This window comes from Proteus genomosp. 4 str. ATCC 51469, from assembly GCF_003144375.1.
Lineage (GTDB): Bacteria > Pseudomonadota > Gammaproteobacteria > Enterobacterales > Enterobacteriaceae > Proteus.
Genome location: NZ_PENV01000014.1, coordinates 56,068 through 113,738, shown reverse-complemented (window position 1 = coordinate 113,738; position 57,671 = coordinate 56,068). Strand labels below are relative to the sequence as shown.

Below are 57,671 nucleotides of genomic sequence, written 5' to 3'. Positions count from 1 at the left end.
CGCTGTTATTTTTCTTCTTTTTTACCTGGTCTTCATCATTTTCATTAGTTTCTATTTGGCTAAACCAGTATGTTGGATTAAAGGCGACTGATACCGGATTGATATTCTCTGCAATTTCTCTTATTGCATTATGTGCGCAACCTTTATATGGCTTTATTCAGGATAAATTAGGGTTAAGAAAAAACCTGTTATTAGTGATTGCGATATTACTTATTCTTTCTGGGCCATTTTTTCTTGGTTTTGCTTCAATACTACGTTGGAATATTTTTGTGGGCTCCATTTTAGGGGGCTTATATGTGGGTATGACATTTAATGCGGGTATTGGCGTATTAGAGTCATATACAGAGCGTGTTAGTCGTATCCGTGGTTTTGAATATGGTAGGGCGAGAATGTGGGGATCGTTAGGTTGGGCATCAGCAACATTTATAGCTGGGCACAATATTAATATCGACCCTAATTATAATTTTGTGATGGCATCTGTTTCTGGTGTCGTGTTCTTAATTCTTTTAGCTCTATTAAAAACCGATAAATCAGACGCATTTAACCAATTAGAGCATGGAAAGACATCCGGCATTACTATAAAAGATGCACTTAATTTACTTTCATTACCTCGTTTTTGGGCTCTTATCTTATTTGTGATTGGAACCTGTGTATATGGTGTTTATGACCAACAATTTCCAGTCTTTTTCTCATCGCAATTTGCTACTTTACAGCAAGGTAATGAGATGTACGGATATCTAAATTCATTACAGGTATTCTTAGAGGCTGGTGGTATGTTTATCGCTCCGTTCTTAGTTAATAGAATTGGTGCTAAAAACGGTTTATTGCTAGCTAGTAGCGTTATGGCTGCGCGTATTATTGGTTCTGGATTAGTTGAAGGGCCAGTTTTGATCTCTTGCATGAAATTGTTACATGCAGTTGAGTTACCAATTTTATTAATTTCAATTTTTAAATATAACAGCCAACATTTTGACAAACGTTTATCTTCAACACTTTATTTAGTGGGTTTCCAATGTGTGAGTTCTATTGTTGCAACATTACTCTCACCATTAGCAGGTTATGGGTATGATCATTATGGTTTTGCACCAACTTATATGGTGATGGGCTGTATTGTAATAGGAACAACGCTTCTTTCAGCTGTATTTTTACGCTCAGATCCAAAAGCGTTATTGCCATTTGATAACTTGCAACATGGGGATCAAAATAAAGCTCAGCCTGTTTGATCGTGCTCTAATTTATCCTTTATCGTGTCGATTTTGGCTACCCATGAAAATGTGTAGCCATTTTTTACTTATCAGTAAGACAACATTTACTCATTAAAAGATGTTGACTATATTTATTAATACAAATAATCCTAATTATTTGTTAATTAAGTGAAATCAATTAAATTTGTAAACTTTGCTTGTTTATTGACACGATTAAGCGATAATCTTAAACAGAACTATTTATCTTAAATATCAATTGTAAAGGTGTAGGAAATGGATAACGCAAACAAGCCGTCTTTCCAAAACGTACTGGAGTTTGTGCGTATGTATCGTCGTAAAAACAAAATCCGTCGTGAGATCACTGACAATGAGAAAAAGATCCGTGATAACCAAAAGCGTGTTCTTTTATTAGACAACTTAAGTGAATATATTAAACCTGGTATGTCTATTGAAGATGTTCTGGGTATTATTGCGAATATGCGTAGCGACTATGACGATCGAGTTGATGATTACATTATTAAAAATGCAGATCTGTCTAAAGAACGCCGTGAGCTTTCTAAACAGTTAAAAGCGATGGGTGAAATTAAAAACCTTCCTGATCTAAAAGACTGATTACTTTACCAAGAATAAGAAATTGAAGGCCTCTGAATTGAATATTCAGGGGCTTTTTTTATCTTATTTGGGGCTTAAGTACATTAAGTTAAATTGCTAATAGCTACCCACAAAAAAAGAACCCACTAAAAAGTGGGTTCTCAATTTAAAGGTATTATCAAGATATTCTTAATAACGTCTTATTATTAGTTTTGACTTTCAGCTTTAGTCATTACTGATGAAGCTTGGTTAGTTGAACAATGTCCGCCTGCACCAGTACGGCCTTTTTTATCAAAAGCAGGGCGAGTTTCCCATGCTTTGATTTCAATCGCGACAGTAGGTTCATCAGATGCTGGCGCTTTTGTCATTGGTGCGCTTGCATGAAGTTGGCGTACTACTGGTTCTTGACGAATAATCACGGCTGTAGGTTTGCTTTCTTTTACTGGGACTGGCTCTGCTTCTACTGCAGGTGTTGCAGCCGTTGTGCTCTCATTCTCTTCAGGCTGATTTTCAATAATCGTTTCAACGATAGGTTCAGCAACTGTTTCAACAATAGCTTCGGCATCACTTTCATTGTGTTGTCCAGCTGTTTCTTCGGTTGTAACTGAAGTAGCAACAGTTTGAGGCTCAGGAGTAGATGCTTCAGTCACTTCGCGTTCTACAGGTGCAATGACTTCTTGTGTAACGTTTTCAGTCACTGCATCTGTTTCTGCTTGTTGTGAAGCTTCATGCATATAAGCCTCGGTTGTGTTTAATACCGCAGAAATATTTTCTTTACGAGTAACATGTTCTTCGGAATTCACATCATCAATAACTTTGTTGACAACACTTTCTTCAACTTGGTTTTCAATGTTATTTGCTTCAACAGGTGCTAATTGTGGCTCTACTGCAATAATTTCAGCAACAGCTTCAGTGGATGATGCAGAGCTAACAGTCACAGTGTAGGTTGATTCTGTGGTATCCGCTTGTTCCACTTTTGCAACAATGGCTTCTGAAACCGCCGGTGTGATAGCAACCATTTGAGGATCTGCATGAGTAATGATGTTCTTTTCAACATTACTCTTGTTGTTTTCAACATTATTCTCGATAAATGACGCATCACTGATTGGCGTTACAGGATAACGAATAAATACTTTACCAGAAGCAAGCTCAGGTGATGCAACCGCCATTGTAAGTGGCATTGGTGATACTGTTAATGTACGTTCATCACGATAGCGACGGCGACGTTGACCACTTACACGTAAATGACGAGGTGAACGACGAGAACGACGAGGCATGACATTCTCTTGCCCGTTGTTGTCTTCATTTTTATTATCATCTTGTGCTTTTGGTGCTACATCAGATAAGGCTTTTACTGGTTGGGCTTCATTTGTTTCAACTTTTGTAACAGCATCGGCTTTAGGTGCTGCTTTTTCCGTTGGAGCAACTTTAGCTGGTGCGATAGCAACTGGAGGTTCTGAAATTGCCTTTTCTGTTGTTGCAACAGGAGCAACAGGAGCAATGGCTAACGTTGTATCGTTGTTGTCTGTTACACGTACAGATTGTGTTAATTGGCGACGATTACGACGTTGCATAGCAGGGCGACGAGGTTCTTCTTTCTTCTCATCTGCACTGTCTTTTTCAGTCGCATCATTTTCGCTAAGTGCAGCTTGTGCTTTCGCGGCTTCTTGTTGCTGCTGACGTTTCTCTTCTTGACGACGGCGTTGCTCTGCGCGTTGTTCACGACGTTGTTGGCGACGCGCTTCGCGTTCTGCAATCTCTTGCTCACTACTCACTTCAGTTGTTGGAGCTGTTTGTGGTTTTTGATTGCGATTTTTGCGGTTGTCTTCGCTATTCGTGTTATCACGATTACGATCGTTATCACGGTCACGGCGATTATTGTTGTTACGTCGATTGTTGTTATTACGACGTTCACGACGATTATCTGTATTCTCTTTCTTGGTTTCCTGTGGTTTTTCTTGTGTTACCGCAGGCTCTGGCTCGCTACCAAATAAGTTAGAGAAGAATTTTGCAACTGAGGCAAAGAAGCCAGTACCTTGGGCTTGCTCTGATTTAACTGGCTTAGCTTGAGGTTGAGGTGCTTTTTTACTTTTCGTTGTCGTTTCTGGAGTGTTTTCTTCTTGCAATCCAAAGGCTGAAATAGCAGGTTGTTCAGGCGCTTTGCGCTCTGTGACAACATCGTCTTCAGCTTCATTTAACTGACTTTCATGGAATTGCGCTAAGTTGTAGCTCAGAGATGTAATTTCTTCGCCCTTACGCACACGAATAACAGAGAAATGAGGGGTTTGCATTTGGTCATTAGGAACAATAACCACTTTAACATTAGATTGACGCAGTTCAATATCTGTTACAGCTTTACGTTTTTCGTTAAGCAAATAAGAGGCAATTTGAACAGGAACAATTGCATGTACTTCATGGGTATTCTCTTTCAGCGCTTCTTCTTCAATTAGACGTAACACAGAAAGTGATAATGATTCGTTATCACGAATAGTACCAGTACCTAAGCAACGAGGACAAACGTGATGGCTTGATTCACCCAATGAAGGACTTAAGCGTTGACGAGACATCTCTAATAAGCCGAAGCGAGAGATGCGTCCAATTTGAATACGAGCACGATCTTGGCGTACAGCCTCGCGCATTCTATTTTCAACTTCACGTTGATGGCGCACTGGCGTCATATCGATAAAGTCGATAACAATTAAACCACCGAGGTCGCGTAAACGTAATTGACGTGCAATTTCGTCAGCAGCTTCTAAGTTAGTATTGAATGCCGTTTCTTCGATATCACCACCACGCGTTGAACGAGAGGAGTTAATATCAATCGCCGTTAATGCTTCAGTAGTATCAATAACTAATGCACCACCAGAAGGTAGGCGAACTTCACGCTGAAAAGCTGATTCAATTTGTGATTCAATTTGATAATGGCTAAATAATGGAACTGCGCCAGTATAATGACGAATTTTGCTGGCAAAATCACCACGACCAATCGCTTCGATATGACTACGAGCCATTTCAACGACTTTTGCATTATCAATTAAGATTTCACCAATATCAGGACGTAAATAGTCGCGGAATGCGCGAACGATTACGTTACTTTCCTGATGGATTAAGAAAGGAGCAGGGCGATTCTCTGCTGCTTTTTTAATGGCATCCCAATGTCTTAGACGATAGCTTAAATCTTGTTGTAGTGCTTCAGCCGATTTACCGACACCAGCAGTACGTACAATCAGACCCATGCCATCTGGAATTTCAAGACTTGATAAGGCTTCTTTGAGTTCTGTACGGTCTTCACCTTCGATACGGCGAGAAATACCACCTGCACGAGGATTATTTGGCATTAATACCAAATAGCTTCCTGCAAGGCTGATAAAAGTGGTTAATGCAGCACCTTTATTACCACGCTCTTCTTTATCAACTTGAACAATAACTTCCTGGCCTTCTTTCAAGACATCTTTGATGTTAGGACGACCATGGGAGTGATAATTACTAGGAAAGTATTCGCGGGCTATTTCTTTAATAGGAAGGAAACCGTGGCGTTCCGCACCATAATCAACAAAAGCAGCTTCTAGGCTGGGTTCAATTCGAGTGATTTTACCTTTATAGATATTCGCTTTTTTCTGTTCATGACCGGGGCTTTCGATATCCAGATCGTACAAGCGTTGCCCATCCACAAGGGCAACACGCAACTCTTCCTGCTGAGTCGCGTTAATTAACATTCTTTTCATATTGTGACTTACTCGTTATTTTCACGTTTTATAATGTGCCACTAACATACGTAATTACACTATTGATAACCGATGACCTCGTGTCTTTTACAAATGCGTCAACCTCACGGTTGTCGATTGTATAGAGGTGCAATATCTCGGTGAGTCTGATTTTTAGTTCAAAAATTCAGCACTCTTTAATTGAACACAATGTTTCAACTCAATAAGCGATGTATTTGTGGCATACTAAATTGTTTGATTTTCGACTATGTCTTACGCCATTGCTGCATTTTGAAAATCAAACAAACAAAATTTTCATAAATATACCTGATAAACATAATCAGGAGAGTCTGCATTATTCCATTGGTGTTAGGGTTATAGCAAGATGACTTTTCCGCTTTGGTGACTTTTTCTGTATAAATATGAGAGATTAGCTAATGTTTCGTCTTTTTCCCATTATTCAGGTTAAAATAGACGACAGAATTGATGTTATTTTGTGCACCACAAAGTTGTTTGTTATTTTTATTTTAAGAGAGCCAAAGAATCGCCACTATGAAATCATTTAATCAAGTTCAGTTCGTCACCATTGATGGCGATGAAGCAGGCCAGCGTATCGATAATTTTCTACTGGCACGCTTAAAAGGTGTACCAAAGAGTATGATTTACCGAATTATCCGTAAAGGGGAAGTTCGAGTCAATAAAGGGCGAATTAAACCTGAATATAAATTAAATGCAGGTGACAGTATTCGCATTCCGCCGGTGAGAGTAGCAGAAAAAGAAGAAATTACTGTATCACCAAAATTAGACAAAGTTTCTGCCTTAGCTAATTGTATTTTATATGAAGACGAACATTTAATGCTGATTAATAAACCATCTGGTACAGCCGTGCATGGTGGCAGTGGTTTAAGCTTTGGTGTTATTGAAGGTTTGCGTGCATTACGTCCAGAAGCTCGCTTTTTAGAGCTTGTTCATCGCCTTGATAGAGATACTTCCGGTGTATTGTTAATTGCAAAAAAACGTTCAGCACTACGTGCGCTACATGAGCAATTACGTTTAAAACAGATGCAAAAAGATTATTTGGCACTAGTTCGTGGTCAGTGGCAATCACACACTAAAGTAGTACAAGCTCCGTTATTGAAAAACATTCTTCAAAGTGGTGAGCGCGTAGTAAAAGTGAGCAATGAGGGTAAGCCTTCAGAGACCCGTTTTAAAGTAGAAGAGCGTTTTGAGTTTGCCACTCTGGTGAAAGCAAGCCCTGTTACCGGAAGAACACACCAAATCCGTGTACATACATTACATGCAGGTCATCCTATTGCTTTTGATGATCGTTATGGTGATCGTGATTTTGATGCACAATTGGTTGGAACAAAGCTTAATCGCTTATTTTTACATGCAAGCTCTTTGACATTCACTCATCCTTCAACGGGTGAACAGATGCGAATTGAAGCGCCAATGGATAATACATTACGCCATTGTTTGCAGGTGTTACGTAGTCAAAAATCTTAGGTCTAAATATTCTTATTTCGACAGAAAATCCGAACACTCAATGCGCCCAGTTAGCTGGGCGCGTTTTTTGCTTAACATTATGTAAGACAGTTAATTTAAAAACGTCATTAACCTTCAACCTTTGTCATACATTGCTCAACGATGTTATCAATATCCCACTCTTTAGGCAGTGATTTTGAACCATTTTTGCGCATTTCCATATCAACACGAATAAATTCGGTAATACCATAATTTTTAATGATGCTGTCGTAGGTGCATCCGCACACCTCTGTAATTTGAGGAATGAGCGCATCATCAGTAATACCTGATCCTAATATGCAACTACTGACAAAATTCTTTTTGAATGAGGATGTGCTGTCATCTTTTTTATTTGAAATTACACTGTCTTGGACAGTATTGGCCGTATTAGTCGTTTGAGCTGTTTCTGAGTCTTTCTCATCAGAACAACCTGCTAATGCTGTTGCCATCACTAACGCTATTAAGACGGATGTTAGTTTATTCATAATACGCTTTATCGCTACATAAGATTAAAAATAAGATGATCGGGGTTATTTTTGATCATCAGAGAAAAATAATGGGTTTATTCTTTGCGAGAGTAACATTTTATTCAATCGGATAAGTGGTAAACCAATTAAAGAATTTGGATCATCGCCTTTCAATTTATCAAAAAGAGTAATACCTAACCCTTCAGACTTAAAACTTCCCGCACAATTGAACGGCATTTCTTTATTTAAATAATGGGTAATTTCGTCATCAGTTAAATGGCGAAAGTATACTTGAAATAATTCACAATGTGTTTGATGTTCTAAAGTTAAACTATTGTATACTGTTAATCCGGTATAAAACGACACACATTGTCCTGAAGCTAGCTTTAATTGTGCGAAAGCATTATCAAAATTATGTGGCTTGCCCGTGATTTTTTTATTTAATACACAAACTTGATCAGAGCCAATAATAAGGTGATGTGGAAATTTTGCTTGTAAAGCGCTCGCTTTTTCATAGGATAAGCGAGTGACAAGATCTTGAGCACATTCAGTGGGCTTCGGGGTTTCGTCAATATCGGGAGATGCCTGTATAAAGGGCATTCCAAGCTTTTTCAGCAACTGAGCTCGAAAGGGTGAAGTAGACGCAAGAACGAGTGGCAACATATTTTTTTTAAAATCCGTAGCAAAATGATGCCTGACATTCTAAACTATGCGCCGCTGATAAAGCGAATTTTGGTGGAAAGGTGTAGATAACCCGCCTTTTTCTTTGACTATATTCCATTACAAAGATAATATGCGCGCCTTATGCAAAAGGTAAAATTACCCCTGACCATTGATGCGCTGCGAGCAGCTCAAAAGAATTTAGACTATGACGGTCATTATTCTCCAGAGCAAGTAAGCCGCTTAGCTGAATCGGTGGTCAGTGTGGACAGTAATATTGATGTGGCTTTATCATTTGATATTGACCATCAACGTCTTGCCGTGATTAAAGGGCATTCCGATGTGGATGTCACTTTAGAATGTCAACGTTGTGGTGGCCATTTTCCTTATCATGTTCACGCAACATATTGTTTTAGCCCTGTTGTCAGTGATGAACGGGCCGAGGCATTACCGGAAGAATATGAACCAGTCGATGTAAACGAATTTGGTGAAATAGATTTGCTGGCAATGATTGAAGATGAAATAATCCTCAACTTGCCGGTGGTTCCGGTACATGATTTTGAACACTGTGAAGTGTCCGACGCGGATATGGTGTTTGGTGAACTCCCTGAGGAATTATCAGAGAAACCAAATCCATTTGCCGTATTAGCCAGTTTAAAGAAAAGTACTAAGGAGTAAGGTCAATGGCCGTACAACAAAACAAACCAACTCGTTCTAAACGCGGTATGCGTCGTTCTCATGACGCGCTGACAGTAACTCAAGTTTCAGTTGACAAAACTTCTGGTGAAACTCACCTGCGTCACCATGTAACTGCTGACGGTTACTACCGTGGTCGCAAGGTTATCAACAAGTAATTAGCTTTATAGCTCGTTGATACCTTGACAAATCTAACCATAGCGTTAGATGCGATGGGCGGGGACTTCGGTCCTCGCATCACAGTGCCTGCTTGTTTGCGGGCGCTGGCATCTAATCCTCATTTAAAAATATTGCTGGTAGGTCAACCAGACGCTATCTCTCCTCTGCTTGCAGATCAAAATGCCGAGCTAATCTCCCGTTTACACGTTATACCCGCAGAACATATTGTCGCCAATGATGCTAAACCTTCACACGGTATTAGAGCCAGTAAAGGCACATCAATGCGAGTGGCACTTGATCTCGTGAAAACTGGTGAAGCACAAGCATGTGTAAGTGCAGGTAATACTGGTGTATTAATGGGATTAGCAAAACTGCGACTTAATGCTATTGATGGAATTGAACGTCCTGCACTGGTTTCAATATTACCCAACCAGAAAAAAGGTAAGACTGTCGTTCTTGATTTAGGTGCTAACGTTAACTGCGATAGTCAAATGTTAGTACAGTTTGCCGTGATGGGCGCAGTGATGGCCGAAGAAATTGCAGGGATTAGTTCACCTAAAGTAGCACTTTTGAATATTGGTGAAGAAGAGAGCAAAGGATTAGATAATATCCGCGAAGCCGCTACAGTATTAAAGTCGACACCTAATATCAATTATATTGGTTATGTTGAAGGTAATGAATTACTGACAGGCAAAACAGATGTATTGGTGTGTGACGGCTTCGCAGGTAATGTCTCCCTTAAAACGATGGAAGGAGTTATTCGAGTTTTCCTTTCATTGATTAAATCTTCTACTACCGAAAATAAAAAAACGTCGTGGTGGATGAAAATATTGAAGAAGTGGTTACAAAAACGGCTAATTAAGCGTTTTGGACACATGAACCCCGACCAGTATAACGGTGCTTCTCTGTTAGGATTACGCGGTATCGTCATTAAGAGCCATGGTGGCGCAAATGAAAGCGCGTTTACAGCAGCAATAGAACAGGCTGTTCATGCCGTTGAGCGAAAAATCCCAGAACGGATCGCTTCTCGACTGACAACAGTATTACCCAAGAGCGATTGATAGAATGTATACAAAAATCTTAGGTACTGGTAGTTACTTGCCTGTACAAGTGCGAACTAATGCCGATTTAGAAAAAATGGTTGAAACATCTGACGAATGGATTGTTACCCGAACAGGTATTAATGAACGTCGGATTGCAACAGAAGAAGAAACTGTTGCTGTGATGGGCGCAGGTGCGGCTGAAAAAGCACTAGAAATGTCTGGTATTGATAAACAAGACATTGGATTGATTGTTGTTGCTACAACATCAGGCTCACATGCATTTCCAAGTGCAGCATGTCAGATTCAAAATGCGTTAGGTATCAATGATTGCATCGCATTTGACGTTGCTGCTGCATGTTCTGGCTTTGTTTATGCGTTAAGCATTGCTGATCAATTTATTAAAGCAGGTTCTGTTAAGCATGCTCTTGTTATCGGTGCTGATAGATTATCCCATGCGTTAGATCCTAACGATCGTGGCACCATTATTTTATTTGGTGATGCGGCAGGTGCAGCAGTTGTAGGTGCGTCAGAAGACGAAGGTATTATTTCTACACATTTACATTCTGATGGGCGTTTTGGTGATTTATTAGCATTACCTTATCAACGTAAAGAAAATGAAGATTTACCTGCTTACGTTACCATGGCAGGAAATGAAGTATTTAAAGTCGCAGTTCGTGAACTTGCCCACATTGTGGATGAGACACTCGAAGCTAACAATATTGATAAATCTGAACTGGACTGGCTTGTGCCTCATCAGGCAAATTTAAGAATTATTTCAGCGACAGCGAAAAAGCTGGATATGACAATGGATAAAGTAGTGGTGACATTAGATCGCCACGGCAATACGTCAGCAGCATCAGTCCCAACAGCATTAGATGAAGCTGTAAGAGACAATCGCATTCAACGTGGTCAGTTAATCTTGCTGGAAGCGTTTGGTGGCGGTTTTACTTGGGGTTCTGCACTTATCCGTTTTTAATATTATCAGGAAAATAAACATGACTGATTTTGCAATGGTTTTCCCTGGACAGGGATCGCAAACTGTTGGAATGCTTGCAGAACTTGCAGAGCAATATCCGATAGTGACTGAAACATTTGCTCAAGCATCTGATGTATTAGGTTACTCTCTGTGGGATTTAGTTCAAAATGGCCCAGAAGAAGAGTTAAACAAAACATGGAAAACACAGCCAGCATTATTAGCGGCATCAGTTGCTGTTTGGCGTATATGGCAAGAAAAGCAAGGCAAAATGCCACAAATGATGGCAGGTCACAGTCTTGGTGAGTATTCTGCTTTAGTGTGTGCTGGTGTTATTGATTTCGCAGCAGCCATTAAATTAGTAGAATTACGCGGTCAGCTGATGCAAGAAGCAGTACCAGCAGGTACTGGTGCAATGTATGCAATTATCGGTTTAGATAACGATGCTATTGCAAAAGCCTGTGAAGAAGCTGCCCAAGGGCAAGTTGTTTCACCTGTAAACTTTAATTCACCAGGCCAAGTTGTTATCGCAGGTAACAAAGAGGCAGTAGAACGTGCTGGTGTTTTATGTAAAGAAGCTGGTGCTAAACGTGCATTACCATTAGCGGTAAGCGTGCCTTCGCATTGTGCTTTAATGAAGCCAGCAGCTGATAAGCTTGCAGTTGCATTGCAAGAAATTGAATTTAAACAACCTGAAATTCAGGTCGTTAATAACGTTGATGTGAAAGCGCAAACTGATGCAAATGCTATCCGTGATGCGTTAGTTCGCCAGCTTTATAACCCAGTTCGTTGGACTGAAACGGTTGAATTTATCGCTGAAAAAGGCATCACACAACTATTAGAAATCGGTCCAGGAAAAGTATTAACTGGTTTAACAAAACGTATTTCTAAAGAAATGAACGCTGCAGCAGTTAATGATATTGCTTCATTAGATGCTGCATTAGGAAATGACTGAGGGATCTCATGGGATTTGACGGAAAAATAGCGCTAGTTACTGGTGCAAGCCGTGGCATTGGCCGTGCGATTGCAGAGGATTTAGTTGCGCGCGGTGCAACCGTAATTGGTACAGCAACGAGTGAAAACGGTGCGCAAGCTATCAGCGAATATTTAAGCGGTAAAGGTAAGGGTTTTGTGTTAAATGTCACAGAAAACGACTCTATCGAAAAATTTTTAGCTGAAGTGCGTGCTGAATTTGGCGAAATTGATATTTTGGTCAATAATGCAGGTATTACTCGTGATAACCTGTTGATGCGCATGAAAGATGATGAGTGGCAAGATATCATCAACACAAATCTTTCATCAGTCTTCCGTCTGTCTAAAGCAGTTATGCGTGCTATGATGAAAAAACGTTATGGTCGTATAATTACCATTGGTTCTGTTGTTGGAACCATGGGTAACGCAGGACAGGCAAACTACGCGGCGGCAAAAGCGGGTGTGATTGGTTTTAGTAAATCATTAGCACGCGAAGTTGCTTCCCGGGGCATTACGGTAAATGTTGTTGCACCTGGTTTTATCGAAACTGATATGACAAGAGCATTAACAGATGACCAAAGAGCAGGTATTTTATCTCAAGTTCCTGCTAACCGTTTAGGTGATGCCAAAGAGATTGCCAGTGCTGTAGCCTTCTTAGCTTCTGATGAAGCGAGCTATATCACGGGTGAAACATTGCATGTCAATGGTGGCATGTACATGATCTAATTATGGGGACGTCTTTATATTTGCTTTTTGCGTACAATATAATGCAAAATATAGCGAATAAAGTAGTCCACACAGTCGGGATTGGTTAGATCTTTTCCTGTATTTATAAACTAAGAAAATCATCGCGCAAGCGAGTTTTGATAGGAAATTTAATAGTATGAGCACTATCGACGAACGCGTTAAGAAAATCATTGTTGAACAACTGGGTGTTAAAGAGGAAGAAGTTGTAAATTCAGCTTCATTTGTTGATGACTTAGGCGCTGATTCTCTTGACACAGTTGAGCTGGTAATGGCTCTGGAAGAAGAATTCGATATCGAAATCCCAGACGAAGAAGCAGAAAAAATTACTACAGTTCAAGCTGCTATTGATTACGTTGAAAACGCAGGTAAATAAGCTTGCTAATCTAGGCGGTCACTCGACCGCCTATATTTTTAATCCTAAACTTTTTCCCTCCTTGGAGGATAAGCGTGTCTAAGCGTCGTGTAGTTGTGACCGGACTAGGCATGTTATCTCCTGTCGGTAATAACGCAACAGCTTCTTGGGAAGCCGTGTGTTCCGGACAGAGTGGTATCGGCCTTATCGAAGATTTTGACACCAGTCATCATGCGACTAAATTCGCAGGATTGGTAAAAAATTTCAATCATGAAGATTATAATCTTTCGCGTAAAGACGCGCGTAAGATGGATCTTTTCATTCAATATGGTATTGCGGCAGGTGTGCAAGCCATTGCGGATTCAGGTCTTGAAGTAACAGAAGCCAATGCAAGTCGCATCGGAGCTGCTATTGGTTCTGGTATTGGTGGCTTAGGCCTTATCGAAGAAAACCATACGTCAATGACAAATGGTGGCCCTCGTAAAATTAGCCCATTCTTTGTACCTTCAACCATCATTAACATGGTTGCAGGGCATTTAAGCATTATGTATGGTCTTCGTGGCCCTACAATCTCTATCGCAACAGCATGTACATCAGGTGTCCATAATATTGGGCATGCTGCGCGTATTATCGCTTACGGCGATGCAGATGCAATGCTTGCAGGCGGTGCCGAAAAAGCAACTACTCCATTAGGTTTAGGTGGCTTTGGTGCAGTTCGTGCATTATCAACACGTAACGATAACCCTCAAGCGGCTAGCCGTCCATGGGATAAAGATCGTGATGGTTTCGTGTTAGGTGATGGCGCGGGTGTTCTGGTTCTTGAAGAATACGAACACGCTAAAAAACGTGGTGCTAAAATCTATGCTGAAATAGTGGGTTTTGGTATGAGCAGTGATGCTTATCACATGACTTCACCAGCAGAAAATGGCGAAGGCGGTGCGCTAGCGATGACAAATGCACTAAAAGATGCGGGTATTGATGCATCTCAAGTGGGTTATATCAACGCACATGGTACATCAACGAATGCGGGTGATGTTGCTGAAGCACAAGCGGTAGAAAACGTATTTGGTAAAGGCACAGATGTATTAGTTAGCTCAACAAAATCTATGACAGGCCATTTATTAGGCGCTGCTGGAGCCATTGAGTCTATCTTTACTATTCTTTCTCTGCGTGACCAAATCGTACCTCCAACAATTAACCTTGATAATCAAGACGAAAATTGTCATCTTGATTTTGTTCCACATAAAGCACGTAAAGTTGAGAACATGGAATATGCTCTGTGTAACTCATTTGGCTTTGGTGGTACTAATGGTTCAATTCTCTTTAAGCGCGTTTAAACCGTTTTTTGCAGAAAGTTGAAAAATACTTAAAGACCCAGGATTATTCTGGGTCTTTTATTTTGTCCTTTTACTGCCAGTTGTTTTATCATGTGCAGACTGATATCAATAACATAGATGTAGGGTGTGTTAGATGCATTGGGTAAATGGACAACAGCAACAAAATGTAGATGCAAGTGACCGAGCGATACAGTTTGGTGATGGCTGCTTTACTACCCTTGCAATAGAACAAGGCAAGCCTTCTATGCTATCCGCACACCTTAATCGTTTAAAACAAGGCTGTGAGGCACTTTTTCTCCCTCATCCAAATTGGTCTGATTTAAAAAAACACATTATAGATGTCGCTTCTGACACCCAAGCAAAAGGTGTTATTAAAATTATCATCAGTCGGGGTTATGGTGGTCGTGGTTATTCTTCAAATGGATTTATTACACCAACAGTTATAACCTCATTGTCATCCTATCCTGCCCATTACCTCCACCAGCAAAGTGAAGGTATATCACTAGCTATCAGCCCTATTACTTTAGGCAAAAATCCACAACTAGCGGGAATTAAGCACTTAAATCGTTTGGAGCAGGTTCTTATTAAGCACCATTTAGAAAAAACAGAATTTGATGATGTTTTAGTGTGTGATAATGAAGGATATTTAGTTGAAGCAAATGCGGCAAATCTTTTTTGGCGTAAAGGGAATACACTTTTCACACCAGATCTGACTGATTCTGGCGTAAATGGCATTATGCGCCAATCAATTATTCAATTAGCACAAAAACTGAATTGGAAAATTGTTATTGTGAGAGAAAAACCGGAAACGCTTTATCAAGCAGATGAAGTTTGGTTAACAAATAGTTTAATGCCTGTACTTCCTGTTTCATGTATCACTTTCTCGGATGATAAGTGCTATCAATATTCGAGCAGAGAGTATTATCATGTTGTTTTACAACACAGTTTGTCACTTAAATAGAATTTGATGAGTTATAAATGAAGATAAAAAAAATAGTATGGATAGTTTTTTTTGCCTTATTAATTAGTATCGGTGCAATTGCGTTGTATATGATGCAACATATTCGTGGTTTAGAAGAAAATGTTGTTGTAAAGCAAGATGAAATGCTACTCACAGTGCCAGCAGGAACAGGGCGCGTAGCCATGGAACAACTGCTAATAAACAATAATCTACTTAGCCAAGGCGATTATTTTCAAATTTTACTAAAAGTAAAACCAGAGCTTAGCCAATTTAAAGCAGGTACATATCGCTTAACAAAAGGTATGTCTTTACGTGACGTTTTATTGTTGATCAAAAGTGGAAAAGAGGCTCAATTTACGATCCGTTTTATTGAAGGTAGTCGTTTACAGGACTGGCAATCTATTTTTGAACAAGCTCCGCAACTTACGACTATCGCACACACAATGGATAGCGACAAATTACGTGAAGAAATAGGGATAAAACCTGAAATTGCTAACTTAGAAGGTTGGTTTGCACCAGATACATACCATTACACGGCAGGTACAACAGATGTCGCAATTTTAAAGCGTGCTTACCAACAAATGGAAAAAACATTAGAAGAAGAGTGGATTAAACGCGATAGTGATCTACCGTATAAATCGGCTTATGAAATGCTTATCATGGCATCAATTATTGAAAAAGAGACGGGTATTGATGCAGAAAGAACAAAGGTCGCGTCTGTATTTATTAATCGACTAAAAACAAATATGAGATTACAGACCGATCCTACCGTGATTTATGGCTTAGGTGATAAATACAGAGGTACAATTTATCGCAGTGATTTAAATGGTTATACCCCTTATAACACGTATCAAATCGATGGATTGCCACCAACACCAATTGCAATGCCTAGTGTTGCTTCAATCAGAGCCGCCGCACATCCAGCGGATACACGTTATCTCTATTTTGTTGCGGATGGAACGGGTGGTCATAAATTTTCAACCACACTTAATGAACATAATAAAGCTGTCGCACAATATCGACGCTTACAACAAAGATAATTATGAATAACAGTAAATTTATTGTAATTGAAGGATTAGAAGGCGCTGGAAAAACCAGTGCAATTCAAACCGTTATTAATACATTAAAAGAAAAAAACATCACCAACTTAGCATTTACCCGTGAACCGGGAGGCACCCCACTTGCCGAAAAATTACGAGAACTTATTAAGCAAGGTATTGAGGGGGAGAAAGTTACCGATAAAGCGGAGCTGTTAATGCTATATGCGGCGCGTGTTCAGCTTGTTGAGAACGTGATTAAACCCGCGCTAGCAGAAGGTAAATGGGTAATTGGCGATAGACACGATCTCTCTTCACAAGCCTATCAAGGTGGTGGCCGTTGCTTAGATAAAGATCTTATGCTGTCACTTCGTAATACGGTTCTTGGTGATTTTCGTCCAGATTTAACGTTATATCTTGATTTAGATCCAGCTATAGGGCTGGCAAGAGCACGTGCTAGAGGTGAATTAGACCGAATTGAAAAAGAGTCAATGGACTTTTTTTATCGCACTCGTGAACGTTATCAGGCATTGACCAAAGGTGATGACTCTATTATTACAATAGATGCATCTCAAACTATCGATAAAGTTCAAGCGGATATTCGCCAAGCACTCACTACATGGCTAGCCCAGCAGGAAAATAAAGCATTATGAATTGGTATCCTTGGCTAAATCAGGCATATCGGCAACTTATTAGCATGTATCAAGAAGGCCGAGGTCATCATGCTCTGCTTTTACATGCAACCGAAGGAATGGGGGCTGATGCTCTCTCTTATGGATTAAGTCGTTGGCTAATGTGTCAGAATAAACAGGGATTAAAAAGCTGTAATGAGTGCCACAGTTGTCGCTTGATGCTTGCTGAAACACATCCTGATTGGCATCTTTTGCAAAATGAAAAGGGCAAGACATCTATTGGCGTAGAAGCCGTTAGAAAAGTGACAGAGAAACTGGAGCAACATGCCCAGCAAAGCGGTGCAAGAGTCGTTTGGATAAAAGAGATTGAAGCCTTAACTGAGGCTGCTGCAAATGCATTACTCAAAACGTTAGAAGAGCCGCCTAAAAATACGTATTTTTTACTTAATTGTCAGCAACCTGAAGTTTTGTTAGCCACTTTGCGTAGCCGTTGTTTTTATTATCATTTAGCCACGCCTGATCATCAGCATGCTATACACTGGATACAACAGCAGTTGCCGAATGTCCCTTATGCTAATAGTGTAACTGCGTTAAATTTATCACAGAATGCACCAATAGCGGCGCTTTCATTACTGAAAGATGAATGGCAAGAAAGAGAAACTTTTTGCCAAGCGTTATATTCAAGTTTGCAACAACGTGATTTATTTGGATTTCTTCCGCAGTTAAATCAAGATAATGTAGATCGTCGCTTGTATTGGTTGCTATCACTTTTACTCGATGCATTAAAGTATCAAACAAATGCACAAGCTTATTGTATCAACCAAGATCAACAACCTTTAATTATGGCGTTATCACAATCGCCTTCAAATATTGTGTTAGCCATTATTGATGGATGGAAACAGTGTCGTTATCAGCTAATGACCATTCCAGCCCTGAATAAAGAATTATTACTAGCAGAACAGTTGCTAGATTGGGAAAATCAGTTAGCAATATAACATTAATTAGCAACATAAATTTAATTGTGAGCTAGCTGTAATAAAAAACACCTATAAGTCATACCAGATAAATGAGAGTACGTTATGTTTTTAGTTGATTCACACTGCCATCTCGACAGCTTAGATTATGAAAAACTACATGAAAATATTGATGATGTTGTCGAAAAAGCACAGCAGCGTGATGTTCAATATATGTTAGCTGTAGCAACAACTTTGCCGGGTTTCAAGAATATGCGTGAACTTATCGGCAAACGTGACAATATTGCATTCTCTTGTGGTATTCATCCCTTGAATTTAGACGAAGGGTACGACGTTGAAGAATTAGCGCTCTTAGCTGCTGCACCTGATGTTGTGGCGTTAGGTGAAACAGGGCTAGATTACTATTACCAGCAAGAAAATGCAGCATTACAGCGTGAAATTTTCCGTGAACATATTCGTATTGGCCGACAAGTTAACAAACCCGTTATCGTGCATACTCGTAGCGCACGCGAAGATACGTTATCAATTTTAAAAGAAGAGAACGTGCAAGATTGTGGTGGTGTATTACATTGTTTTACTGAAGATAAAGAAACGGCAACAGCATTACTAGATCTTGGAATGTATATCTCTTTTTCAGGTATTGTGACATTTAGAAATGCAGAACAAATTAGAGAAGCTGCACGTATTGTTCCTCTTGATAGAATTTTAGTTGAAACAGATTCCCCATATTTAGCGCCAGTTCCTCATCGAGGCAAAGAAAATCAACCTGCTTATGTTCGTGACGTTGCGGAATATATGGCTGTATTAAAAGGGGTGAGTGTTGAAGAGTTAGCGCAACAAACAACGCGCAATTTTGCTAAGCTCTTTCATATTCAAAACTTACCTGCTTAATTGAATTAATCAGGAATTAAAATAAATAATAAGGTGATGGAAATGGCAGAAGAAACAATTTTCAGTAAAATTATTCGTGGTGAAATTCCGGCTAACATTGTTTTTCAAGATGATACAGTCACTGCATTTCGTGATATTTCGCCACAAGCACCCACGCATATTTTGATTATTCCTAATAAACTTATTCCTACGGTGAATGATGTTACTGTTGAAGATGAACAAATGTTAGGACACCTGTTTGTTGTTGCCGCAAAAATAGCTCAACAAGAAGGTATTGCTGAAAATGGTTATCGTCTAGTGATGAACTGCAATAAACATGGTGGACAAGAAGTTTTCCATATTCACATGCATTTATTAGGTGGAAAACCATTAGGGCCATTATTAAGCCAATGATCGGTATGATGCTAAAAGCGAGATAACAGGAAGTAATACATGATAAGACAAAGTAAGGCTATTTACTCATTACTTATCGCTATGTGTATGACGACATTGCTCTCTGGGTGTTTATCATCTCATTCAGATAATAAACTCTATTTTAATCGTCAGCAGGCTATTATTATGGAGCCTTCAGTCTTAGCCGTGGGAATTGTGGCGGGACAACCGATCCTTGAACACCATACTAACGGCACAAGAGCGACAGTTATGCTGTCAAATACACAATCTTACCCTGTTTCAATTCGCTATCGCTTTTATTGGTATAACGAACAAGGGCTTGAAGTATCTCCTGCTGGACATGTAAATGATGTGACTATTCTTGGTGATGGAGATACGGAAATTAGCGCCGATGTTCCAGATAAAACCATTAGTTATGTCAGAGTTTATCTTTTTACTTAGGATAAGGTAACGCGAGTATGAAAAGACTTCTATTTGTGGTGATGTCTGTGTTTTTATTAGCGGGTTGTCCGTCTATGTTGCCACAACAACCGCCTGTACCTGTGGAGCCGGTTACACCCATTGAGCCGGTAGAGCCACCTAAACCCATAGAACCACCAATTGAAGTAGTACCAACTCCACCTAAAATCACCAGTATTAATTGGAATAATGTGGTGACACCTTTAATTAGAGAGATGGCAGTCACTGACGATTTAGAAACGGGTAAGTTAATTGTTATTGATAATGTCAAAAATAATTCAGGTGGAAACATCCAAGCGGTAAATGCAACCAATACAATTATAGAATCAGTTAATAGTATTAGTTCATTGCAAACTGTACCTTACGCACAAATGATGTCAGCACGAAAAGCACTTGGTTTATCAGGAGAGGACAGTTTAGGTCTTCGTAGTGCTGCTATTGGGTTAGCGCGTCATTTAACAGCAGATTATATTTTATTCTCAACGGTTGATGGCAAAAAAGATAACCGTGTTATTAGTATGCAACTAATGTCAGTTTCTTCTGGCGAAATTCTTTGGAATGGACGCAACAAGGTTGAGTGATCGGTATGACTCAAGTTTACTTAATGCCTTGCAAACACTTTTTCCTGCAACGGCATTAAGTAAATGGAGGATAACAGCATTAACAGGATTAGGTGGTGGTTCTTTTCGTGTGCAATATGCTGACATTGATTGGATTGCTCGCTACTACGGAGATGAAAGAAAAGGACTTTATGTACACGGAAGAAAAGAATACGTCATTTTAAAACAGCTGACAGGTTGTGATTTATCCCCTGAAGTTGCAAAACGCTATGGAGAATGGTTTTTTCTTCACTGGTTACCCGGTGAGCACCTTACCCATCAATCACTTTTTAGTGCCTATTTAAAGCCATTAGCTGAAAAAATAGCAACGTTGCATCAGCAAACACCGTTTGGTTTTCCTCTTAATTTAAATCATGAGTTATCTCTTTATTGGCAAAAGATCGATAGAAAACGGTTATCCGCTAAATGGCTACGCTTACAACAACATTTTTTACGTCAACCTCAACGAAATCTCATAAAATACGCGCCAGCTCACATGGATTTGCATGTTGAGAATATTCTTCTTAGTGATTCAGGTATAAAATTTATCGATTGGGAATATGCAGCAGATATTGATACGGCTGATTCATTAATGACGTTCTTTGCCACAAATCAATTAGATGAAACACAACAAACGGCATTTTTAGATTATTATTGTGCGTATCATTGTCATTATACAGAGCAAAAAGAGGTTTACTCTTATTCTGTCAGAGAGTTAAGAAAGCGTATTCTTTCAAGAGAACCATTCATTTTTTATATGATGCTAATGTGGTATGAAGTCCGTTGGCAACAAACAAAAAATGGATCATTTTTAATAATGTCTGAACCTTTACGTCGTTATTTTAGTCTGACGAATTAAAGACATTATCTTGTCACAATTACAAAGAGAGGAATGTTATGGGGCCAGTAATGCTTGATGTTGAAGGATATGAACTCGATAGTGAAGAGCGTGAAATTTTAAAGCATCCTCTTGTCGGTGGATTAATCCTTTTTACCCGCAACTTCCACGATGCTGAACAATTAAATGAATTAGTCCGTCAAATTCGTGATGCATCTCATGAACGTCTGGTGATAGCCGTCGACCAAGAAGGTGGGCGGGTACAACGTTTCCGCGATGGTTTTACACGGATACCTGCGGCGCAATCCTATGCAGCATTAAATGAAAGCTATCAAGCTAGCCATTTAGCACAAGAAGCAGGATGGTTAATGGCGTCAGAAATGATTGCTATGGATATTGATATCAGTTTTGCACCAGTTCTTGATTTAGGCCATAACTGTATTGCGATTGGTGAGCGTTCTTTCCATGATTCTCCTGAAATTGCGATGACAATGGCAGAAAGCTTTATTAAAGGCATGCGTTCAGCGGGTATGAAATCAACAGGTAAACACTTCCCAGGACATGGGGCTGTAAGAGCTGATTCTCACAAAGAAACCCCTCGTGACGATCGCTCTTTAAATGATATTCGCCAACGTGATATGTCAATTTTTAAAGATTTTATTCAGCGTCAATTATTAGATGCGATTATGCCAGCCCATGTTATCTATTCTCAAGTTGATGATCGTCCAGCAAGTGGTTCATCCTACTGGTTAAAATCAATTCTACGAGAACAACTTGGTTTCCAAGGCGTTATTTTCTCTGATGATTTATCCATGGAAGGTGCTGCTATTATGGGAAGTTACGCAGAAAGAGCGCAGCGCTCCCTTGATGCGGGTTGTGATATGCTTTTAGTGTGTAATAACCGAAAAGGTGCTGTGAGTGTGTTAGATAACCTGTCCTCAGTCAAAGCAGAACGTATTTCCACATTGTACCATCACCGTGGTCGTTACACATTGAGTGAGCTACAAACTTCTGATCGCTGGAAAAAAGCGAATCAGTTGCTGACCCAATTACAGGAGCAATGGCAGGAGCGCGCATGATTATATATTTACATGGTTTTGATTCCACAAGTCCTGGAAATCATGAAAAGGTTTTACAGCTACAGTTTATTGATCCTGATGTTCGTTTTCTAAGTTACAGTACCTTGCATCCTCGACATGATATGCAACATTTGCTGAAAGAAACGGATAAAGTGATTAAATCCACTAAAGAGCCCGTATTAATTTGCGGGGTTGGGTTAGGGGGATATTGGGCAGAGCGTATTGGTTTCTTATGTAATATTCGTCAGGTAATGATTAATCCTAATCTTTTTCCTTATGAAAACATGACTGATAAGATCGACAGGCCTGAAGAGTATTTAGATATCGCAACGAAATGTATTAAAGATTTTCGTTCTAAAAATAAAGATAATGCTTTAGTGATTTTATCCCGCAATGATGAGAGCTTAGATAATCAGCGTTCTGCTGATGAATTATCACCTTATTATTCGGTGATTTGGGATGAAGTACAGACGCATAAATTTAAGAGTCTCTCTGAACATCTATTTAAAATTAAAGCATTTTATAGCAAAAATTAAGATCAAAATCGCTTCTGAAAAATGGGTGGTTTTCCATCCATTTTTATTTCTACCCGCCTAAGATTTTTATCTCTTTCTTAACGCCTTCAACTTTAAAACGATTGTTTTAAGATGAAATTTTCATCATCTAATGATCAGAGTCTGCTTTATTACGCTAACGTCTCTATTTATACTCTAACCTTTTGTATTAATTTGAAAATTTCATTATCCATATCTTTATGGTGGTTATTTAATCATCAAAAAAAGGCACGTTATCGTCGATTTTTTCAAAAAAGAGATATGAATATTCAACTATTTTTGATATAAATCAACTTTGGTATGACCATCTTTCCAATTACTTTGTTTAAGAACAAAAATAACAGCCGAAACGATTTAACTGTCGTTATATAAGTAGATTTCACCAAGGCTATTTAAATAACAACAGTAAATATCTTTATGGAGTGACGTTAAATGTCATTAACAAAAATTGTTATTGTCGGTGGTGGCGCTGGTGGCTTGGAACTTGCGACAAAATTAGGCAATAAATTAGGCCGCAGCAAAAAAGCAGAAATCACCTTAGTTGATCGTAATAATAGCCATTTATGGAAACCGTTATTACATGAAGTAGCGACTGGCTCTTTAGACGATGGAGTTGATGCACTAAGTTATTTAGCTCATGGTTATAACCATCATTTCAACTTCCAATTAGGCTCACTTATGGGGCTTGATCGCGAACAAAAAAATATTACATTAGCGGCTATCTATGATGAAGACCAAGAATTGCTCGTCCCTGAACGTACGCTTGATTATGATATTTTAGTCATGGCATTGGGCAGTAAATCGAATGATTTTGGTACTCCAGGCATTAAAGAAAACTGCATTTTCTTAGATAGCCCGCAGCAAGCTCATCGTTTTCATAATGAAATGCTGAATTTATTCTTGAAATATTCAGCTGATGCTAATGCACAAGCTGAAGATCGCAAAGTGAATATCGCTATTGTTGGTGGTGGTGCAACGGGCGTTGAACTTTCTGCTGAATTACACAATGCAGTGCGCCAACTAAATAGTTATGGATTAAAAAAATTAGCACCTTCTGCGTTAAATATCACTTTAGTTGAAGCAGGAGAGCGAATTCTTCCTGCATTACCAGTACGTATTTCGAGCGCAGCCCATCAGGAATTAACAAAATTAGGTGTGCGAGTCATGACCAAAACTATGGTCACAAGTGCAGATGAAGGTGGATTAAACACTAAAGAGGGTGAGCATATTGATGCTGATTTAATGGTGTGGGCGGCAGGTATTAAAGCACCTGATTTTATGAAAGAGATCGCAGGCCTAGAAACCAATCGTATTAATCAATTAGTTGTTAAGCCGACTTTGCAAACAACTTTAGACGGATCGATTTTTGCTATTGGTGACTGTGCATCATGCCCCCGTAAAGAAGGTGGCTTTGTTCCACCAAGAGCACAATCTGCACATCAAATGGCGAGTCGCTGTTATAGTAATATTATCGCAATGTTAAGAGATAAGCCGTTAAAAGATTATGTGTTTACCGATCACGGTTCATTAGTTTCTCTTTCTAAATTTAGTACGGTAGGAAGTTTAATGGGCAATTTGATGAAAGGTGACATGATGATCGAAGGGCGGATTGCTCGAATTGTTTACATCTCTTTATATCGAATGCATCAAATTGCATTACATGGTTATATCAAGACAGGGCTTATGATGTTGGTTGGTTCTATCAACAGAGTGATCAGACCTAAGCTAAAACTTCATTAATTTATCTTTTGCTTTGTAAGTAAGACAAAAGTTATCTTTTTAAACCCTCATATTATATGAGGGTTTTTTATCTGTTTTTTCTTTCAAATTAAATAATTAAATGAGAATATCTAAATAAGATAAAAAATCTCAGCATAAATGACTAGATGATTTATCTGTTTATATCAAAAATAACCAATAACTCTAAAGCTCAATAAGACAATAGTAAATATTATTTTATCATTAAGATTAAATGAGTAATATTAAAGTCCAGTTCTGTTTTTGATTATTATGCTAAACTATTTAAGACTTTTCTTAAATAAAAAATGATGTTTAATTCATTAATTTATCAAATAAAGTGTTATGGTATTTCCCTAATTTGTATTAAAAATATAATAAGTAAAAAGTGTTGAATGTAAGCTTAACTTGTTATTTTTACTCAATTTTAATTGATTAAAATATTTTCATAAGCCTTGGGGATAATTTTTAAAATATGAATATAAAATGAAATGCCACATATTTCTAAGCAACAATTGTTAACCTCATGTTATCATAATGATGTATTATAAATAGTATAACGATTTTAATTTTTTCAGAAAAATAAATTAAGAACACGCTTAATATAATAGGTAAATTCTAAAAAAGTGGTGGTACTTATTTAATTAAGTAATTAAAACAGAAATAAGTGGTGTATTTAACATGTCATAAATACGTGGTTTGCTTATTATGCTAATCAGCATGGATGTTGAATTAAGCTATCAGATAGAGAATTCATTTATTGAATACTAAATATATTAGCCAGTTATCGTGAAAAAGTGGCTTTGTATTGCACATCTGTAGCAATTAAGGATAAAACAGATAAAAAGGGGTAAAAGTGAGTGTTGATGTCAGAAAGTACACACTGATAGGACTAATCATTGCATTAGCTATTCTTTTATTTATTGCATGGAGGTGGGTATTTCCCCAGCCTCAATTTGCTCATGTCGTTTCCGCTACACCGATTAAATCAACAGTATTTGTGACAGAAGAGTACTGTCATCGAATCGGTTTACCAACACCTTTTACACCCGAAAAATTGTCACGATTTCATCCGGCAGAGCAAGAATGCCGTGTGTTTTATATGATTGAAGCACTTAATAACAGCAATATCGCAAATTTCCCTTATCCTCAATTCAAAGAGTGTATTCCGATTTATCGACAAGAACGTAGAATTGTGGGTTATGATGTACTTTACACTATTGATGGCACGCCGGGTAAAGTGCGCACCACGTTTAAACCTGGCGAAGTTATTGCTTTAGACGCTGATGGTAGGCTGATCTTAGAACAAGAACCCTATTGTTCAATGAATGAAAAAATTCCTTGCCGTAAAGACTAATACCAATAATATAAAAAGGCGTAATGAAGGAAAAAATCACTTCAGTTACGCCTTTTTATTAGCTTAAGCAACGGTTAGCTCTTGCGTTATTTCATCTTATGATCATCGAATGCGCTTAACATATCATCAATAAAAGTAAGACGTTTTTCACGTTCAGCTAAATCAATAATAAACTTCAATTTAGATGGGCCATCTAAGCGGAAAACAGCAGGTTGTTCTTGAAGCAAGCTAATCAAATAGCCCGGATCAACCTTGTTTTTCTCGCCAAATTCAATAAATCCACCTTTGTCATGGGCTTCAATACGAGTAATACCAAGGCTCATAGCGTTTAAACGAATAGCTGCATTACGCAGTAAATAACGACCAGCATCAGGTAATTTACCAAATCTATCAATTAACTCTGCTCTTAAATCATTAAGTTCATTTAAATCAATCGCACTTGCAATTCGTTTATAGAATGAGAGTCTGACATTTACATCTGGAATGTAATCATCAGGCAATAAGACGGGCATTCTTAATTCAATTTCAGTTTGTTGATTAGTGAGATCTTCAAGCGATGGCTCTCTGCCATCTTTAAGGGCTTCTACCGCGCTTTCTAATAATTCCATATAAAGTGAGAAGCCTACGGTATTCATTTGACCGCTTTGTTCTTCACCAAGTAATTCTCCTGCACCTCTAATTTCCAAATCATGTGTTGCCAATGCAAAACCAGCACCCAGATCTTCCAGTGAAGCAATTGCCTCTAAACGTTTATGAGCATCTTTTGTCATAGCTTTAGGGTGTGGTGTTAACAAATAAGCATAAGCTTGATGATGAGAACGACCTACACGACCACGTAACTGATGTAATTGTGCTAAACCAAAGTGATCGGCGCGCTCAATAATAATGGTGTTCGCGCTAGGTATATCAATACCTGTTTCGATGATGGTAGTGCAAAGTAACACATTAAAACGTTGATGATGGAAATCATTCATCACACGCTCAAGTTCACGTTCACGCATTTGTCCGTGACCAATTCCAATACGTGCCTCTGGTACGAGAGTAGCTAGTCTTTCACGCGCTTTTTCAATATTTTCAACATCGTTATACAAATAATAAACTTGTCCACCACGTAATGTTTCACGCAAGATGGCTTCTCGCACCACTAAATCATCATATTCCCGCACAAAGGTTTTCACGGATAAACGGCGTGCAGGTGGCGTTGCGATAATAGAAAGATCACGCATACCACTCATGGCCATATTTAACGTGCGAGGAATTGGCGTTGCTGTCAGTGTTAAAATATCTACATTAGCACGCATGGCTTTAATGCGTTCTTTGTGGCGCACGCCAAAGCGATGCTCCTCATCAACAATGAGTAGTCCTAAATCTTTCCAGTGAATGCTAGGCTGTAGTAATTTGTGTGTACCAATGACGATATCAACAGTACCTTCAGCCAGTTTTTCTGTAATTTGTTGCTGTTCTTTTGCACTACGAAAACGCGAGATCATCTCAATATTAACGGGCCAATTGGCAAAACGATCGCGGAAATTATCAAAATGCTGCTGAGCCAATAGGGTGGTTGGGACTAAAATCGCAACTTGTTTATTATTGTTAACCGCGAGGAATGCAGCGCGCATTGCCACTTCTGTTTTACCAAAACCAACATCACCACAGACTAATCTATCCATTGAAATAGCTTGGCACATATCACTTAATACGGCATTGATCGCTGTTTCTTGATCGGGGGTAGTTTCAAAAGGAAAGCTTTGTCGGAATGCGTGATACTGCTCTTTATCCATTTTAAAGGCAAAGCCCGTTTTTATTTCACGCTGGGCATAAACATCTAACAGTTCTGCTGCAACATCACGGACTTTTTCAGCCGCTTTTTGACGAGCTCTTACCCATGCGTCGCCCCCCAATTTATGTAAAGGGGCATTTTCATCAGCACCACCGGAATAACGACTGATTAAATGCAATGATGAAACAGGGACATAAAGCTTGTCATTACCTGCGTAGCTTAACATTAAGTATTCTGCTTTAACGCCGCCCGCTTCTAAGGTTGTCATACCTTGATAGCGTCCAACACCATGCTGAAGATGAACAACAGGTTGGCCTATGCTTAATTCGGCAAGGTTACGAATTAAAGTATCGGTATTAATTGCCCGGCGATTGTCTTGACGACGACGATTAATTCTTTCGCCTAACATATCGCTTTCACAGATCATGGCTAATTGACGATGACTATCAATAAAACCGTGTTCAGCCGCACCAATAATAAAATAGGTTCCTTTTTCTTGGGCATCTGATAACTCAATGATCTGTTTAGGGGCAATTTTTATCCGTGATAACAGTTCTTGTACCGTTTCACGTCGGCCTTCGCTCTCAACAGAGAAAATCACACTACCTGAAAATTGTTCTTGGAATCGTCGTAGATTGTCTAAAGGGGATTTGCTTTGCGCGTTGATCGATAAATCAGGAAGTGGTTGATAACCTAAATTAGTTTGTCCTGCTTTTTCTGGCAATGTTTCTGTTTTAAGTTGAATTCGTGGCCACTGTTTAAGTTCTTTATTAAATTTATCAACACTGAGCCAAATATCATCAGGAGGAAGCAATGGTCGCATTGGGTCAACACGACGACTTTCAAAACGTTGGTTGATGTCTTGCCAGAACTTATCTGCGAAATCTTGTAGATCTTGCGTTACTATCAGCGTGTTTTTGGGAAAATAAGCAAATAAGTTAGATAAAGGCTGTTCAAAAAATAGCGATTGCCAATATTCAATCCCAGTAGGCAATATGTGTTTGCTGACTTGCTGATAAATATGTTCAGGATCACGTCTTACATCAAAGCGCTCACGCCACTGACTACGAAAGAGCTCAATTGCATTAGCATCTGTAGGAAATTCATGTGCGGGCAATAAATTTATTTGCTCCACTTCTATTAATGTTCTTTGGGTATCAACATCAAAAGTACGCAGGCTATCAATTTCATCATCGAAAAAATCAATACGATAAGGAAATTCACTTCCCATAGGAAATAAGTCAAGCAATGCACCGCGTGTTGCATATTCCCCGTGTTCTAACACTTGCTCTACATGGCGATATCCCGCTTCATCGAGTGTTTTACGTAAATTATCACGAGAAAGTATCTCTCCTTTTTGCATTACCAACGCATGACTTGCGAGATAATCCGTAGGGCAGACTTTCTGCATTAACGTATTGACGGGTAAGATTAAAATTCCCTTGAGAAGTGATGGAATACGGTATAGCGTAGAAAGGCGGTTTGAGATAATTTCTTGGTGAGGTGAAAAACTGTCATAAGGCAGCGTTTCCCAGTCCGATAATGTCTCTACTGGATAATCACAAAACTGACGGATTTCATCTTGTAAACGTAATGCATTTTGCATGTCACGAGTAACAAGGACGACTAATCCAGAATGACGTTTGATGATCTCTGCACATTCTAGAGCACAAGCGGCACCAGTCAGTTGACCTAGCTGGCGAGTATCCCCTTGTTTTATAGGAAGTTGATAACGATATTCTGAGGACATAAGCGTGTAATGTGAACTCTTTGTTGTAGTTAACTCCCAACACATCTTCAGCGTACTCGCTAAAGCTTAAACTGGCGGGCAGGTTAAGATAAAAGAAAAACCACAGTTTGGGAATAGAGTGGTTCCATTCAGTAAGACTACCCTTTATTATCCCTGAACACTTCGCATTAGCAACAGGAACAGCACAGATTTCATGTACAATTCTGTCTCATTTTATATAGGGCTCCGTTATATGCGGGGTCGCGCGGTCGATAAGTTCGGCCGCTTCGTCTCATGGCTATCCGCTTTAGGGATCATGTTAGGTGTAGCAGCGCTTATCACAGTGACTTCTGTCATGAATGGCTTTGAGCGTTCATTGCAAGAAAGCATTCTTGCTTATCTTCCACAAGCCATAGTGACATCACCTAACGGGCAATTACCCCGACAATCAAATATAGCCGAAAATCTACTGACGCGAGAAGGTATCATAAACGTTGTCCCTTTAGTAGAAGGTGATGTTGTTTTGCAAAGTAAAGACAATATCAGCGTTGGTGTCATGTTAGGGATTGAAAAAGCACAAGATGAACCTTTAACAAAACATATTCGTTATGGTGATTTCTCTATGCTTAAATCGGGTGAGTATGGCGTGATCTTAGGAAGTGGCTTGGCTAAACAACTGAAAGCAAAAGAAGGGGATAAAATCCGTCTGATTGTGCCAAGTGTTAGTCAACTCACTCCAATGGGAAGATTACCCAGCCAACGATTATTTACTGTTAAAGGCATTTTCCAAAGTGGTGGAGATGCTGACGCCTCTCAAATCTTAGTTAATCAGCAAGATGCAGCACGTTTAATGCGTTATCAGCCGGGTAATATTACAGGATGGCGTCTTTTCTTTTCTGATCCTCTCAATATTGAAAAATACAGTGCTAAACCTTTAGCTGAAAATTTAAGCTGGAAAGATTGGCGCGAACGTAAAGGTGAATTTTTCCAGGCAGTTAAAATGGAAAAAAATATGATGGGATTATTATTAAGCTTAATTATTGCTGTGGCTGCTTTTAATATTATTACCTCACTTTCTTTATTAGTTATGGAAAAACAAGGAGAAGTGGCTATTTTGCAAACCATGGGCTTAAAACGTTCTCAGATTATGTCCATTTTTATGTTGCAAGGTGCTGGTGCAGGTATGTTAGGTGCTGTTGCTGGTGGTCTTTTGGGAGCATTACTCTCTAGCCAATTAAATACTATTATGCCGGCGGTAGGACTTATTCCACAAGGTGTTGAATTGCCTGCAACGCTTGAGTGGGGCCGTGTATTTATGATTGGCTTTGCTGCCATTATAATTTCCCTTTTATCTACTTTATACCCGTCTTGGCGGGCCGCGACTATTCAGCCAGCAGAGGCGCTACGTTATGAGTAATTCTTCTATTAATAAACAGCCAATGGCATCAGAAAAGAATATGCAAATTGACAAAAATTGTTTATTGGATTGTCACGCCCTGTGTAAACAATACCAAGACGGTACAATTTCAACCCAAGTGCTGAAATCGGTTTCATTTAAAATGGAAAAAGGTGATTTTTTAGCGATTGTGGGTAGTTCTGGTTCAGGTAAAAGTACCTTATTACATTTATTAGGTGGCTTAGATTCACCGACATCAGGTGAAGTCTTCTTTGAAGGGCAATCACTTAATACATTATCTTCTTCAGAAAAAGCCGATCTACGTAATACACAACTGGGTTTCATTTATCAATTCCACCATTTATTACCGGATTTTACTGCACTTGAAAATGTGGCAATGCCATTAATGATTGGTGGGATTAGTGTTGTAAAGGCGAAAGAGAAAGCGATGTCTTTACTTGAAGCGGTTGGCTTAAAAGAGCGTGCTCATCATCGTCCTTCAGAGCTTTCAGGTGGTGAAAGACAACGTGTTGCGATTGCAAGAGCATTGGTTAACGATCCTGCATTGGTACTTGCGGATGAGCCAACAGGTAATCTTGATCAGAAAAATGCCGAAGGTATTTTCGAGTTATTGATAAAATTAAATAAAGAGAAGCAAACGGCTTTTCTAGTGGTGACGCATGATTTATCACTGGCGGCTCGTTTTCAGCGTCAACTTGAAATGAAAGATGGTCAATTACAGCCACAAAACATGATTTCAGGAGTGAAATAATGGCGCAATTGCCACTTGCATTAGTGACCGCTTTACGTTTTTCAAGAGGGCGAAAACGTGCGGGAATGGTTTCATTAATCTCGGTTATTTCAACACTGGGTATTATGCTTGGGGTTGCTGTTTTAATCATCGGTTTAAGTGCTATGAATGGATTTGAACGCGAATTAAAAAACCGTATTTTATCTGTCGTTCCTCATGGTCAAATTTATTCAGTTGAACAGCCATTTGTACAATGGCAATCGGCATTACCTCGGATTGAAAAAACACCAGGGGTTGTCGCGGCTGCGCCGTATATCTTATTAACAGGGTTGTTAGAGAAAGGTACTGAACTAAAAGCAGTGCAAGTTATGGGTGTATCTCCTGAAAAACAAGGTGATATCAGCTTATTACCTCGCTATGTACAAAATAATGCATGGCAAGATTTTCGGGCGGGTAAGCAACAAATTATTATTGGGCAAGGTGTTGCAGACGCATTAAAAATTAAACAAGGTGATTGGCTAACGGTATTAATTCCGAATAATGATGATCCAACTAAGCTATTACAGCCTAAACGTATTCGCCTACAAGTCAGTGGCATATTTAAATTGAGTGGAATGCTTGATCACCAATTAGCATTAATTCCTCTAGCAGATGCTCAACAATATATGGATTACGGCCAAGGTATTACAGGGATTGAAGTGAAAACGGTTGATCCGTTTTTGGCTAATGAAATTATTCATAATGCAGGTTTAAATAGTGAAGAGTATGTTTATGCTAAAAGCTGGATAAGTGATTATGGCTATATGTATAGCGATATTCAAATGATCCGTAGCATTATGTATTTATCCATGATCTTAGTGATTGGTGTGGCTTGTTTTAATATTGTTTCAACACTGATTATGGCGGTAAGAGATAAAAGCAGTGACATTGCTATTTTACGTACGCTCGGCGCACGTGATAGCCATATTCGTAATATCTTTTTATGGTACGGCTTATTATCAGGCATGATTGGCTGTATTGCAGGTGTTATTTTTGGTGTATTAGTGGCTTATAATTTGACACCTTTAGTATCTGTTATTGAATCATTAACAGGGCATAGTGTACTTTCTGGTGATGTTTATTTTGTCGATTTTCTCCCTTCAGAAGTGCATTTGATTGATGTTTTTTCTGTATTTATCACCACTGTGATCTTAAGCCTGATAGCAAGTTGGTATCCTGCTCGTCGAGCCACTAAACTAGATCCTGCAAGAATTTTAAGTGGACAATAAGTTTATTGACATACAAAGAAGAAAAAACGCTTAAAATAGTGACGCTAGAAACGCGATATTTAAACTTGAAAACCAAGGATTGTAATGATGAAACTTAAACTTCGTCATCGTCGGCTTAGGAAGTTTCGTAAGATCAAAAGTTTACGCAGACAACATTCACGTTGTCGTTATTTTCATCTCACCCATAAAACGGAACATGAAATGAATTTACCCAAAGTTGTCGTATTAACAGGGGCTGGCATTTCTGCTGAATCAGGAATTAAAACATTTCGTTCAGAAGATGGATTGTGGGAAGAACATCGTGTTGAAGATGTTGCTACACCTGAAGGTTATCAACGCAACCCACAATTGGTTCAGCAGTTTTATAATGAACGCCGTCGCCAATTGCAACAACCTACCATTCAGCCGAATGAAGCACATTATGCATTAGCGAAACTTGAGCAACGCTTAGGTAAAGATAACTTCCTTCTTGTAACGCAAAATATTGATAATTTACATGAAAAAGCGGGGAGTCAGCATGTTTTACATATGCATGGTGAATTATTAAAAGTACGTTGCCCACAATCTCGCCAAGTTTTTGAATGGAAAGGTGATTTAGAAACAACAGATCACTGCCATTGTTGCCAATTTCCATCACCACTACGTCCGCATATTGTCTGGTTTGGTGAAATGCCTATTGGCATGGATGAAATTTATCGGGCTTTGGCTGAGGCTGATATTTTTATCTCTATTGGTACTTCTGGTAATGTCTATCCTGCGGCCGGTTTTGTTCATGAAGCTAGGCTAACAGGTGCTCACACTGTTGAGCTAAATCTTGAGCCAAGTTTAGTTGAAAGCCAGTTTGAAGAAAAACATTATGGGCCAGCAAGTCAGGTTGTTGATGAATATGTTCATAAATTGTTTGAATTAATTAATGATCCTAAAGCTGATTTGACGCAATAATTATTTTATAGAGTTCCCTATTATTGTTATTAGAGAGATCTTAGGGGGCAAAATGGATAAATTATTAGAACGTTTTTTTGAATATATTAATTTTGATACACAATCAAAACCATCTTCAAAAATGTCACCAAGCAGTGATGGTCAGCTAAAACTAGCTAAGGCATTGGCACAAGAATTAAAAAAACTGGGTTTTGCTGATGTAACACTCAGTGACAAAGGATGTGTAATGGCAAGTTTGCCATCCAATGTCTCTTGGCCGGTGCCTGTAATTGGTTTTATTTCGCATCTTGATACAGCGCCGGATTTTTCTGGTAAGCATGTAAAACCACAAGTGCTTGAAGATTATCGTGGTGGTGATATTGCATTGGGTATTGGTGATGAAGTGTTATCACCAGTTATGTTTCCAATCTTACACTCCATGATTGGTAAAACATTAATCACCACAGACGGTAAAACCTTATTAGGTGCTGATGATAAAGCAGGTATTGCTGAAATTATTACCGCCATGGTGCGTTTAAAAGAAACAAATAGGCCTCATGGTGATATTCGTATTGCGTTCACACCTGACGAAGAAATAGGTCGTGGTGCGCATTATGTCGATTTAAATGCATTCGGTGCAAGTTGGGCTTATACCGTCGATGGTGGTGGTGTTGGTGAATTGGAATATGAAAACTTCAACGCCGCATCAGTGAATATCAAAATTGTTGGTAACAATGTTCACCCTGGTAGTGCAAAAGGGGTGATGGTAAACGCATTAGGATTAGCAACACGCATTCATCAAGAATTACCTATTGATGAAACACCAGAAAATACCGACGGTTATGAAGGTTTCTACCATCTGCAAAGTATTAAAGGTACGGTAGAAAGGGCGGAAATGCATTATATTATCCGTGATTTTAATCGTAACTTATTTGAAAAACGCAAACAGAATATGATTGCGATTGCAGAAAAAGTAGGTAAAGGCTTACATCCAGATTGCTATATTGAGCTGACTATTGATGATAGTTATTACAATATGCATGATAAAGTTGTTCAATTCCCACACATCATTGAAATAGCAAAACAAGCAATGATTGATTGTGATATTGAGCCTAACATCAAACCTATTCGTGGTGGCACAGATGGTGCTCAGCTTTCTTATCGTGGATTACCTTGCCCTAATATTTTTACTGGCGGTTATAATTTCCATGGTAAGCATGAATTTATCTCTTTAGAAGGAATGGAGGCTGCGGTGAGTGTGATCATGCGTATCGCTGAAATTACGGCTGAAAGAGAAAAGGCTAAAGTGATTAATTAATATCATGTATTGAGTGTATAAAATAATAGCCGATATGTCGGCTATTATTTTTTAGTTATATATCTAAGTTATATTGTTAATTTAGATGACTTATTTACGCTCGTTATAATCTTGCTCAACAGAAGATTTCCAATCTTCATTTAACTCTTTACCTTCAATCTTAGACTGAACGGCTTTATTAACCGATTCATAGGCATTTCCATAGCCTTTAGCATCTTGAATATATTGAGTTGAGTTAGATGATTTAATACCAATACTTTCCGCAGCACTTATCGCATCAAAATTAGCACCTAAAAAGATAAATTCCCAGCCTTTCTCTTTTTCTGCCGAAGTAATTAATGATTTTACTTTTTCTAGCGAATATTCACGGCTACTATTTTCTTCGCCATCAGTTATGATCACCATCATGACATTTTTATAAGGTGAATTTGGTTTATTCCCTTCAGTGATTGCATTTCCCACCGCATCTAGCAATGCGGTATTACCTGATGCAAAATAATCATTAGCAGTTAAATCATTTATCTTATTAATATCAACGCGGTTATGTAATTTTTTAGCCTTACTATCAAATAAAATTGTGGTGATATAGACTTTTTCTGGACGATTTTTATTTTCAGCTAAAATGGTATTGAATCCACCAATAGTATCTTTTTCATATCCTTGCATTGAACCACTTTTATCTAATACAAAAATGATATCCGTTTGTGCAGGTGGTGCTTTCTCCTTGGTTATTTCTACTGTTTTTGCAAATACCATGGACGGTAAAATAAACGCAGCAATTAAAATAATAAACTTTTTCATAGACGACTCCATTGTCGAAAAAAGAAGTAAGGTAGTAAAAATCTAATTTTATCTTAGGGTGAATTGATAAAATAAAATAGGAGAAATGGCTGAAAAATAGGTGGATTATTAACGGGTAAATATACTTAATTAAAAATAGAATGATTTTATAATAATAGGTTTGTATATTATTTAATATTAATTTTTCAATATAGACTTGAAATTAATAACTCTTTGGTAAATTGATTTTATTGAATATACCTTATAATTACGGTGAAACAAAAATATATAATATAAGGATATTGAATGGAAAACATAACAGGAAAATTATTAAAACCTGTAATAGAAGAACAACTAGATTCTCATAAAAAGGAAGTGATTAAAAAATCAGAACAACAATCATTTATTATTATCTTTAGCTATTTTCTAATAACTCTGTTCATTTCATTTTCTCTTTATGTGACAAATAGCAAACATACATTATTGCTTTTTTTCTTACAAAGTACATTTTTTGTTTTTATTCCTTTTTTCTTTCATAATACAAGAGTACTTTTAAAAGAATCGATAAATTATTTAATTCGTTAAATTTTATAAGAAGTGATATTTTAAAGTATTTAATAATAAAAAAGCCCTGTAATTAATATCTCAGGGCTTTATAACTTATCATTGAAATTTAGTGATAATTAATCTTCAAAATACCAATAACCTTGATTAACTAACTGAGTTAATAAACGCACAAATTTTGGATCAGCTAATGCATCGCCCAAATGTTGTTTATCAATATAATCATATTGGCAAAGCGCATCCACCGCTTCTATATGATCAGTATCCATCAATTGGCCATTTACAAAACAGTTATCGCCAACACGTAACGCACGAATACCATTTAAACGATGAAGTTGCTCACCTTGTTGCAGTAAATCATGAATTTCTGCATTTTCATATAAAGGCTCTGGAACTGCGAGATCAAGTTCATGGCGAGATTGAGAAATAAATTCACCAAACCAATGACGAAATACTTCTGGTTGAGCAAGTAAATCTTCCATCATGTCATGAAGTTTATTTAACTCTTGATGTTGCACTAATGCTGGGTTTTCACGCGGTGTTAGATCTGGATCGCTATAACGATAGCTGCCTAAATCATTTGCTAACACATAGTCAGCGAAACCACTGAAAAGTTCACGCGCATTAGGTGCTCTGAAACCAACAGAGTAGTTTAGCGATTCTTCAATCGCATAGCCTTCATGTGGGAATCCAGGTGGGATATAAAGAATATCACCCGGTTCTAATTCTTCATCAATAATTGCTTCAAAAGGATCAACTTGCAGCAGATCAGGATGAGGGCAATGTTGTTTCATTGGGATTTTTTCACCCACACGCCAGCGACGACGACCTTGTCCTTGAATAATAAAGACATCATATTGATCGAGGTGCGGGCCTACACCACCACCGGGAACAGAATAAGAGATCATTAAATCATCAATGCGCCAATCGGGTAATACACGAAAAGGCTTCATTAATGCCGCACTAGGAAAATGCCAGTGATCGACGGCTTGTACAAGTAAAGACCAATCTTTATCACCAAGTCCTTCAAAGTGCTCAAAAGGCCCATGTTTGACTCCCCATTGTCCGTCTTGACAGCTAACAAGACGGCTATCTACTTCATCTTCCATTGCAAGACCAGCAAGTTCGTCAGGAGATAAAGGATCAACAAAACGTGAGAAGCCGTTTTTAATTAATAAAGGGCGTTTTTGCCAATGGCTTTCGAGGAATGATTGCCAATCTAAATTAAGTTTATAGTCCATTGTGTATATCCTGAATTCGGGAAGCCTGAAGTCATAGTATAATGAATTCTAACTTCCTGCTAAACATTCCTTTGAGCAATGTGAGTAATAGCGAGTAACGCTGTAATAACTGCATAGATATCATACATAATGCAGTATACAGAGTGGGGGAAGTTTGATAAAAAACATTTTTTATCAAGAGTGGTTATTCACGCTCAGTGGTAAGTTGTTGCTCAGCAAAGGTTACAGTGATACGAGCGCCACCTAAAGGGCTATCGGTAATAGTAATTTCGCCACTGTATTGTTCAATAATATCTACAGCGATAGATAATCCTAAACCTTGCCCTGGTCGCAACGTGTCTGCTCTTGTTCCTCGCTGGAAAATAGCCTCTCTTTTTTCAGGGCTAACACCGGGGCCATCATCATCAACAATAATTATTACGCTGTTTTCATTATTACTTACATTGATTTCGACAAACTCTAAACAGTATTTACAAGCGTTATCCAGAATATTGCCCATCACTTCCATAAAATCATTTTTCTCACCTAACCACATGATTTCAGGTGAAACATTGAGTGTTAAATCAACGCCTTTTGACTGATAAACTTTGCTTAAAGCGCTACAAAGATTATCTAACAACCCTGACAGTGAATGGAGTTTTCGCGTGGTAATGTCGTGATCACCATGAATAGATGCTCGATGCAGATAATAACCGACTTGTTGTGAGATTCGTTCTATTTGATCGAGCATGATAGGCTCAGCTTGCTCTATCGTCATTTGCTTACCTGATCGTAAAGAGCGTAATGTTGATTGTAATACGGCAAGGGGCGTTTTTAAGCTATGGGTAAGATCAGATAAACTTGTGCGATATTTACTATAACGGCTTCGTTCATTACGTAATAATACATTTAAATTTCGGACTAAACCCTTTAATTCGGTTGGCGGGTTTTCATCCAAATCATTACGTGTTCCTTTTTCTAATGCACTGATTTGTTCTATCAATTGTTTAATAGGTCGTAAACTCCAGTGTGCTGCTAACCAAATTAAAGGTACAACTAAGAACAAATTAGCGAGAATGATATATAAAAACCAGTCCCAAACCTGACTGACTTTTTGCATACGCTGAGGTATAGGATCGATAACTGCGATTGCCATGTAAGGCATATTATCAGCCGCAGGATAATGATTAATTACCACTGAGTGAGTTAAAAATTCGTTACTTGAATATTCTTCAAGTCGTTTGAGATAAACACGGTATTGAGGCAACTGTTTTAGCATTAAACGAGTTATTTTGACATCAACCGAAATTTCAAATAACCCTTCTTCATGACGCCATTTATGCTTAATGCTATCAGGAATAGCTTTAGGTAAATCAGAAGGTGTCCATAAGACATTACCTTTATCATCAAAAACGACCACCAGCGATGTATTGTTATTATTCAAATTTGTTGGAAACTCAATATTCAGCTTGCCTTTATTCCACTGCGCTAAACTGTAATAAAGATTACTCTGACTGCGCATCAGCATAAAAGTGGTTTTATCTACACTGACAATAGAACCGACTATAGCAACCAACCCGTAAGAGAGAGTAAGAGCCAAAATAATGGCACTCGTTGCAAGTAAAAATCGTGTTCGTAATGAGAGTGGAGAGCGCTGTTTTTTTTGCATATTAAGGTTTCATATCAAAACGGTAGCCTTGTCCACGTACTGTCACGACAACATCATCAGGGTATTTTTCTAAGATTTTTTTACGTAACCGCCCCATTAGTACATCAATAGTATGGCTTTCTTTTAATTCAGCATCTGGATACAACTGACGCATTAATGCATCTTTGCTAACAACTTTGTTTTGATTGCGCATTAATGTTTCTAAGATCGTATATTCAAACGCTGTTAATTTGATTTGCTCGCCTGAAATCATGAACTCTTTACGTGACAAATCCAACTCAAAAGGCTCAATAGAGAGTGTTTGTGATGCAATTCCCATGTTTCTTCGCATTAATGCCTGAATACGTGCAACAATTTCCTCAAAATGAAAAGGTTTTGTCACATAGTCATCAGCACCAGCATTTAATGCGGAGACTTTTTCTTGCCAACTTTCACGCGCAGTTAACACCATAATAGGTAACGTGATATTGTTTTCTCGCCATCTTCGAATAAGGCTAATACCATCTTCATCGGGTAATCCTAAATCTACAATAGCAACATCGGGTGTACCTTCAGCTATAAAACTATCTGCTTCTTTAGCGTCTTCTGCTGCGTCAACTTGATGGCCTGCATCACGAAACTGCACAGATAAGTGATGACGAAGTAAAATATTATCTTCAATAATTAAGATCCGCATTATTCCACCTTGAGTACAATCGGTAAAAAGACACCGTTGTAAAATAAATATAGGACATGATAGTCAGTCTATTAGATAAAAATATAAGGTTATCATAGACAATCTATTGATTAAAAAATACTGTAGCCAGCAAAGTGTTTAGGTTATAGATAGTTTTCTTCGTTTTTTTGTTATAAAAAAAGGCAGAAATTATCTGCCTTTTTCGTGTGATAAATTAGTTTAACTTATCAACAAACTGAGTTGCAAAACCAATATAACTTTCAGGTGTCATCGCTTTTAAACGAGTTTTTTCATACTCAGGTAACTCTAAACCATCGATGAAAATAACCATATCTTGCTCAGTAATACGCTTACCACGAGTCAATTCTTTTAGTTTTTCATACGGTTTTTCAATGCCATAACGACGCATTACAGTTTGGATTGGCTCTGCTAATACTTCCCAGTTAGAATCTAATTCTTCGCGAAGATGTTTTTCATTTACTTCAAGTTTATTAAGGCCTTTCATGGTTGATTGATAAGCAATTAATGCATAACCAATACCCACACCTAAATTGCGCAGAACGGTTGAATCAGTTAAATCACGTTGCCAACGAGAAAGCGGTAATTTACTAGAAAGGTGCCCCATAACGGCATTTGCTAACCCTAAGTTTCCTTCAGAGTTTTCAAAATCAATAGGGTTGACTTTGTGAGGCATGGTGGATGAGCCAATTTCGCCCGCAATCGTTTTTTGTTTGAAGTGATTCAGTGCAACGTAACCCCAAATATCACGATCGAAATCGATCAAAATGGTATTGAAACGGCTAATACAATCAAAAAGTTCAGCAATATAATCATGCGGTTCAATTTGCGTTGTGTATGGGTTCCATGTAATACCTAATGAAGTCACAAATTCTTCACTAAATTGGTGCCAGTTTACTTCAGGATATGCGGCTAAGTGAGCGTTATAGTTACCGACGGCACCATTAATTTTACCTAAGATCTCAACTTGTGTAAGTTGACGGTATTGGCGTTCCATGCGGTAAGCAACGTTAGCAAACTCTTTACCCATTGTAGACGGGGTAGCAGGTTGACCATGAGTGCGAGAAAGAAGAGGTAAGTCACGGTATTCTTGTGCCATTTTACTAATTGTATCAATAAGTTCACGCCATGCAGGTAGCAGGATCTCTTGGCGGGCTGTTTCTAGCATAATAGCATGAGACAGATTATTAATATCTTCAGAAGTACAAGCAAAGTGAATAAATTCAGAAACCTGATGTAAAGCAGGGATGGTCGCCACTTTTTCTTTTAAGAAATATTCTACGGCTTTTACATCGTGGTTAGTGGTGCGTTCGATAGATTTAATGCGTGCAGCATCTTCTTCATTAAAATTAGCAACAATTGCATCAAGGTAATCGTTTGCGTTTTTTTCAAAGGCGGGAACTTCTTTAATGTCGGCGCAAGATGCCAGCTTTTGCAGCCAGCGAACTTCTACCTGTACACGGAATTTCAGAAGACCGAATTCACTAAAAATAGAACGTAACGACGAAGTTTTACTACCGTAACGACCGTCAATCGGTGAAATCGCTGTCAGCGAAGATAATTCCATTGTTGGCAACTCCCAGGTTGAATTTAAAGTATTAACATTGAGCGAGAAAATCATCAGCTTGTCGGATGATCGTTTTTTGATGCAATAAAAAATCAAAACGGCGACCACCAACTTGACGCCAGAGCACAGCACTACGGATACCCGTTAATAATAGCGCTCTAACTTTAGCTTGAATAATTGGGTTTTTTAACAGTTCGATAGAGCCATGAACTTGAATACGAGGGCCTACAGGGCTAACTGCATCAACATAAACGCCAGCAAGGGCATTAAATACACCTTCGGACATAGGTTCAAAATAGCTTTTTTGACGCTCTAATTGAGAAATTTTTTGTGATAAACGTGCACTATAATCGTCATTTCGTCCGATTAAGCGTTCTAAGTTGATTAAACCTTGTTGATAAGTCATCAACTCCAGTGTTAATTTTTCTCTTCTTACTGCCTGATGAATAGCTTTCAGTGTTTGAAAACCTAATTTTAAATGACTGATTTGATTGCCATAAACATCAAGTGTTGATGTTGGATTGAGATTAAAAATACTGTTAACCATCACTTCAACATCATTCTCGTTCGCACTACCTTGGTAAGCAATTTGCTGAACAAGACGACTTGCCTGGCAGACGCCTGCCAGTGCAAGTGTAATATCACGAAAATCTTTAGCCACGTCTACTCCTGAATACGGGTTTCAATGATACCGCCACCTAAACAGACTTCGTCTTGATAAAAGACGGCTGATTGTCCCGGTGTTACAGCCGCAACGGGATAATCAAAGCGGACTTCAATTTTATCTTCACTTAATGGTGTTACTGTACACGCAATATCAGGTTGGCGATATCGTGTTTTAACAGTACAGCGAAAAGCTTCAGTAATTGGTTCTCTCGATACCCAATGCAATTGTTGAGCAATTAAGCCGACAGACATTAATCTTGGGTGTTCATGACCTTGCGCCACAACAAGAATGTTATTTTCAACATCTTTATCAACGACATACCAAGGATCATCGCCACCGTCTTTTGTTCCACCGATACCTAAACCTTTACGTTGACCTAATGTGTGATACATCAATCCTTGGTGTTCACCGATGGTTTCACCATCAACTGTGATGATAGGGCCAGGTTTAGCAGGGAGGTAACGTGATAAGAAATCGGTAAATTTACGCTCACCAATAAAACAAATACCCGTTGAGTCTTTTTTCTTTGCTGTTGCTAAATCAAGTTTTTCTGCAATTTTTCTAACTTCAGGCTTTTCCATTTCACCAACAGGGAAAAGGCTTTGTGCGATTTGCTCGTGACTTAACGTGTATAAGAAATAGCTCTGGTCTTTGTTGTTATCGACGCCACGAAGTAATTGGCTTTTGCCATTAATATCACGACGGCGAACATAGTGACCTGTTGCGATATAATCAGCACCTAAATCTTCTGCCGCATATTCTAAAAATGCTTTAAATTTTATTTCTTTATTGCACAGAATATCGGGGTTTGGAGTGCGGCCTGCTTTATATTCAGATAAAAAATGTTCAAAAACATTATCCCAATATTCAGCGGCAAAATTGATAGTATAAAGCTCAATGCCAAGTTTATCGCATACGGCTTGCGCATCGGCAAGATCTGTTGAAGCTGAGCAATATTCTGTATCGTCGTCTTCTTCCCAGTTCTTCATAAACAGACCAACGACCTGATATCCCTGTTCCTTAAGAAGATAGGCTGAGACGGATGAATCTACGCCACCGGACATTCCTACGATGACTTTTTTTTGGCTGTTATCTGACATGACTGGATCTCACTGCGGAAAAATAAGCGCCATACTTTACCATATCACTGACACAGGTGCATCAAGTGTTGCTCTGTTTTTGATGCTTTGTTTTTCCATTCTCTGTCATTTAGTTAAAGGGTGCGCCAAAGCTAGTTAAAATAGAAAGAGGGTAGTGTTCACCTTGTTGATAACATAACAGGCTTTCTCTCACTAAAGGTGAGCGTAATTGCTGGCTTTGGATAATTTCATCTGCGCTAACCCAGTGACAACAATTGATATCGCTATCATTAGGGTGAGTATCAAATTGTTCTTGTGCTTCAATTAAAAAGAGAAAACGTAAAAAAGGCGTTTTATCAGGCGCAATCCATTGATGTAATTTAAGAAAATATTGAACAGGAAGCGTTAATCCTGTTTCTTCCCATAACTCACGTTGAACGGCTTGAATAAGTGTTTCATCGGCTTCAAGGTGCCCTGCAGGTTGATTCCACGTTGCTTTTCCATTGATAGTTTCTTCAACAACGAGAAACTTATTTTGCGCATGAACGATACACGCGACAGTCACATGAGGTTTAAACAAAATCGATCTCCTTCCATTCACCGGGTAATAAATTATCTAATGTAATATTTCCCATACTAAAGCGGATCAAGCGCAATGTAGGATAACCAACATGAGCAGTCATTCGTCTCACTTGACGGTTTTTACCTTCAAATAAGGTAATTTTTAGCCAAGTTGTTGGAATAGTTTGGCGTTCTCTAATCGGCGGGTTTCTCTCCCATAACCATTCGGGTTGCTCAACTATTTCGATTTGTGCTGGCAATGTTTTGCCATCTTTAAGTTCTAATCCATCTCGAAATTGTTGTAATGCGGCTGTAGAAGGAACACCCTCTACCTGAGCATAGTAGATTTTTCCTGTTTTTTTACCCGGTTGTGTTAATTTTGCTTGTAGCTTTCCATCATTTGTTAAGACTAAAAGTCCTTCACTATCTCTATCTAAACGTCCTGCCGCATAAATATCACGAATAGGAATAAAATCTTTTAGTGTTTTCCTGCCACTCTCGTCCGTAAATTGTACAAGAACATCGAAGGGCTTGTTGAAGATAACGACTTTACGCTCACCTCTTGGGCGCACTGGTTTTCTTTGTGCTAATGAAGTGCGGTGTTTTCTCGATTTAGCGCTATTTTTAAGTTGATTTGCCATAGTTAATTTTTGTAAAAAATGGGAGATTGATTATACCTTAAAAGAGAAGCGATTGGCGTTAGCTGAATAATCAAGTAGTATTGACAGGTCTCTTACAAAAAATTAACAAAGCGTGCGCTTACATGAAAGGAGAGGTAAATGGAAAGCAAAGTAGTTGTTCCGGCTAATGGCGCTAAAATTACACTAGATGCTAAAGGTAAGCTTGTTGTTCCAAATAATCCGGTTATCCCTTATATCGAAGGGGACGGTATCGGTATCGATGTCACGCCAGCAATGTTAAAAGTTGTTGATGCAGCAGTTGAGAAAGCTTACGGCAAAGAACGTAAGATTGAGTGGATGGAAGTCTACACTGGCGAAAAATCAACGCAGGTTTATGGTAAAGATGTTTGGTTACCAGAAGAAACCTTAGATCTTATCCGTGAATATCGTGTTTCTATTAAAGGTCCTCTTACTACCCCAGTTGGCGGTGGTATCCGTTCATTAAACGTTGCATTACGTCAACAACTAGACCTCTATATTTGCCTACGTCCAGTACGTTACTACAAAGGCACACCAAGCCCAGTTAAACAACCTGAACTAACAGATATGGTTATCTTCCGTGAAAACTCAGAAGATATTTATGCAGGTATTGAATGGAAAGCGGGTTCAGCAGAAGCCGATAAAGTGATTAAATTCCTGCAAAATGAAATGGGTGTTACCAAAATCCGCTTCCCACAAGATTGTGGTATTGGTATCAAACCTTGTTCAGAAGAAGGAACTAAGCGTTTAGTGCGTGCAGCGATTGAATACGCGATCGATAACGACCGTGATTCAGTGACTCTGGTGCACAAAGGTAATATTATGAAATTTACCGAAGGTGCCTTTAAAGACTGGGGTTATGAATTAGCACGTGAAGAGTTTGGTGGTGAATTATTAGATGGTGGTCCTTGGGTTAAAATCAAAAATCCAAAATCAGGCAAAGAGATCATTGTTAAAGACGTTATCGCTGACGCATTCTTGCAACAAATTCTGTTACGTCCAGCAGAGTACGATGTTATCGCATGTATGAACCTAAATGGTGACTATATTTCTGATGCATTAGCGGCTCAAGTAGGTGGTATCGGTATCGCACCAGGCGCAAATATTGGTGATGAGTGTGCTTTATTTGAAGCAACACACGGTACTGCACCAAAATATGCAGGGCAAGATAAAGTTAACCCTGGCTCAATTATCCTTTCCGCAGAAATGATGTTACGCCACATGGGTTGGACAGAAGCCGCTGACTTAATCATTAAAGGTATGGAAGGTGCGATTGCCGCTAAGACTGTAACTTATGATTTCGAACGTCAGTTAGAAGGCGCTAAACTGCTGAAATGTAGCGAGTTTGGTGACGCGATTATCAAACACATGTAATTGTTGCTTTGATAAATAGTTAACGGGAGCTTATTAGTTCCCGTTTATTTTTTGTACTATAAAATGCTTCCCCAAAATATCCCCAAAACTCTTCCCCAAAACTGTTCAATTAAACAGCAATAATTTGCCATTCTTTGCCTCTATCATCGTGGTATTTATCAGTCATATTTTGTGTTTTATGACCCAATAATTTTTGTGTATTAATTCCTTGTTCTCGATAAAGTCGCTCGGATAAAGAACGTTGTTCATGGAAAGTAGGTGCAGTACCTTTTTCCCAAGTTAACCCACATTTATCTCGCGCTTTTTTAAATGTTGTGGTTAACGTATTTGGCGTGACTTGTTCACCACGTTTCGCTTGTGCGGTGGTATGTCGATAATGCACGAGATATTTACTCACAACAGCATCACGACATTGAGCAACAACATCCCTTAAAGAGAGGTTGATAGCCTCACATTGTAGCGAGAGAGGGATGGCTAACTTACTGCCTGTTTTCTCTTGCTGTATATGTAACATGTCATCCCAAATATCAGAGAATTTCATTTTACAGATATCACCGATCCGCTGACCTGTGGTTAAGGCGAGCAACATTCCACATTGCAGGTAAGGAGGGTGGTTCTTAGCTTGCTGATAAATAGTGCGCCATTCTTCCAATGTCATGCGTTCTCTTTTCACTCTGTTCCGTGGTTGTTTAGTTGCTTTCGCGGGATTGTAACCAGGAGGAACATAGCCAGCATGTTGAGCTTCTTTAAATACATCAATAAGCACCATGCGAACGACCTGAGCCATTCTTGAATGTCCTAATACTTTGACTGAATCTATTATTTCAGCAATATCTAAAGCGGTTATCTCTTTTAATATTTTCGTACCACAATACTGACGGAATAAATTAATGGGTTTCATTTTTTGTCGATAAGAATTAATTTTTAATTCACCAATATCTAATCTTTCTTTTTGAATATCTAAATATTTATCCATCCATATATCGACAGATATTTCAGACTTATTTGTCTTAATTTTTGATAACCGTTCATTAATACTTAATAACTGTCGAGTATGTTGTTCAGCAATAATTGTATTGGCTTGAATGGCAGTTTCTCTCGCTTCTTGTTCGTCAGTGCCTAAGCTATGAAATGTACCAGTGATGGGATGTTTATATTGCCAATAAATTTTGCCGTTACGTTTATCTAGCTTTCGATATAAATTAGGGATAATAATTTTATGGGTTCGTGGTCGGGCAGCCATCTGTAATTATCCTCTTAAGTCGTTCCGTTGATTTAGTAGGAATTTGGGGGAGAGATAGATAACCCACATAACGAGCTTCTCTATCAACCATCCACTTGCGGCCAACTTTCATTGCGGGTGGTGCAATAAGGTTATTCTTTGCGTATTTTTGTAATACCGTCATGCAAGGAGAGGCATCTCCAAATTCCAACCTTGCCCACGCTTCAAGAGTCACCATTCTTGACATATTTTCTCTCCACGTTATTTATACTCAGTTTAAATAAATATTAATTAGTGCTTTAGAATGAAAGGTCATTATTAAGTTTGTGTAACTTATCCTCCGTTATTTCTTGCTAAGAGTTGAGAGCAGCTCATTGATGTTTTTTATCTATGACAGTTTTAACATTGCATCGTTAAACTTTATTATGTTTTTCATTTTCACTTTAATAATAAGTGATTACACGTATAAATAGTGTAATTCGTCAAGCAGTATTTTAAAATATTTACTTATAAAACAATCTGTTGTATTATTTCCTTCTTGATCGGAAATAAGGAGCAGATATGAAATATATGACTCATATAGCAAGATATAAAAATGAAACTTACGAGCTTACACCGTGTAATACAAATGAAGGAGTTTTGACATTTAATTTTTCTGATAATAAAGAGTTTCCTAGTTCTATTGTCGAAAGTGAAAGAGTTAATATACTTTTGGCATCAGGTGAATTTATTTTCACTGAGGTTTCGAGAACTTGGATTGGTGGATTTTCTCTTTCAAAAATTTATTAAATATATATTTAAAGTCGATAATATTCGGCTTTGTGGCATTCTTCCTAGAGTTATAATTTTATCCTAATAAATATTATTTTAAATAACATTAATAGCGATACGAGGATAAAGTAATCCAATCGGCGCAAAAGGAATATCATCATCAAAGTCCATTGAGGGTTCATTATGTTTAGGAGATTGTTGTGGGCTCCATTCGTGTTGATGAGGTGATGGTTGTGATTTCTGGCTACCTGCCTGATTGTTGTTACCTAAAATTTGCATTGAGCCATTAATATTCACTACAACTTCCGTGCTGTATCTGTCTTGTCCATTTTGATCTTGCCATTTACGTGTTTGTAATTGACCTTCGATATAGACTTGTGAACCTTTACGCAGATATTCGCCAGCGATTTCGGCGAGCTTTCCAAATATCACAACTCTATGCCATTCAACACGTTCCTTGGTTTCACCTGATTGTTTATCTTTCCATGAATCGCTGGTGGCTAATGTAATATTAGTAACCGCATCGCCATTTGGGAGGTAACGCATTTCAGGATCTTGACCTAGATGTCCTATCAATAAGACTTTGTTTACACCTTTACTTGCCATTACATCGCCTCCAATTCTGATTTTCTGATGTTATATACTTCCTTTGCTTTTGATTGTTCAGGCGTTTTTCTGAGTAACTTCCATGTTTCTCCAAATTCTTTTTTCAAAATATTGAGATCTGTAATAGCCATTGCTGAATTAGTAAAATCTTTCAATATCTGATCTGGTGTTCTCGGTGCTACATTGTGGACTTCTGCATCCGCATCGATTGCTGTTTCTTCGGTTGGTATACAAAATGTTTGGAAAGCTGCGTATTTATATGCAATAGACATGGCTTTATTTGTGGCTTTGTCTCCGCTATCCATTGCTTCACCATAAGTCACAACCGTGTGTTTGCTTCCATCTTCAACAGAAACAAATTCAAACTCAGCTTTCACTACGACATAAAATAACAAGCCACCTCTTTGTGTTTGCCTTTCTGTGACAGTGCGTTCAATGATACGTGGAAGAATAAGTAATCCATGCTTAACTAGAGCAGGGGCAAGGGCGTTATATACTGCATCGATTCCTCTGAACATAAATCCTTGTTGTTGGTTTACACTTCCTTTTTTAATGCCTGTTTCAGCCATTTCTCTAGCAACATTACTAATAGCTTTGTATACAGCAGTCATATTAATCCCCTAAATATTGACCTTGACGACGATCACTTCCGTAGTAATCAACTTCAAATTTATTACTAGGCGTATATGTCCTTTTTGAATCTCGTTGGGCTCGAATATGCTCAGGAAGAGGAGGGTGATTCTTGGATGCATCTAAATTCATATACCAAAGCGTCATCGCGAGTCGCTGTTCAGCTATGCCAGGCGAATTGTTAGGTATTTCTCCTTCAATAATAGCTATTGCATGAGCGAGAGCTTCTTTGAAATTCCTTTTCGGAGTAGGTGAACTTAGTCGGGGGTATTTATCATTTGGGTATATTTGATTATTAAAATTATTCACAAAAAATTACCTCTATCCATAGAGCCTATTTATTGGGATATTTATTTCTTTGCATACCTTTGCGTTGTATTGATGTTTTATGCCATAAGCCTGTTTTAATGTCTGATTGGCCTTATTCCATCCATGTTCATCTTTGAGAAAATGGGCGATCCCTGCTTGGCTTTGGGCTAAATAAAGTGTGTATTTATCAATGTTCATGTTTACCTCTGGATGAGCAAAATCCTCACTAATTAAGTGATAGTGGTAATGATTGATATTCTGGTGTTGGCGAAAAAAGATTTAGACGAGAGGGAAATATTTTTATTAATGTTTAACTTTGTTTACTAAGGTATTTAAAACTGCTTTTTTTAATGCCGTTTTTATCGCATTTTCTCCAATCAAATTATCTGAGAAGTCACTTAACAATATAGCTAATTCAGGAATGTCATCTGAAGCATTTATTTGAGTGTTTACTTCTACTCGATGTGGTTTGTTTTCAATGTGATTTAAAGTTAATTTGACGTTAATAACGATAGAAGTATCTTGTTGAGTCATTTTTATTTTCCATTTATAATTTTTTGATAATTAAGGTTATATCTAGGAATACTATTCTTTAAGTAAGTTTTTTAATTCTTTAATTTTATCATTAAGTATGTTTACCTCTGAGTCAGTAAGGGCTTCGCTGATTAAAATTGAAATTTTATTTTCAATAATTAATATTTCATCATCGATTGAGTTAGCTTTTGGTGTCATTTGTAAATATATTTTTTTTACATTATCATCCAAGTTTTCAAATCCTCTTTTAAAGGATTTTTGATCTGATAGTATTTTTATATATTGAGGTAATTGCTGCTTGTTAAATTCATTTAACTTGAGTAAACATTCAATGTTTTTTATCTCATATTCTATTGGTCGGTTATGAGCACGTTTTAAACTGAATGCTTCAATTGAGGAATTAAGTTTTGCTAGATTTTCATTGAATGATTCTAATATGGATACAGTGTGTTCTAAAACACTATTGGCACTATTAATTATGTCGAGAATATTTTTTTTCATTATTGAACCACATAGTTAGAATAAAATAGCTTAGATTATAGTATCTCCTTTATGTAAAATATGAGATGAAAGTCAATCATTCAATTAATTTGATATACTGATTATCCAATATAAGGTGGTTTCTAATTTATTTTGCAGTGACACAAAATTTATCCTTTGATTTTTTTGTTCTAACACTCGAAAACATAACTATGTTTGGTAAACAACAGTTATCAGGTGATGATTGATACTTAGGTTCAATATTTCTAGTCACAGGAATGTGGCTTAGTGATAGTGTCTTTTCAACGCGGTTTAATTTTTTAGTTTCTAGTTGAAATATTGAGTCTAGTTGCATCTCAATATCTCTAATTGCAATGGCTTCGACTTTCCGTCTGGCATGACGTCTATTTGCAGAGTTACCACGTAAAAAGTCTGGTTTGCGTGATTTCTTCACTTTTATAGTTGCCATAAATCCTCCAAACAGTTGGCTTTAGTGATTGGTGATAATAGTAAAACACCAATCCGAAAACCTTCTGAGAAGGTTGACGCTTTATCAGCGTCGCCGTTCTGATAGCTAATACACAGCTCGCCACCATCGTTGTTAAAGAACTTCAACGTGCTGTGTTCCGTTGATAGAAATTATATTCACAAATTGTGATTTTAATGTCAACCACAAAGTGTGTTTTTTTGTGTTTGGTATGTTTTATTAGTATGATTAGAAAAGAAAAATAAATTTATAAAAAACACAATATGTGTGGTTGGTCACATCAGACATCGGGTTGTAATGAGTATTTTTGACAGGTGATTAGAAAAAAGCTCTCAAGTTGATGAGAGCTTTTTAATATTTATGATGGGAGATAGCAGTAGGATTGGGGGGCAGTAATATTTTTTCCAATTTTTTCACTAAATTCTTTCAATGAAATTGGCTCGTCATATTTGATTACTCTTCCTATCTCAATAGCATAAGCTGTATTTCTTTCTTGGAAGTATTTATCAAAAAATTTTTTACTTATTCCTGAAAATGACTCTGTTTGCTCCCATATAGAATGAGGTTTATCTTGTAAAACACCTTTTATATGGAACTCACCGACGATTTGTCCAACAGGTAAAGTAGAGTAAATAACAACTGATGTTACAGATGTATTTTTAAATATGCCTTTTCTAAATTCGTACCTTTTAGTACCTTCTAGAATTTTTGATACAAATTCTGGTTTAATTGATAATAATACTTTCATCGACGCCACTTTGGTTCATAATTCTAATAAATTGTTCATCGCTAATATTTAGTATACCCCAGTAAGCACTTTCGTCAAGACCAACAGAATTTATTAATGTCGCTCTATTTAATCTCTTAGGTAATGCTAAATTATATGTGAATGTAATAATATATGGGTATCTTTTACTCTTATAAAATTTTGATAGTTCTTCTCTACTAAATATTGAATATTTTATACAGTAATCAATAAATAATTCTTCTGAAGGAAAATCAAAAATAGTTTTTATATTTTCTACGATACAAATTGATGTCGCTACTGATCTATAATAAGCAGGACCTTGATTATCGGATGTTCTATAAATTATAAGTATATCATATGGTTTTAATGAGGAAACACCACTCATCCCACAAATGTATACTTTTCTGATACTATTTGTATGAGAAATATCTTCAAGAATATCAGGTGATTCAGTAACTAAAATAGAATCAGGGAATAGAATAGAGTGAAATTTTGGGTAAATAGAAAGAATATATTTATTTTGCTCTTGGGTAAATGGAAATCTAGGGTAATCAGATAATATGTCACCAGTGGAATCATTTAGTGACATATCTTTTAATAAGACTATTTCAGTACCATTTTTACTTTCTTTTATTGCACATTGGTTAAAACCGTACATTTTGAATAAATTTATTAAATATCCATGTTTCTCAAATATAGTGACATAAACATCATCAACTTTATGAGATAATGCATTGTCAAATATTTTTTTTAGAAACCGTTGACCTCTCAGTGTTCCTTTAGGTTCAAATTTAAATGTTCCTACTTTTAAATGTTTCCCACTTTTTATAGATGGAATAACATCATCTATAATGCCTTCTTCTATTTTTAAATATAAAAAACCGTCTATATTTCCTGAGTCCTCATATAAAACATATGCTTTTTCTGAAACATCATTTGATTTTTTTTTGAACCAATCAATAAAACCATGCTTATAATCAGATTTTAAAGATAAGAAAAAATTATCTTCTAAATTAATTTCATTAAAGGGTATATGTTTTAAATTATCCATAGCAAAGACCTTAATTAAATTATATTAAAATGTATCATCAGGCCATTGAGACTTAATAACCTTACCTACGATTGTACAATTATCATTAATAGGAATAAGGTCATAACGTGGATTCAATGGTTCCAAGTATTTAACGCCACCATCTCTAATTAAGCGTTTAAAAGTAAATTCATCATTTAATAAGCGAGCGACACAAAAATCACCGAACTTAACCTCTTCTTCTGGATCAATCAAAATAATCATTCCTTCGGGAAAACTTGGTTTTCCTCCTAAAGGCGCGGTCATTGATTGACCTTCAACCTCCAACCAAAATGCTCTTTTACTAGCTTTCTTAGCTGTAGGTATCCATGAAGTAGCATCTTTTTCTGTGTAGGCGTTTATATTAGTTGTGAAAGTACCCGCTTGAACCTTTGTAAACAATGGATATTCGTAATTACTGATCACTTGTTCACTTTGTTCTCCAAACATTAATTCTGCTGGCGATACACCTAAAACTTCGCTGATGATTAAGGCATCATCGGCGCTTACTTTTCTTTCCCCTAGTTCATAATTTCCAATTCTTGAGGCTGCGGAATATCCGCATAGCTTGGCAAGTTGTGCTTGGCTAAGGCCTCTAGATTCACGAATAGACTTAAGTCTTTCGCCGATAATTTCATTTATTTTTTTCATAGCCATTTATTAACACAAAATGTGATAAATGTATTTAAACGTTTTGTGGTTGACTAAAAATCACATATTGTGTGTAATATCATTGGTAAGTATGGAGGACACACAATATGAATAACATTGCAAAACAGCGAAATAAATTAGGAATTTCTCAAGCTGTTTTAGCTTCATCAATTGGGTGGGGTCAGTCTCGTATTGCTAACTATGAGTTAAATATTAGAACACCCAGCCTGAATGATTGTCGCATCATTGTTGAAGCATTGCAGAAACTAGGTGCAAACTGTTCTCTAGATGATGTTTTTCCACCTAGAACCGCATAGTTTTATTCGCTCTTTAACAATCGCAGTTTTTGACTGCTACGGAGTCGCTGATAAAGCGACAACTTTTCCCCCAATATCAACTCATACGGAATGAGCCACGGATCATTATTGTCCCTTAGTTAACTCATAAGGACTTTAAACAATGGAATGCGCAAATACACGCAAACAATTCAATCAATTTATCTCTAATCACCTAATAGCTTCAGCATTACAAGCATTGAGAAATAAAACTCAGTCTGCCGTGGCTAGAACGTTAGGTGTCCATGATTCAACAATCCTACGTCGTACTGAAAAATATCCTGAAATATGCGAAACACTTGTCGCATCGGGAATTATTGATTTTGTGATGGAAGGAGAACGAAAAATCTCAGAAGAAGAGTACCGATTTTTGTGGAAACAAATGGGTGAACTTTCTCAAATGAAAATAAAAGAAAACGCCTCGATTGCGGCAACAAACGAGGCGTGTTGTTCAATGGAATTCACCATTTAACGTACAAATATACTGTATCAATATCCAGTTTTTATCACAAGGGGAAACTTCGGTTTCCCTTTTTTGATACAGCTTTGGAATGGAGAAATTATACCATGAGACAAAGAATAAATCATGAATTTAATGGCTGTGATGAGCATAAAAACATGATGAGAAATAGGCTATTACAAGAAATAACCCCACTGGGTTGTCAGCGTTTAAAGGAAGCACTGAAAGACGCAAAATTAAGGAAAGCACATCGGGATAAGCTATTAGGAGAGCGAAAATGAGTATGCTTCTAATGGCAAAAGCCATGCAATTACAGGTGGGGAGTACAGCACAAAAAATGGTGCTACTCAAACTTGCCGATAATGCCAATGATAAAGGTGAGTGCTTTCCTTCTTATGAGACTATTGCGCGTCATTGCGAAATTAGTCGTCAAAGTGCGATAAACCACATTAAAAGTTTATGTAAAAAAGGGTTTGTTCGTAAAGTTACGCGAAAAACTGATAAGGGGCATACTTCCAATTTATATATTTTGGATTTGGAGGCTAAATCTCTTGATGAGGGTAGTCAAAATACAGTACCACCTAGTCAAAATTCTGTACCAGAGGTAGTCAAAGAATTTGACCACGGTAGTCAAACGGTTGGACTAGGGGGTAGTCAAAAATTTTTACCCAGAACCAGTAAGTCTTTTAACCAGTCAATTAACCTTAAAAAACTATCGTCTGACGACTTGAAACCTGCAAAGCAGATTTCGGTTAATCGACAAACTAAAATTCCTTATCAGGAAATCATGCAAGCCTTCAACGAATCAGCAGGGGATAGATTACCCAATGCCGAATCACTGAATGACAAACGCAAAAGAGCAATATCCAAATTCCTGAAAGAACTTAAAGAGCCCACAGTCGAATCAGCTAAAAATTATTTTGATTATTTTATGGAAACGGCGAGTGCTTGGTATTTCGGCGAAAATAATCGAGGTTGGCGAGCGAATTTTGATTATTTACTCAGACCAGAAACGGTACTCAAAACAAGGGAGGGAGCACTGTGATGAGCCAAGTTCCGAATAACTTGATGGCGGAACAAAATGTCATTGGAGGACTCCTGCTCGATCCGCAAAGTGATAATGCGCAATCAATTTTTTCACTGCTAAAACCTGAAGATTTTTATACCCGACACCATCAAATTATCTATCTCACTCTGCGAGAAATGTATACCCAACGTATGCCAATAGACATCATGATGGTGACGGATTATCTGGAGTCAAAAGGGCGAATTAATCAATCAGGTGGTTTTGCCTATCTTGCTGAGATGGCAAGAGAAACACCGAGTATTGCTAACATTATGGCTTATGCGAAAAAAATCCGAGAGTGTTCCGCACAGCGTTTTGTTATCGAAAAGACGGTTGAAATTCAAAAACTCATGATGGTGCCAAGTGAGTTAAGTTTTACGGATAAAATTGAACAAGCACAACGCTTGCTTGATGAAGCCACGTCGTTTGGAAAAATGGGGAGAAAAACAGGATTACGCCGAATTGATGATGTGCTGGATGATGTTTTTACCGACATTTGTGACCGACAAGATAACCCAGAGAAACATCGAGGATTAAAAACGGGATTTAAAGATTTTGACCGCCTATTAAGCCCAAAACAGATTGTCATCGGCTCACTGTTCGTGATTGGTGCTCGTCCAAAGATGGGGAAAACAACCGTTCTCACTGAAATGGCAAAGAATGTCTCACAACAAGGTAAGCCTGTATTGCTGTTCAGCATGGAAATGACGGATAAACAGCTTGTTGAACGGACACTAGCCCAACAAACCCAAATTAATTCAGATAAATTTTACCAAAAGTTAGAAGAGCATGAATGGGATAGGCTTTGCAGTGCCATCGGTCGCCTTAAAGATGAGCCCAATATTTGGGTGGATGATACACCAGGCATGTCCTTACAGCATATTCGCTCTGAAAGTCGGAAAATCAAACGCAAAGTCGGTGATATTGGGTTTATTGGTGTCGATTACCTCACTCTGATGCAGGCGGGAAAAGCTGACCGTAATGATATTGCCTATGGTGAAATCACTAAGGGACTAAAAATATTGGCAAAAGAGCTCAATACGGTGGTTGTGTTGCTTGTACAACTGAATCGGGGATTGGAAAACAGGACAGATAAACGTCCCGTACCAAGTGATTCAAGAGACACAGGACAAATCGAGCAAGATTGTGATTATTGGTTAGGCATTTATCGTGATGCGGTGTACCACGATAATGCGGATGAAACGCTGACCGAAATGATTTTAAGGCTTAATCGACACGGTAAAACAGGCACCGTGTATGTTGACCAACAAGGATTGAGTATTACACCGGTCGATCAATATATGGCTGCATATCGCGCTCAACCGAAACGAGAGCCTAAAAGGTATTGTGAAAAATCGTTTTAACTCGTAAAAGTAAAAAGGAGGCCTCGTGACAGATGATATCTGTCTCCATAAATCCAATCTCAACAGTATTTTCAAAGTGCTCTCCGAAATCGTGACAACAGGTAAACGCTATCGTATCAAAATCACCGAGTGGCGTGATTTAAGAACCATACCAATGAATAAAACATGGCGTATGTGGATGGAAACCACAGGCGAGTGGTTACGTGCGCGTGGAGTTGTTATCGATATTAAAAATGGTGTCGGTGAAATCGTTTTATCAAAGCCCATCACTAATGAGGAAACTCATGAATATTTTGTTGGACATTGGTTAGGGCGCAATGAAAACGGTGAGCGTGAAAAAACCAGCAAGATGGATAAAGCAAGGATGCTTTACATGATGGAGAAACATGAACAATGGTGCATTGAGAAGGGAATTCCGATCATCATTCCTAGCAATTCTGAATATATGAGTTTGAAAAGGAATCAAGAGGAATAATTGCTGATGGATAAATCAAAGGAAAACATAATGAAGTCGCTAAGGCGACGGCGCTGTAAAATATGTAGAGAATGGTTTCACCCCAAATACAGTAATATTTGGTGGTGTTGCCCAGAACACGGAGCAGAACTGGCAATAAAACGAAGGAATAAGGAAAAAGAAAAAGCGTTAGTAAAACTCAAAAAGGCACAAAGAGAAAAGGAAATCAAAGCAAGAGACAAACTCAAAGCCCGCAAATTAGCAGTAAAACCTACCTCATATTTTATCAAACAAGCTCAAACTGCGTTTAATCAATACATCAGACTTAGAGATCATGATGAGCCCTGTATTAGTTGTGGTGAAACTAATCCCCCAGATTTACATGGAGGACAGTGGGATTGTGGTCATTTTTTATCTGTGGGTTCACACCCTGAGCTGAGATTTGATGAACGTAATGCATATAAGCAATGTAAATCATGTAATGGTGGTGCAGGGCGATTCACTCATAAAAATGCCAGTGTAAGTCAAAAGTATGAGGAAAAACTTA

64 protein-coding genes (2 of these 64 only partly in view) are annotated in these 57,671 nt (G+C 38.0%); 39 read left to right on the top strand and 25 right to left on the bottom strand.

The annotated features are described in order from the left end of the window. Window positions 1-1,223 carry the 3' portion of an MFS transporter gene (locus DK866_RS13995; protein ID WP_109409389.1) on the top strand. 40 nt of this gene lie to the left of the window's left edge, so 1,223 of the gene's 1,263 nt are visible here — the last part of the coding sequence; the start codon falls outside the window, past its left edge; the stop codon is at window positions 1,221-1,223. Window positions 1,224-1,478: 255 nt separating this feature from the next. Further along, entirely contained in the window at window positions 1,479-1,817 is a 339-nt protein-coding gene (gene tmaR, locus DK866_RS13990; RefSeq protein WP_036937771.1) for a PTS system regulator TmaR, read from the top strand. A 185-nt stretch (window positions 1,818-2,002) separates the two neighbouring features. Here tmaR and rne read toward each other — a convergent pair whose 3' ends face one another. Beyond that, window positions 2,003-5,521, bottom strand: a complete 3,519-nt coding sequence (rne, locus tag DK866_RS13985) for a ribonuclease E (protein WP_109409388.1) — start codon at window positions 5,519-5,521, stop codon at window positions 2,003-2,005. 531 nt (window positions 5,522-6,052) lie between these two features. On the opposite strand from rne, the gene rluC reads away from it, so the two are divergent. Continuing rightward, entirely contained in the window at window positions 6,053-7,006 is a 954-nt protein-coding gene (gene rluC, locus DK866_RS13980) for a 23S rRNA pseudouridine(955/2504/2580) synthase RluC (RefSeq protein WP_109409387.1), read from the top strand. A gap of 107 nt (window positions 7,007-7,113) precedes the next feature. Here rluC and DK866_RS13975 read toward each other — a convergent pair whose 3' ends face one another. Both DK866_RS13975 and DK866_RS13970 read right to left on the bottom strand, forming a co-directional pair. After that, window positions 7,114-7,509: a hypothetical protein gene (locus tag DK866_RS13975; RefSeq protein ID WP_109409386.1), complete on the bottom strand. Its 396-nt coding sequence runs from the start codon at window positions 7,507-7,509 to the stop codon at window positions 7,114-7,116. A 45-nt stretch (window positions 7,510-7,554) separates the two neighbouring features. Continuing rightward, window positions 7,555-8,154, bottom strand: a complete 600-nt coding sequence (locus DK866_RS13970) for a Maf family protein (protein WP_109409385.1) — start codon at window positions 8,152-8,154, stop codon at window positions 7,555-7,557. A gap of 141 nt (window positions 8,155-8,295) precedes the next feature. Between DK866_RS13970 and yceD the strand changes: the two genes are divergently transcribed. The 21 genes from yceD (at window position 8,296) to umoD (ending at window position 25,941) form a co-directional block, all read left to right on the top strand. After that, window positions 8,296-8,829: a 23S rRNA accumulation protein YceD gene (yceD, locus tag DK866_RS13965; RefSeq protein WP_036937758.1), complete on the top strand. Its 534-nt coding sequence runs from the start codon at window positions 8,296-8,298 to the stop codon at window positions 8,827-8,829. Between the two features lie 5 nt (window positions 8,830-8,834). Further along, the gene (rpmF, locus tag DK866_RS13960) at window positions 8,835-9,005 is read left to right on the top strand and encodes a 50S ribosomal protein L32 (protein WP_006537252.1); all 171 of its coding nucleotides are present in this window, start codon (window positions 8,835-8,837) and stop codon (window positions 9,003-9,005) included. 24 nt (window positions 9,006-9,029) lie between these two features. Continuing rightward, window positions 9,030-10,067: a phosphate acyltransferase PlsX gene (gene plsX, locus DK866_RS13955; protein ID WP_109409384.1), complete on the top strand. Its 1,038-nt coding sequence runs from the start codon at window positions 9,030-9,032 to the stop codon at window positions 10,065-10,067. A 4-nt stretch (window positions 10,068-10,071) separates the two neighbouring features. Then, window positions 10,072-11,025 (top strand): beta-ketoacyl-ACP synthase III, encoded by a 954-nt coding sequence (locus tag DK866_RS13950; RefSeq protein ID WP_109409383.1) that lies wholly within the window; start codon window positions 10,072-10,074, stop codon window positions 11,023-11,025. A gap of 19 nt (window positions 11,026-11,044) precedes the next feature. Beyond that, the gene (gene fabD / locus DK866_RS13945) at window positions 11,045-11,977 is read left to right on the top strand and encodes an ACP S-malonyltransferase (protein WP_109409382.1); all 933 of its coding nucleotides are present in this window, start codon (window positions 11,045-11,047) and stop codon (window positions 11,975-11,977) included. 8 nt (window positions 11,978-11,985) lie between these two features. Continuing rightward, window positions 11,986-12,720, top strand: a complete 735-nt coding sequence (gene fabG / locus DK866_RS13940; RefSeq protein ID WP_036937746.1) for a 3-oxoacyl-ACP reductase FabG — start codon at window positions 11,986-11,988, stop codon at window positions 12,718-12,720. Between the two features lie 157 nt (window positions 12,721-12,877). After that, window positions 12,878-13,114 carry an acyl carrier protein gene (acpP, locus tag DK866_RS13935; RefSeq protein WP_004247087.1) on the top strand — a complete coding sequence of 79 codons (237 nt, stop codon included), beginning with the start codon at window positions 12,878-12,880 and terminating at the stop codon, window positions 13,112-13,114. A gap of 74 nt (window positions 13,115-13,188) precedes the next feature. After that, the gene (gene fabF, locus DK866_RS13930; protein ID WP_109409381.1) at window positions 13,189-14,430 is read left to right on the top strand and encodes a beta-ketoacyl-ACP synthase II; all 1,242 of its coding nucleotides are present in this window, start codon (window positions 13,189-13,191) and stop codon (window positions 14,428-14,430) included. A gap of 133 nt (window positions 14,431-14,563) precedes the next feature. After that, window positions 14,564-15,391, top strand: coding sequence for an aminodeoxychorismate lyase (pabC, locus tag DK866_RS13925; RefSeq protein WP_109409380.1), 828 nt, complete (start codon window positions 14,564-14,566; stop codon window positions 15,389-15,391). Window positions 15,392-15,408: 17 nt separating this feature from the next. After that, the gene (gene mltG, locus DK866_RS13920) at window positions 15,409-16,431 is read left to right on the top strand and encodes an endolytic transglycosylase MltG (RefSeq protein ID WP_109409379.1); all 1,023 of its coding nucleotides are present in this window, start codon (window positions 15,409-15,411) and stop codon (window positions 16,429-16,431) included. A 2-nt stretch (window positions 16,432-16,433) separates the two neighbouring features. Further along, window positions 16,434-17,081, top strand: a complete 648-nt coding sequence (tmk, locus tag DK866_RS13915; RefSeq protein WP_109409378.1) for a dTMP kinase — start codon at window positions 16,434-16,436, stop codon at window positions 17,079-17,081. Next, window positions 17,078-18,055 (top strand): DNA polymerase III subunit delta', encoded by a 978-nt coding sequence (gene holB / locus DK866_RS13910; protein ID WP_109409377.1) that lies wholly within the window; start codon window positions 17,078-17,080, stop codon window positions 18,053-18,055. Before tmk ends, holB begins: the two co-directional genes overlap by 4 nt. An 84-nt stretch (window positions 18,056-18,139) precedes the next feature. Beyond that, window positions 18,140-18,925, top strand: a complete 786-nt coding sequence (locus tag DK866_RS13905; RefSeq protein WP_109409376.1) for a metal-dependent hydrolase — start codon at window positions 18,140-18,142, stop codon at window positions 18,923-18,925. 42 nt (window positions 18,926-18,967) lie between these two features. Next, on the top strand, window positions 18,968-19,318 hold the full coding sequence (gene hinT, locus DK866_RS13900) for a purine nucleoside phosphoramidase (RefSeq protein ID WP_109409375.1): 351 nt from the start codon (window positions 18,968-18,970) through the stop codon (window positions 19,316-19,318). A gap of 39 nt (window positions 19,319-19,357) precedes the next feature. Next, on the top strand, window positions 19,358-19,759 hold the full coding sequence (locus DK866_RS13895; RefSeq protein ID WP_072069893.1) for a YcfL family protein: 402 nt from the start codon (window positions 19,358-19,360) through the stop codon (window positions 19,757-19,759). Window positions 19,760-19,776: 17 nt separating this feature from the next. Beyond that, entirely contained in the window at window positions 19,777-20,358 is a 582-nt protein-coding gene (locus tag DK866_RS13890; protein WP_109409374.1) for a penicillin-binding protein activator LpoB, read from the top strand. After that, on the top strand, window positions 20,336-21,235 hold the full coding sequence (locus DK866_RS13885) for a phosphotransferase (RefSeq protein ID WP_109409373.1): 900 nt from the start codon (window positions 20,336-20,338) through the stop codon (window positions 21,233-21,235). Before DK866_RS13890 ends, DK866_RS13885 begins: the two co-directional genes overlap by 23 nt. Before the next feature lie 38 nt (window positions 21,236-21,273). Then, entirely contained in the window at window positions 21,274-22,293 is a 1,020-nt protein-coding gene (gene nagZ / locus DK866_RS13880) for a beta-N-acetylhexosaminidase (protein WP_072069890.1), read from the top strand. Continuing rightward, entirely contained in the window at window positions 22,290-22,829 is a 540-nt protein-coding gene (gene ycfP / locus DK866_RS13875; protein ID WP_109409372.1) for an alpha/beta hydrolase YcfP, read from the top strand. The genes nagZ and ycfP overlap by 4 nt, the downstream gene beginning before the upstream one ends. Window positions 22,830-23,279: 450 nt before the next feature. Next, the gene (locus DK866_RS13870) at window positions 23,280-24,587 is read left to right on the top strand and encodes an NAD(P)/FAD-dependent oxidoreductase (protein WP_109409371.1); all 1,308 of its coding nucleotides are present in this window, start codon (window positions 23,280-23,282) and stop codon (window positions 24,585-24,587) included. 853 nt (window positions 24,588-25,440) lie between these two features. After that, the gene (gene umoD / locus DK866_RS13865; protein ID WP_109409370.1) at window positions 25,441-25,941 is read left to right on the top strand and encodes a flagellar biogenesis regulator UmoD; all 501 of its coding nucleotides are present in this window, start codon (window positions 25,441-25,443) and stop codon (window positions 25,939-25,941) included. 86 nt (window positions 25,942-26,027) lie between these two features. Here umoD and mfd read toward each other — a convergent pair whose 3' ends face one another. After that, window positions 26,028-29,471, bottom strand: a complete 3,444-nt coding sequence (mfd, locus tag DK866_RS13860) for a transcription-repair coupling factor (RefSeq protein ID WP_109409369.1) — start codon at window positions 29,469-29,471, stop codon at window positions 26,028-26,030. 193 nt (window positions 29,472-29,664) lie between these two features. On the opposite strand from mfd, the gene lolC reads away from it, so the two are divergent. The 5 genes from lolC (at window position 29,665) to pepT (ending at window position 35,104) form a co-directional block, all read left to right on the top strand. After that, complete coding sequence (gene lolC, locus DK866_RS13855) at window positions 29,665-30,867, top strand: lipoprotein-releasing ABC transporter permease subunit LolC (RefSeq protein WP_109409368.1); 1,203 nt, start codon at window positions 29,665-29,667, stop codon at window positions 30,865-30,867. 40 nt (window positions 30,868-30,907) lie between these two features. Then, entirely contained in the window at window positions 30,908-31,618 is a 711-nt protein-coding gene (lolD, locus tag DK866_RS13850; protein ID WP_109409401.1) for a lipoprotein-releasing ABC transporter ATP-binding protein LolD, read from the top strand. Further along, window positions 31,618-32,865 (top strand): lipoprotein-releasing ABC transporter permease subunit LolE, encoded by a 1,248-nt coding sequence (gene lolE / locus DK866_RS13845; RefSeq protein ID WP_109409367.1) that lies wholly within the window; start codon window positions 31,618-31,620, stop codon window positions 32,863-32,865. Before lolD ends, lolE begins: the two co-directional genes overlap by 1 nt. A gap of 84 nt (window positions 32,866-32,949) precedes the next feature. After that, the gene (gene cobB, locus DK866_RS13840) at window positions 32,950-33,807 is read left to right on the top strand and encodes a Sir2 family NAD+-dependent deacetylase (RefSeq protein WP_109409366.1); all 858 of its coding nucleotides are present in this window, start codon (window positions 32,950-32,952) and stop codon (window positions 33,805-33,807) included. A gap of 52 nt (window positions 33,808-33,859) precedes the next feature. After that, entirely contained in the window at window positions 33,860-35,104 is a 1,245-nt protein-coding gene (gene pepT, locus DK866_RS13835) for a peptidase T (protein WP_109409365.1), read from the top strand. 90 nt (window positions 35,105-35,194) lie between these two features. Here pepT and DK866_RS13830 read toward each other — a convergent pair whose 3' ends face one another. Next, window positions 35,195-35,917, bottom strand: coding sequence for a vWA domain-containing protein (locus DK866_RS13830; protein WP_109409364.1), 723 nt, complete (start codon window positions 35,915-35,917; stop codon window positions 35,195-35,197). A 273-nt stretch (window positions 35,918-36,190) separates the two neighbouring features. Between DK866_RS13830 and DK866_RS13825 the strand changes: the two genes are divergently transcribed. Then, entirely contained in the window at window positions 36,191-36,469 is a 279-nt protein-coding gene (locus tag DK866_RS13825) for a hypothetical protein (RefSeq protein WP_109409363.1), read from the top strand. 98 nt (window positions 36,470-36,567) lie between these two features. Here the strand turns inward: DK866_RS13825 and DK866_RS13820 are convergent, their stop codons facing one another. The 8 genes from DK866_RS13820 to rluE all read right to left on the bottom strand — a co-directional run bounded on the left by DK866_RS13820 (window position 36,568) and on the right by rluE (window position 44,546). Continuing rightward, complete coding sequence (locus DK866_RS13820; protein WP_075672658.1) at window positions 36,568-37,689, bottom strand: cupin domain-containing protein; 1,122 nt, start codon at window positions 37,687-37,689, stop codon at window positions 36,568-36,570. Window positions 37,690-37,873: 184 nt separating this feature from the next. Further along, entirely contained in the window at window positions 37,874-39,337 is a 1,464-nt protein-coding gene (gene phoQ / locus DK866_RS13815; protein WP_109409362.1) for a two-component system sensor histidine kinase PhoQ, read from the bottom strand. Window position 39,338: 1 nt separating this feature from the next. Then, on the bottom strand, window positions 39,339-40,013 hold the full coding sequence (gene phoP / locus DK866_RS13810; RefSeq protein ID WP_109409361.1) for a two-component system response regulator PhoP: 675 nt from the start codon (window positions 40,011-40,013) through the stop codon (window positions 39,339-39,341). A gap of 214 nt (window positions 40,014-40,227) precedes the next feature. After that, window positions 40,228-41,598, bottom strand: a complete 1,371-nt coding sequence (gene purB, locus DK866_RS13805) for an adenylosuccinate lyase (RefSeq protein WP_109409360.1) — start codon at window positions 41,596-41,598, stop codon at window positions 40,228-40,230. 31 nt (window positions 41,599-41,629) lie between these two features. After that, on the bottom strand, window positions 41,630-42,259 hold the full coding sequence (gene hflD / locus DK866_RS13800; protein ID WP_109409359.1) for a high frequency lysogenization protein HflD: 630 nt from the start codon (window positions 42,257-42,259) through the stop codon (window positions 41,630-41,632). Window positions 42,260-42,261: 2 nt separating this feature from the next. Beyond that, on the bottom strand, window positions 42,262-43,365 hold the full coding sequence (gene mnmA, locus DK866_RS13795; protein WP_109409358.1) for a tRNA 2-thiouridine(34) synthase MnmA: 1,104 nt from the start codon (window positions 43,363-43,365) through the stop codon (window positions 42,262-42,264). A gap of 109 nt (window positions 43,366-43,474) precedes the next feature. Then, window positions 43,475-43,924: an NUDIX hydrolase gene (locus DK866_RS13790; RefSeq protein ID WP_109409357.1), complete on the bottom strand. Its 450-nt coding sequence runs from the start codon at window positions 43,922-43,924 to the stop codon at window positions 43,475-43,477. Beyond that, window positions 43,917-44,546: a 23S rRNA pseudouridine(2457) synthase RluE gene (gene rluE / locus DK866_RS13785; protein ID WP_109409356.1), complete on the bottom strand. Its 630-nt coding sequence runs from the start codon at window positions 44,544-44,546 to the stop codon at window positions 43,917-43,919. The genes DK866_RS13790 and rluE overlap by 8 nt, the downstream gene beginning before the upstream one ends. Window positions 44,547-44,684: 138 nt before the next feature. Here rluE and icd point away from each other — a divergent pair, with 138 nt between their 5' ends. Then, window positions 44,685-45,938 carry an NADP-dependent isocitrate dehydrogenase gene (gene icd / locus DK866_RS13780; RefSeq protein ID WP_006537208.1) on the top strand — a complete coding sequence of 418 codons (1,254 nt, stop codon included), beginning with the start codon at window positions 44,685-44,687 and terminating at the stop codon, window positions 45,936-45,938. 109 nt (window positions 45,939-46,047) lie between these two features. On the opposite strand, the gene DK866_RS13775 is transcribed toward icd, so the two are convergent. Then, entirely contained in the window at window positions 46,048-47,181 is a 1,134-nt protein-coding gene (locus DK866_RS13775; protein ID WP_109409355.1) for a site-specific integrase, read from the bottom strand. Then, on the bottom strand, window positions 47,156-47,407 hold the full coding sequence (locus tag DK866_RS13770; RefSeq protein WP_017628380.1) for an excisionase: 252 nt from the start codon (window positions 47,405-47,407) through the stop codon (window positions 47,156-47,158). The genes DK866_RS13775 and DK866_RS13770 overlap by 26 nt, the downstream gene beginning before the upstream one ends. Window positions 47,408-47,721: 314 nt before the next feature. Here DK866_RS13770 and DK866_RS13765 point away from each other — a divergent pair, with 314 nt between their 5' ends. Then, window positions 47,722-47,949, top strand: coding sequence for a hypothetical protein (locus DK866_RS13765; RefSeq protein WP_109372946.1), 228 nt, complete (start codon window positions 47,722-47,724; stop codon window positions 47,947-47,949). A 78-nt stretch (window positions 47,950-48,027) separates the two neighbouring features. Here DK866_RS13765 and DK866_RS13760 read toward each other — a convergent pair whose 3' ends face one another. The 10 genes from DK866_RS13760 to DK866_RS13715 all read right to left on the bottom strand — a co-directional run bounded on the left by DK866_RS13760 (window position 48,028) and on the right by DK866_RS13715 (window position 53,445). After that, entirely contained in the window at window positions 48,028-48,537 is a 510-nt protein-coding gene (locus DK866_RS13760) for a single-stranded DNA-binding protein (protein ID WP_109409354.1), read from the bottom strand. After that, window positions 48,537-49,148 (bottom strand): ERF family protein, encoded by a 612-nt coding sequence (locus DK866_RS13755; protein WP_088495883.1) that lies wholly within the window; start codon window positions 49,146-49,148, stop codon window positions 48,537-48,539. Before DK866_RS13755 ends, DK866_RS13760 begins: the two co-directional genes overlap by 1 nt. Window position 49,149: 1 nt before the next feature. Then, the gene (locus tag DK866_RS13750; protein ID WP_109409353.1) at window positions 49,150-49,476 is read right to left on the bottom strand and encodes a hypothetical protein; all 327 of its coding nucleotides are present in this window, start codon (window positions 49,474-49,476) and stop codon (window positions 49,150-49,152) included. 12 nt (window positions 49,477-49,488) lie between these two features. Continuing rightward, complete coding sequence (locus tag DK866_RS13745) at window positions 49,489-49,674, bottom strand: host cell division inhibitory peptide Kil (RefSeq protein WP_109409352.1); 186 nt, start codon at window positions 49,672-49,674, stop codon at window positions 49,489-49,491. A gap of 105 nt (window positions 49,675-49,779) precedes the next feature. Further along, a complete protein-coding gene (locus DK866_RS13740; protein ID WP_109409351.1) occupies window positions 49,780-50,010 on the bottom strand; it encodes a hypothetical protein in 231 nt (76 codons plus the stop codon). A gap of 51 nt (window positions 50,011-50,061) precedes the next feature. Further along, window positions 50,062-50,511 carry a hypothetical protein gene (locus DK866_RS13735; RefSeq protein ID WP_109409350.1) on the bottom strand — a complete coding sequence of 150 codons (450 nt, stop codon included), beginning with the start codon at window positions 50,509-50,511 and terminating at the stop codon, window positions 50,062-50,064. Window positions 50,512-50,638: 127 nt separating this feature from the next. After that, window positions 50,639-50,959 (bottom strand): hypothetical protein, encoded by a 321-nt coding sequence (locus DK866_RS13730; RefSeq protein WP_109409349.1) that lies wholly within the window; start codon window positions 50,957-50,959, stop codon window positions 50,639-50,641. Between the two features lie 376 nt (window positions 50,960-51,335). Next, a complete protein-coding gene (locus DK866_RS13725; protein WP_109409348.1) occupies window positions 51,336-51,725 on the bottom strand; it encodes an ASCH domain-containing protein in 390 nt (129 codons plus the stop codon). Beyond that, entirely contained in the window at window positions 51,703-52,776 is a 1,074-nt protein-coding gene (locus DK866_RS13720; protein WP_109409347.1) for an N-acetyltransferase, read from the bottom strand. The genes DK866_RS13725 and DK866_RS13720 overlap by 23 nt, the downstream gene beginning before the upstream one ends. A 24-nt stretch (window positions 52,777-52,800) precedes the next feature. Further along, window positions 52,801-53,445 carry a LexA family protein gene (locus DK866_RS13715; RefSeq protein ID WP_109409400.1) on the bottom strand — a complete coding sequence of 215 codons (645 nt, stop codon included), beginning with the start codon at window positions 53,443-53,445 and terminating at the stop codon, window positions 52,801-52,803. A gap of 107 nt (window positions 53,446-53,552) precedes the next feature. Here DK866_RS13715 and DK866_RS13710 point away from each other — a divergent pair, with 107 nt between their 5' ends. The 7 genes from DK866_RS13710 to DK866_RS13685 form a co-directional block, all read left to right on the top strand. Next, window positions 53,553-53,762: a helix-turn-helix transcriptional regulator gene (locus tag DK866_RS13710; RefSeq protein WP_109409346.1), complete on the top strand. Its 210-nt coding sequence runs from the start codon at window positions 53,553-53,555 to the stop codon at window positions 53,760-53,762. A 142-nt stretch (window positions 53,763-53,904) separates the two neighbouring features. Next, window positions 53,905-54,252, top strand: coding sequence for a hypothetical protein (locus DK866_RS13705; protein ID WP_004247478.1), 348 nt, complete (start codon window positions 53,905-53,907; stop codon window positions 54,250-54,252). A 95-nt stretch (window positions 54,253-54,347) separates the two neighbouring features. Then, window positions 54,348-54,521, top strand: a complete 174-nt coding sequence (locus tag DK866_RS19965; protein ID WP_167395488.1) for a hypothetical protein — start codon at window positions 54,348-54,350, stop codon at window positions 54,519-54,521. Beyond that, the gene (locus DK866_RS13700) at window positions 54,518-55,285 is read left to right on the top strand and encodes a helix-turn-helix domain-containing protein (RefSeq protein ID WP_109409345.1); all 768 of its coding nucleotides are present in this window, start codon (window positions 54,518-54,520) and stop codon (window positions 55,283-55,285) included. The genes DK866_RS19965 and DK866_RS13700 overlap by 4 nt, the downstream gene beginning before the upstream one ends. Beyond that, a complete protein-coding gene (locus tag DK866_RS13695) occupies window positions 55,285-56,670 on the top strand; it encodes a replicative DNA helicase (protein ID WP_109409344.1) in 1,386 nt (461 codons plus the stop codon). Before DK866_RS13700 ends, DK866_RS13695 begins: the two co-directional genes overlap by 1 nt. Window positions 56,671-56,695: 25 nt before the next feature. Then, window positions 56,696-57,145 (top strand): hypothetical protein, encoded by a 450-nt coding sequence (locus DK866_RS13690; RefSeq protein ID WP_088495870.1) that lies wholly within the window; start codon window positions 56,696-56,698, stop codon window positions 57,143-57,145. A 30-nt stretch (window positions 57,146-57,175) separates the two neighbouring features. Further along, window positions 57,176-57,671: the 5' portion of a recombination protein NinG gene (locus DK866_RS13685; RefSeq protein WP_167395489.1), read on the top strand. Its footprint extends 146 nt past the window's final position; only the first 496 of its 642 coding nucleotides appear in the window; its start codon is at window positions 57,176-57,178; the stop codon falls past the right edge of the window.

What these genes read in the sequence shown, in the direction of transcription:
- DK866_RS13775 (WP_109409355.1), bottom strand. Translation starts at nt 47,181, where the DNA reads ATGGCTGCCCGACCACGAACCCATAAAATTATTATCCCTAATTTATAT.
- DK866_RS13740 (WP_109409351.1), bottom strand. Translation starts at nt 50,010, where the DNA reads ATGACTCAACAAGATACTTCTATCGTTATTAACGTCAAATTAACTTTA.
- DK866_RS13970 (WP_109409385.1), bottom strand. Translation starts at nt 8,154, where the DNA reads ATGTTGCCACTCGTTCTTGCGTCTACTTCACCCTTTCGAGCTCAGTTG.
- mltG (WP_109409379.1), top strand. Translation starts at nt 15,409, where the DNA reads ATGAAGATAAAAAAAATAGTATGGATAGTTTTTTTTGCCTTATTAATT.
- DK866_RS13885 (WP_109409373.1), top strand. Translation starts at nt 20,336, where the DNA reads ATGGACGCAACAAGGTTGAGTGATCGGTATGACTCAAGTTTACTTAAT.
- DK866_RS13705 (WP_004247478.1), top strand. Translation starts at nt 53,905, where the DNA reads ATGGAATGCGCAAATACACGCAAACAATTCAATCAATTTATCTCTAAT.
- DK866_RS13830 (WP_109409364.1), bottom strand. Translation starts at nt 35,917, where the DNA reads ATGGAGTCGTCTATGAAAAAGTTTATTATTTTAATTGCTGCGTTTATT.
- phoP (WP_109409361.1), bottom strand. Translation starts at nt 40,013, where the DNA reads ATGCGGATCTTAATTATTGAAGATAATATTTTACTTCGTCATCACTTA.
- pabC (WP_109409380.1), top strand. Translation starts at nt 14,564, where the DNA reads ATGCATTGGGTAAATGGACAACAGCAACAAAATGTAGATGCAAGTGAC.
- cobB (WP_109409366.1), top strand. Translation starts at nt 32,950, where the DNA reads ATGATGAAACTTAAACTTCGTCATCGTCGGCTTAGGAAGTTTCGTAAG.
- DK866_RS13765 (WP_109372946.1), top strand. Translation starts at nt 47,722, where the DNA reads ATGAAATATATGACTCATATAGCAAGATATAAAAATGAAACTTACGAG.
- DK866_RS13870 (WP_109409371.1), top strand. Translation starts at nt 23,280, where the DNA reads ATGTCATTAACAAAAATTGTTATTGTCGGTGGTGGCGCTGGTGGCTTG.
- rne (WP_109409388.1), bottom strand. Translation starts at nt 5,521, where the DNA reads ATGAAAAGAATGTTAATTAACGCGACTCAGCAGGAAGAGTTGCGTGTT.
- tmaR (WP_036937771.1), top strand. Translation starts at nt 1,479, where the DNA reads ATGGATAACGCAAACAAGCCGTCTTTCCAAAACGTACTGGAGTTTGTG.
- purB (WP_109409360.1), bottom strand. Translation starts at nt 41,598, where the DNA reads ATGGAATTATCTTCGCTGACAGCGATTTCACCGATTGACGGTCGTTAC.
- DK866_RS13825 (WP_109409363.1), top strand. Translation starts at nt 36,191, where the DNA reads ATGGAAAACATAACAGGAAAATTATTAAAACCTGTAATAGAAGAACAA.
- fabG (WP_036937746.1), top strand. Translation starts at nt 11,986, where the DNA reads ATGGGATTTGACGGAAAAATAGCGCTAGTTACTGGTGCAAGCCGTGGC.
- DK866_RS13695 (WP_109409344.1), top strand. Translation starts at nt 55,285, where the DNA reads ATGAGCCAAGTTCCGAATAACTTGATGGCGGAACAAAATGTCATTGGA.
- phoQ (WP_109409362.1), bottom strand. Translation starts at nt 39,337, where the DNA reads ATGCAAAAAAAACAGCGCTCTCCACTCTCATTACGAACACGATTTTTA.
- nagZ (WP_072069890.1), top strand. Translation starts at nt 21,274, where the DNA reads ATGGGGCCAGTAATGCTTGATGTTGAAGGATATGAACTCGATAGTGAA.
- DK866_RS13975 (WP_109409386.1), bottom strand. Translation starts at nt 7,509, where the DNA reads ATGAATAAACTAACATCCGTCTTAATAGCGTTAGTGATGGCAACAGCA.
- yceD (WP_036937758.1), top strand. Translation starts at nt 8,296, where the DNA reads ATGCAAAAGGTAAAATTACCCCTGACCATTGATGCGCTGCGAGCAGCT.
- fabD (WP_109409382.1), top strand. Translation starts at nt 11,045, where the DNA reads ATGACTGATTTTGCAATGGTTTTCCCTGGACAGGGATCGCAAACTGTT.
- acpP (WP_004247087.1), top strand. Translation starts at nt 12,878, where the DNA reads ATGAGCACTATCGACGAACGCGTTAAGAAAATCATTGTTGAACAACTG.
- DK866_RS13905 (WP_109409376.1), top strand. Translation starts at nt 18,140, where the DNA reads ATGTTTTTAGTTGATTCACACTGCCATCTCGACAGCTTAGATTATGAA.
- DK866_RS13730 (WP_109409349.1), bottom strand. Translation starts at nt 50,959, where the DNA reads ATGGCAACTATAAAAGTGAAGAAATCACGCAAACCAGACTTTTTACGT.
- mfd (WP_109409369.1), bottom strand. Translation starts at nt 29,471, where the DNA reads ATGTCCTCAGAATATCGTTATCAACTTCCTATAAAACAAGGGGATACT.
- DK866_RS13820 (WP_075672658.1), bottom strand. Translation starts at nt 37,689, where the DNA reads ATGGACTATAAACTTAATTTAGATTGGCAATCATTCCTCGAAAGCCAT.
- DK866_RS13755 (WP_088495883.1), bottom strand. Translation starts at nt 49,148, where the DNA reads ATGACTGCTGTATACAAAGCTATTAGTAATGTTGCTAGAGAAATGGCT.
- ycfP (WP_109409372.1), top strand. Translation starts at nt 22,290, where the DNA reads ATGATTATATATTTACATGGTTTTGATTCCACAAGTCCTGGAAATCAT.
- DK866_RS13760 (WP_109409354.1), bottom strand. Translation starts at nt 48,537, where the DNA reads ATGGCAAGTAAAGGTGTAAACAAAGTCTTATTGATAGGACATCTAGGT.
- DK866_RS13710 (WP_109409346.1), top strand. Translation starts at nt 53,553, where the DNA reads ATGAATAACATTGCAAAACAGCGAAATAAATTAGGAATTTCTCAAGCT.
- DK866_RS13715 (WP_109409400.1), bottom strand. Translation starts at nt 53,445, where the DNA reads ATGAAAAAAATAAATGAAATTATCGGCGAAAGACTTAAGTCTATTCGT.
- DK866_RS13950 (WP_109409383.1), top strand. Translation starts at nt 10,072, where the DNA reads ATGTATACAAAAATCTTAGGTACTGGTAGTTACTTGCCTGTACAAGTG.
- DK866_RS13735 (WP_109409350.1), bottom strand. Translation starts at nt 50,511, where the DNA reads ATGAAAAAAAATATTCTCGACATAATTAATAGTGCCAATAGTGTTTTA.
- DK866_RS13725 (WP_109409348.1), bottom strand. Translation starts at nt 51,725, where the DNA reads ATGAAAGTATTATTATCAATTAAACCAGAATTTGTATCAAAAATTCTA.
- rpmF (WP_006537252.1), top strand. Translation starts at nt 8,835, where the DNA reads ATGGCCGTACAACAAAACAAACCAACTCGTTCTAAACGCGGTATGCGT.
- tmk (WP_109409378.1), top strand. Translation starts at nt 16,434, where the DNA reads ATGAATAACAGTAAATTTATTGTAATTGAAGGATTAGAAGGCGCTGGA.
- rluE (WP_109409356.1), bottom strand. Translation starts at nt 44,546, where the DNA reads ATGGCAAATCAACTTAAAAATAGCGCTAAATCGAGAAAACACCGCACT.
- DK866_RS13700 (WP_109409345.1), top strand. Translation starts at nt 54,518, where the DNA reads ATGAGTATGCTTCTAATGGCAAAAGCCATGCAATTACAGGTGGGGAGT.
- hinT (WP_109409375.1), top strand. Translation starts at nt 18,968, where the DNA reads ATGGCAGAAGAAACAATTTTCAGTAAAATTATTCGTGGTGAAATTCCG.
- DK866_RS13745 (WP_109409352.1), bottom strand. Translation starts at nt 49,674, where the DNA reads ATGAACATTGATAAATACACACTTTATTTAGCCCAAAGCCAAGCAGGG.
- DK866_RS13890 (WP_109409374.1), top strand. Translation starts at nt 19,777, where the DNA reads ATGAAAAGACTTCTATTTGTGGTGATGTCTGTGTTTTTATTAGCGGGT.
- holB (WP_109409377.1), top strand. Translation starts at nt 17,078, where the DNA reads ATGAATTGGTATCCTTGGCTAAATCAGGCATATCGGCAACTTATTAGC.
- rluC (WP_109409387.1), top strand. Translation starts at nt 6,053, where the DNA reads ATGAAATCATTTAATCAAGTTCAGTTCGTCACCATTGATGGCGATGAA.
- mnmA (WP_109409358.1), bottom strand. Translation starts at nt 43,365, where the DNA reads ATGTCAGATAACAGCCAAAAAAAAGTCATCGTAGGAATGTCCGGTGGC.
- DK866_RS19965 (WP_167395488.1), top strand. Translation starts at nt 54,348, where the DNA reads ATGAGACAAAGAATAAATCATGAATTTAATGGCTGTGATGAGCATAAA.
- lolD (WP_109409401.1), top strand. Translation starts at nt 30,908, where the DNA reads ATGCAAATTGACAAAAATTGTTTATTGGATTGTCACGCCCTGTGTAAA.
- DK866_RS13720 (WP_109409347.1), bottom strand. Translation starts at nt 52,776, where the DNA reads ATGGATAATTTAAAACATATACCCTTTAATGAAATTAATTTAGAAGAT.
- DK866_RS13770 (WP_017628380.1), bottom strand. Translation starts at nt 47,407, where the DNA reads ATGTCAAGAATGGTGACTCTTGAAGCGTGGGCAAGGTTGGAATTTGGA.
- pepT (WP_109409365.1), top strand. Translation starts at nt 33,860, where the DNA reads ATGGATAAATTATTAGAACGTTTTTTTGAATATATTAATTTTGATACA.
- DK866_RS13895 (WP_072069893.1), top strand. Translation starts at nt 19,358, where the DNA reads ATGATAAGACAAAGTAAGGCTATTTACTCATTACTTATCGCTATGTGT.
- lolC (WP_109409368.1), top strand. Translation starts at nt 29,665, where the DNA reads ATGTACAATTCTGTCTCATTTTATATAGGGCTCCGTTATATGCGGGGT.
- lolE (WP_109409367.1), top strand. Translation starts at nt 31,618, where the DNA reads ATGGCGCAATTGCCACTTGCATTAGTGACCGCTTTACGTTTTTCAAGA.
- icd (WP_006537208.1), top strand. Translation starts at nt 44,685, where the DNA reads ATGGAAAGCAAAGTAGTTGTTCCGGCTAATGGCGCTAAAATTACACTA.